This window comes from Clostridium sp. OM05-9 (assembly GCF_003481465.1).
Taxonomy (GTDB): domain Bacteria; phylum Bacillota; class Clostridia; order Lachnospirales; family Lachnospiraceae; genus Coprococcus; species Coprococcus ammoniilyticus.
This window is the reverse complement of record NZ_QULF01000005.1, coordinates 230,686-288,356: the sequence shown is the minus strand read 5'-3', so window position 1 is coordinate 288,356 and position 57,671 is coordinate 230,686. Positions and strand designations below refer to the sequence as shown.

Sequence of the window (57,671 nt, the reverse complement as noted above, 5' to 3'; positions counted from 1 at the left end):
GGCATTTTCGTTTATGGTAACTGCCTTTTCAGACAGGTCATCCATATCGTAGATCAAAACCATTTCATTGTCTGTCTGAATCGAATCCAGATTGATATCCTCTGCAATATCAGCGAAATTCTTCACGACTACTCCATACGGAAGTGCCCCGTTTTTCTTCAAGATCTCCGTCCGCTGCTCCGGCTTAAGTGCTGCCAGATAATCAGCTCCGTGCATCGCCATATGTCCATGTCTGGTCACGATATAATCAATAACTGCCGATGCTCCTGCACTTGGTCCGAATAAACGTCCGGATTCCAGATATTTGCGTCTTGCAAGCTGTCGGTCAATCTCCTGTTTTCTGATGACCGTCTCGGTCAGCGTTCCTGTGATCCTTGCATTGATCGCATCTATGATTTCTTCTGCTTTCTCTACACTATATACCGCCATAATGCTTTCTAACTTCTTAGCTGCCTGACGATATTCCTCTGCATCCAGATGGCTTGTCTCATATTCTTTTTCCAGTGTTTCCAGACTGTTTTCCGCAAGTGACAACCGGTAACGGTCTTCAAATACCTGCTCCTGATCTTCCCGTATGCTCTCTGCAAGTGCCTGTAAGGATGCCTCAAATTCTGCTGCCTTTTCTTCGGATGCTTCGATCACGTTTGCCGCATCCGACACAACAAGCAGGGCAACCTGTGAGGTCAGCTCGGATATCTTGTTATTTAAGGACTGTAATTTGTCCGAAGCCGCTTTCCGATTATCCCCGGATACAGCCAGATCGATCTCGCCCTCTTTGATACATTTCATGCAGTAATCAGCCTCTTTCACTGCATACTCATGCGACTGTTCGACCTCTTCCTTTGCCAGAAGAAGCTCTTTCAAACGCGCATCATCCCGAAGCTTTCTGTTATAGGCATAGACCGTCATTTTCTCACGGTCTGCCCCGGTATTCTGTAAGATATGATCGATGATCTTCTGATTCTCGGATAACTGTTTTCTGTCTTCCAGATAACCCAGATAATCATTGATACTTTCTTTCATATTCATATCCTGCTTTAATGCCGATACCTGTCGTTCATTTTCAGCAAGATTTGCATTTAACTGTTCTGACTTATCCCGGAGCTCCTGCAGACGGAAACCATCTCTGGTGATCTTCAGATTCTCCAACCGCTTCTTCTGGCTTTCCTTCTGTTCAAATGCAGTCTGTTTTGCCACAAGCAGTTCTTCCAGATGTTCATTTTCTCTCGATGTCAGTTCTTTTCCCGTCACATAGATATCCGCAAGCTGCCTTGTGATATCTTCGTGTGCCTCGTACTGGTTAATACAGGAATTGACCTTTGCCTGCAGGACATTGATCAGCTCGATCTGATGATCGAAGTTCGCGATATCCCGTTTCTTCTGTGCCAGCACGTTCAATTTATCCTTAATATCAAGCAGCGTTTCTGCCATCGTGCTCTCATCCCCATCCCTACCGGTACGGGTCAGAAATGCTTTCTCTATGATCTCCTCGATCAGCAGATCTTCTACTACTTTTCTGGTCGTCTTATAATTCGTCTCAAAATAAGTACGGACATGACCCTCTGTCTTATTGATTCCACGGATGATCTCCCAGTGGCTCTCATGCAGACCATATTCGCTGATGAACCGCTGGTACTCCCCTTTCCGCTCAAATAAGCGCACTTCAAGGCTCATATCCTTATGTCCAAGCTCCTTAATGTAGGATTTTAGACCACTGTATGTAATTCTTTCATTACCATTTGACAATGGAAGATTAATGATATCGTTCTTATTATAATCCCGATAGAAAATGCAGTAATTGAAATACTCGATCGCCGCCGTCTGTCCGTCCTGTGATGCTCCCTCGTCGGATTCCTTTGCTTTCCTGGCACAGAAGCCGGTCGTCATGTAGCGGTATCCATCCTTGATATCCGCGTCGTCTAATTTCCATTCGATCAGGGAATGAATAGTCGTATTGCCGCCACCATTCCGGAATAATTTCTCGATCGGCTGCTTATCATCTAACGTACAATTCGGTATCAGATTCTGAAGCAGAAGAAGCATCAGCACACTCTTTCCTCCACCGTTTGCAAGGTCATAAAGCGTGTTCTTGCCATACATACGCATCGAAAAATCATCGTACTGCTGTGTACCAAAGTTGTATTTTACATTATTTACCCGTATTCGGTTAATGCACGGCATCCTCTTCACCTCCAAGCAGCTGATACAGACGTCCCCTGTATTCTTCAAAATAATTCTCACATAACGCCTTGAACCGATCGGTCGGATAGTAGCGTTCTTCGTTCTCGACAAATAATTTCTGGCTGACCATAAAGTTAAATGTCAGCTTCACATAACCGGATTTGGATGCCTTTGACGCCTTCGTCTTTTCTCCGTCATAGACTGCATGACTGACTGCCGGAAGCTCATCCCACAGCAGCCCAACCGCTTTAAAGCTCTCTGCCCCGACATCCTCTGCGGAAAATACAGACAACCGCTTCGTCACATCTGCCAGATATTTGTCCGCCTCTTCGATCACCTTTTCCGGCTTGATAAATTCACGGAACTGATAGCTTCCGGAATCTTTATAAAAATACAGCAGGATCACATACATGAGGAAATAGCACAGGAACAATTCTTTATTCAGCCGCAGTCCAAGTATGCGCTTCATATCGTCATTTGTATAACCAAATACCCGGTTGCCTTCACCCGGAGTGATATAAAGTGCTTCGTTGTATTCGTAAATACTCAGATTCAGTTTCTTTAACAGATTGCCTACAATCTCGTAGACCTCTGCATTTCCATAATAATCTTCGTACAGAGCACTGTTTTCTCTGCTTGCTTTCGCGATCGTTTCGCCCTGTATCAGTCTGGCGTAGATCTCAATCGCCTTATCCAAATTTCTGCTGTCCATCTTTTTTCCTCACATGTATTTTTATTGCAATTCAAATATTATGTTCGTAACATACATATCTGCTCCAACCGGGATCTCCTCAGTGCTGTCAAAGGTCAGCGTGAAGCGCATATCTTTGTATGGCTCAAATGAGATATCCGGAGCATAAGCATCTTCCGAATAAATGTCCGGTACGCTTACGGTTGAAATGCTGTCGGCTGTAGCCTGTGGTATCTGCTGCTCTCCGATGCTGTCCCGCACCTTCTGATATTCCCGGATGCTGTCAACTACCAGCTTTTCAAGCATGGTATCCTGCTTCTTTAACATCCGGCTGATATCATATTCCTTCTTCTGTGCCAGATGGGTAAGGAATGCGTAATAATCGGCATTCTCATAGATTTCTTTTCCAAATCGTATCTCAAGGAATCCGTTGAATTCTTTCAGGCTGAGCTTCTTCCAGCGGGCAAGCACATCCATCAGTTCAAAGAATAACTTGCCATAGTTTCTGCCGGAGCGTTCTTCTTCAATCTCGTCCTCGTAACGGAAGTTCGCATTTACATCTTCTTTCTTTGCTGTCACCATCTTCGCCTCATCCTCTGATTTGAGCGTAAGAAGATTGTCGATCGATGTCATCGAGAACGACTTCGTGATCGCCGGTGCAAATAAAGGAGCAAGAATCATGCCCATCTTATCCGGCCGATCCTCCCTGATCATCTTCTGTAATTCCTTTTCAAAATCAAATACCGGACGCAGACGCTTTAACTTCGCCTTCTGAATAATGTTGTCCGATATATTCTGTAATTCCATGGTGCTGTTGATCAGATTTCCATGCTTTAATATGGTCTTCTTCAATTCCAGCTCCAACTGACTGATCTCATCCAACAACGTAGAACCTTTTGTCAGATGGTCAAAGTTCGCTTTCGCAACTGCCTTATCGACCAGTGCCTTGTTCTTCGCAAATAATTTCTGTTCCTCGGAAAACCATTTGCCAACCGTCTTCATATATTTCTCATAAGCTTCTGCCCCAGCAAATACATCGTAAGAAAGCAGATCTACGATATCGTCTTTTTCTCTTACAAGCCGGTTCACTTCGCTGTTGATCCGCTTGACAACCTCGATACCTCCCTTGAAATTCTCTCCGGTGATCATCTTCTCAAGCAAAACCTGTTCTACATTGATCTTGCTCTCGTCCTTGATCTCCTTGGTATCAAGATAGAATTCTATCCCATCCGCAGTTATGTAATAGAGCACTTTTCCATCCGTGATCCGGCTGTCGATCAGTCTGACACGCCCGGTCTTCTTCTGCTTCTTACCCGGATCGTAAAATGTAAATTCAAATGCTTTTCCATCATTTCTGATCTTGTCAAATATATATAAGATCAGGTCTGCCATATCCTCGTCCTCGATCTCAATATCGAAATCACGGATCAGTAGCTCTTTTATAAATGCTTCACACTGGGGATATGTGATGTCCCTCTCGTTGAAGTTGTTTTCCTCAATAAAAAAACGCAGTACCGCCATGGTGATATATCCCATATCCAGACTGTTATATCGTCCATCCCTGTACTGTGTAAATGCAGTTTCCGATAACACAAAAAACGGGTAGTATTTTCTTAAGTTATACATTCTCGCATTATGTTCTTCGATTATGTCATTGATCATCACGTACTGCTTTGCCACTGTTTCTACTCCCTGTTTTGTGTGCTTTATTTTCTGTTTTTCTTAAAAAATCACGGACACATAACATGCCCGTGATTTTTCAATACCTATTCGCCCATCATCTGTTTAAAAAATAATTACCTGAATCAATCCTGCTTTGCAAGATTTTCTTTGTCTACTTTGTAAACCATAAGACGAAGAAGATAGTATGGCATTCTTCTATTTCCAAGTTCCCAGTCCTGTACAGTTCTATACGGTATCTCGAAATACTCAGCAAATTCGCGTCTGTTCATTCCTGTAGACTTTCTTAATTCTAATAATTCTTCACCTGATGTCATAGTCTGTGTCCCTCCTGTATCATTCCTATGTGCATTCTTTCTGAAAAAAAAGAATGCTTTCATTCAATATTATTTCAAAATTCAGCACAAAATAAATTCTACAAGAATCCAACCCTAACCTCATGTATATTCTACAATATAACGGTCGGCATGACAATAGAATTTGTTAACACATTAAAAATTTTTTTATATGCGTGTCCTTTAGATAATTTAAACATTTTGTCCATTGACTTTATGATATAACCGGAAAATAATGAAATTAATTTTTTATATTATACATTGATATGCATGGGATACCTTTAACATTACCAATCAGGGGACGCTTCCGCTCGTTTTCCCGCTGTGTAACTTCGAACTAACCTCGGATAAACCTCGGTAAGGTCTCAGTTAGGTCTGCAACGGTACTAAGATGCCGCTAATGCGCCATCTAAGGACCGGCGACCTCAAATGCCCCTGTATTGGTAAGTTAAGATATCCCAACGCATAATTCACACAATATAAAAAATTAATTTCATTATTACACAGGGGGTGTTATGTATGTTGAATAATCGAATTATGAAGGAAAAGCCATCGGACGAGGAAATGAATACACGGTTAAAGGCTTTGCAGAAAAAGCTGGCGGCGCAGACGCTGGCTGTCCGGGAACACAAGCTTCCGGTCATCGTTCTGGTAGAAGGCTGGGGTACTTCCGGCAAAGGCAGTCTGGTCGGACGGATCATCAACAATATCGATCCACGTTTTTACCGGGTTGCATCGCTGGAAAAGGTCAGAGAAGAGGACAGGCGGAAACCATTTCTTTGGCGATTTGTAAAAGAGATACCGGAAGCCGGCAATTTTGTCTTTATGGATTCCGGCTGGATGGATCAGCTTACGCGTGAATACGCACACAAAGAATTGTCAAAAAAAGACTACGAGCTTCGAATTGCCAATGTTCGGAGATTTGAACGACAGCTGACCGATAACGGCTATCTGGTTGTCAAATTCTTCCTGAACATCTCGAAAAAAGAACAGAAGAAACGGATCCGGACGCTTGCCGATGATCCTGCAACCAAATGGAGAGTGACCGATACTGACCTAGCACAGAACAAACATTATGACAAATACATGGACATCTTTGACAAATTCTTAGATGCTACCGATTCTTCCCGCGCGCCATGGTATATCATCGATGGCTGCTCCAAGAAATGGGCGGAGCTTCAGGTTCTGGAAATCCTGACCGAGGGAATCGATGTTGCCCTACAGAATCATTCACTGGCAGTTCCGATCCCGCAGAATGTATTCCCTCTTATGGACATGCCGAAGCTGTCAGATATCTCTTTACAGGACAAGACGATATCTGATGAAGAATATTCCAAACGTCTGAAAGAATTACAGGGAAAACTTCGAGAGCTGCACAACAGCATTTACCACAAAAAGATTCCTGTCATCATTGCATACGAAGGTTGGGATGCTGCCGGAAAAGGCGGCAATATCAAGCGTGTAACGGAAGCATTAGATCCTCGCGGTTACGAAGTATTTCCGATCGCAAGTCCTCTTCCGTATGAAAAATCCCGACATTTTCTCTGGCGTTTCTTCACCAGGCTTCCACGCTCCGGTCATGTAGCTATCTTCGACCGAACATGGTATGGCAGAGTCATGGTAGAACGGATCGAAGGATTTTGCAGTGAAAATGACTGGAAACGTGCTTACAACGAAATCAACGAATTTGAAAAAGAACTGTATGACTGGGGTGCTGTGATCATCAAATTCTGGATACAGATTGATAAAGACACCCAGCTTGAACGATTCACGCTGCGTCAGAATACACCGGAAAAACAATGGAAGATCACAGATGAGGACTGGCGAAACCGTGAAAAATGGGATCAATACGAAACAGCCGTCAATGAAATGCTGCAAAAAACAAGCACCACCTATGCTCCATGGCACATCATCGAATCAGTCGATAAAAAATATGCCCGGTTAAAAACCCTGGAGATCATAGTTGATGCTATAGAAAAAGCTATATCTTAATGAATCTTTGTCTTCTGGTAGTCGATCATGACATCATAGATCCGTTCACAGTTGTCATGGTCGTCAAACCGGAAGAAATCATCGGCACGTCTGCGGTACTCCGGTTTCATCTCGCAGTTATTCTGCATATAAGAGATCAGAACATCGATCAATTCGTCGTTGTCCTCGCAGATCTCGCCAAATCCCATCGTATCATAGTGGAAGGTTCCTTCCTCATAATGCTTCGGTATATCGTGATGGTGCAGATAGACCACCGGCTTACGCATATAAGCGAAATCAAACTGAACGCCGGAGAAATCCGAAACCATCAGACTGGATTCCCGGAACACCTTCTCATAATTGACACCGGAATGTCCATGAACGGCAACCGCCGGAATGATCTCTACCGAAGGATTCTTATCAAAATCATCGATCTGCGGGCTGACGATCGGATGAAGTACATAGACGATCTTATAATTATATTTCTTTGCCGCAGCGATCAGACGCTCATCATTAATAAGGCTGTTATATACCTGATAATAGGTTGTCTCCTTAAAAAGTGGATTGTAGTCACGGCTCACACCCTCATTCTTTGTAACCGGAACTGCTGCCTGCATCCGCCAGGTCGGAGATAACAGGATCTGCCGTTTATCTTCATTTATGAGTCCATCATAACGCGGTACTCCGGTCAGCTTCAATGCATCATAACCCTCATAGCCGTAGATCGGCTTCGACAGATTTTCAATCTCATATTTGGATGCACAGAAATACAACCGTGTATTATCTCTCAACCGGTTCTGCGCAACTGCAATCTTCTGGATAGACATACCATGCTGGACACAGGCTACATGGAAGTTCATCAGATCACGGATCAGTGCCGAATTGATCGTACCGAAATCATTAAATGCGTAGACGGTAGAGTTTGACACGATCACCATATCCGCATACAAAAATGCATACCGGTGCTTGATGCTTCTCCGTTTGACCGGCTTCATACCTTCGCGTTCCAGATGTGCATAATCTTCCGATGCCCCATCTGCCAGATAATAGCATTTGATGCCATCATTCTTGCTTCTTGCATATTTGTACATGTATTCTGCGGAGTCCCCCGCCTTATATATCTTATCAAAAAAGAGCCAGATCGGACGATGCTTTAAAACCGGCTTTGCCTTTAAGAACGCCCGGACAATGATAAACTTAATAACCTTCTTCTGTCCGGTTGCAAACATATCCCGCCATAACGTCAGTTCTCTGCCTGCGATCTTCCCATGCTTTACCGGATCAACCTTCATGATATTGGCTTCTGTCTTATACATATACAGCTTCTTATTGATCTTCCAATAGCTGTGACGGAAACGGTCACACAAACGGCTGAAATGAGAATCGAATTCCAGAGTGACCGGAAGATCCTCTACCGACATTCCCATCGTTTCACCATTTTCAAAGACATCCGCCCGGACTCTTGTTACATAAGCCAGTTCTGTTTCCTGTCCATATGGAAGCTCCACCCGGATCGTAAATGCCCGAAGCTTGAAGATCGACATGCCAAATGCTTTTGTATGTGCATACCGCTCATTATATTCTGCCGGATAGAAGCGGTCACCGACCAGAACACCAAACTCTGCTCCATTCATCAAAAGAATAGGCGATAACCGTCCTTCGATCGTAAGCTCTGTGTGATCCTCCATATCTTTATTGTCCATAAACTGAATGTCCGCCGTCGGCTTCGTAAGCTCTCCAATCTGGATATCATTATAGCTGTAGCAGCCATCTGTAAAATCAAATTCCAGACCGGTGTCCTTATACTTTAAGATCAGCAATACCCATACCAGGCAGTCTTCATTCTTCATATCCACATGGTATCCCTGATTCTCACAAATGATCGAATCATCTATATAAGAGAGCACTTCCCCAAGCCTCCACAAAAAAGCCTCGCTGTCGGTCTCTTCAAATAAATGCTTGTTCAGGTTATCGAGATTTGCCTGGATCATATATTTTACAATGAACAGTGCATGCTGCATAACAAGCATCTGCAGGGTTTCCTGATGGATGGACATTTCCTTTAACCATTCGATCAGCTGATCAACGGTATCCTTATACCATGCCCGGTCATAGATTCCTTCAAAAAAGGTCTTATCCCCTTCAAAGCTGTTTTTCAAAGTATAGTCAACACCATCGATATAATAGAGTTTCTCATCCAGACAGGCTCTTGCCTGAACCGCAAGCAGCCATTTTAATACCGGAAATGATCCCTTTACCAGAACGTCCTCCAATGTATGCGCAGGGCTTCCGAATGTCACATTTGCATCCTGTCCGGCATTCTGTATTCCGGCAGAACTACCCTGTATTCCGGCATCTGCGATCTCCATTAACTGATTTAACAGGCTTCCCTTAAACACCATACCGAATGGTGTAAATCCGTGCAGGAATCTTAAAATCTCCGTAGAGATCACCCCATTTGTAAGCTGCTCATAGACACCATGAAATTCCTGATCTCTGTCCAGCTTCTGTGCAAGCCAAGGCGCATGCTTTCCTTTCTCGCGATATGCGGAAAACGGTGCATACATGATTCCCTTCTTGCTGTTCCTGCTCGGTCCGTATTTCTTCGGCAACAGAAAGATATCTCCGTTCCTGTGGTCATCAACAAAGGTCACGATACGCGCAAAATCCTCATCTGAAAGGATATCGCCCTCTTCCATCAAAAGGAACATCCCCTGCTCATCAAATTTTCCATGTATACTGAAGCTGTCCGCTCCGACTACGATCCTGTTTACCAACTGCCACGTCCTCCTGTTTTCTTTATCCCAGACTTTCCTGTAATGCAAATAACTGCTGCTACCATAGAACAGATCGTCCCCTGCAGCAGCAGTTTCTGCTTATTTCTTCCAATCTTTATCTTGTATACTCCATGCTCTTCATCATGCGGGTATACATTTCCTCCAGACCGATCACCGGCTTCCAGCCAAGTGCCTGAAGTTTATCTGAATTCAAGCGCATATTTACATCCGGTGCATAGCCAAATGTCATGGCGCTTTCCGGTATGTCAAATACAACCTTGATCTCATTATTTGCCAGTTTCTCTGCAACCATCTTTGCCATATCTCCGATCGTGATATGTGCTTCCGGATGCGCTACGGTATAGGCTTCACCATCATTTCCCTTTACAAGAAGGAGCAGAATACCCATAACGGCATCTCTGGTGTAGCAGTAATTACCAACGGATTTTCCGGCTGTGTGCAGAACAATATCCGTCTTATTCATAGCAGCCTTTGCGAACTGTGCAAATACACGATTCTCTTCATAGCTGATACCTGCGCCAAATGTCTGTGACAGTCTTGCAATACGAACCGGCAGCTTATACTCACTTGCGTAAGAAGAACACATACATTCGCAGAGACGTTTGCCCTCCGGATAACAGCTTCTTGGATTGTGGATATCAATGTATCCCAGATCATCTTCTTTTACATATGGCTTTTCAGGATCCGGTGCACCAAATGCTTCCATTGATGATATATATACAACACCCTCGGACTGCTTCTCCTTACCAAGGTCTAACATATTCTTTGTACCATTTACCGCAGTCATGATCGTCTCCACCGGATAGTCCACAAAGAACTTGGATGCTGTAGGGCTTGCTGCATGTATGATGTAGTTGATCTGTACTTCTGAGATCTTCTTGCCATTTGACAGGATTACAGTCTCATCGGTAACCGGATCTCCAACATCGCCGATCACATACACCAGCTTATCCTTTGCAAATTCATCATAGATCTTGTCTGCCTTTTCTGCATTTCTGACAAATGCATAGATCGTGATATCAGCATTCTTTACTTCGTTCATCTTAAGCAGTGCCTTTACGATCTGTGAACCAACCAGTCCGGTTGCTCCTGTGATCAGGATGGATTTGCCGTATAATTTCTCATAATCTCCACCTGCATTTGCAATATACAACAGGTCCTCTTCTAAAATCTTATCTTTCATTTTTATTTCCTCCTGAATGATTTTTATTTATTTTCGTCTTGATATGGAAAACACTTGTACTATTCATGTTGTCCACCGTTTACTCTGTTCCTTATACAAATATCTATATGCTTACTCTACCTGATACATTTTGATAATGTGAGCTTTCCGGTCTTCTTCTGGCGGAAGCTTCATATAGTCGCCGTAAAGGGATGTCAGGTAATAGTCTGTACAACCCGGTGCGATCAGCTCTCTGCCGCCAAATGTCACCTTCACAGGCTTCACATATTCTTCTCTCGGCATCTTCTCCTGCGGACCATAGCCACAGGCAATGCCTCCTACATATTTGCACGATTCAAAATCATACTGCGTACATAGCCGTATCAGCTTCTTCACGGTCCGCTTCTTGCCCCAGATCAGATGTGCAAATGGCTTTAAGACCGGCTTCACGATCTTCTTGACCAGATTGCCACCCCGGCCGGTCTTCATCTTCAGATACTGTATGATCCTACGGTACCAGAGTGCTTTTTTATAGATTTTCTCAATCTCTGCATCATCATCCGGCAGTCCATCCATCGGGAAAATATCCATCCATAAATAGATGTCATATTTGTCCTTCGTATAATATTTGTCCAGTCTTGTCCTCGTATCCGCAAGCTTCGTATATGGCTCATCCAGATTGCCAAGGCTTGCTGACAGGAACTTATGCTCCGGCAGAAATGGCTGCTCTTTGATCACTTCCTGCAATCTCTCATAATCCGGTCGTGGCATCAGAATGTCGATATCATCATCCCACGGAATAAAATCCTGATGTCTGACTGCTCCAAGCAGCGTACCACCACACAGATAATACCGCAGCCCATGCTTCTCACACAGATCATGGAACATGAACACCATTGTTTTCTCACGCTCATGGATATCCTCAAGCGTCAATAATTTTCTCACGTTTTCGTCTCCTCTTTTATGGTATATGCCTGCATTTGCCTTCTATATACCCTTAATATCCTTATGAATACCCATTAAAAGTCTCCTTATAATATCAAAAGGGCTTCTGTCTGATCTCTCTTACAATGTCAGGAGCTCCTCCGGACGGCTGATGATATATTCCGCACCAGCTTTTTCAAATTCCTCACGGTTTCCATATCCATACAGAACACCGACCGTATCAATTCCGCAGGCATGTCCGCCATCAATGTCAAACATCCGGTCACCGATCATAACGGCATCCTTTTCATGTATCTGTGTCTTAACCTCTGGCTTGGAATCGTCCATCATGACTGCCTCTTCCCAGTCTGCCTGTGGCATATCCGTACCTTCCACATCGGCTTCCTTCAACCGCTTCAGGCACTCCGCGATCAGCACCTGTTTGTCCGATCCGGTTCCATCCGGATTGCTTCCTACAACGACATCAAAGTACTGTGCCAGATCGAATTTCGCCAGTATCTTCTTCGTTGGTTCTGTCGGTTTGGAGGTCGCCACTCCGATCTTCGCACCTTTTTCTTTTAAATCCTTGAGTGTCTGTGGGATGCCATCATAGATAGATGTCTCATACAGACCTGTCACATTGTATCGTTCTCTGTACTTCGCCACCAGCCAGAGTGCCTGATCGTGGTCAACATGACATTTGGATGTAAAGGAATCGTACAACGATGGTCCGATAAATGTCTTTAACACTTTCTCCGATGGCTCCGGCAGTCCGGCTGCATCCAGAGCATAGCGGATGCAGTTGAGAATGCCCGGCTCGGACTGGCTTATTGTGCCGTCCAGGTCAAATAAATAGTATTTATACATAGTGTTGCCTTTCTGTCCGTTCAAAATTCACGCCACCATTGTAGCATAGATTGTTTTTTCCCTCAACAACATTGATGTAATCTTGGGTTATAGGGGGATAAACAGCAAAAATTACCGAAAGTTACATCCAGACATACCATTTGTTACATTGGCAGTCTTTTTCCTCTTTTTTCTGCTATGCTGTTCCTGTCGACAAAACAGGCGCCGGAAAATAACGAGGAATAAAATTTATGTATAACAAAAACAATGATAACCACCTTAACAAACAATCGGTATCCAATGAAAAGAACACCACTAAACTGGTAGACATCCACCAGCTCTTTCCTACTCGCACGGAACAGGAATGTCTCGCTGAGCTTCGGAAGCATCCGCGAAGCTACTTTGCTTATCAGAACATGTCGCCAGAATGGAAGAACCGCTTTCTGGGGTTTATGGAGGGTACAAAAACTCTGCCTTTAACTTATGATCCATTTTTCAAGAAACTGTTCAACCCGGACATCTATCCGGAACGGCTATCCAGTCTGATCAGCAGTATCATCGGCACAAAGGTAACAGTTCAGTGCATCCTGTCAAATGAAGACAGCATGCTGCCGTCCACCTCGCTCCTGCTTCTGGATATCCTTGTCCAGTTGGAAGATGGCTCGATCGCAAATGTCGAGATCCAGAAGATCCCATACGCTTTCCCGGGAGAACGTATGTCCTGCTACTCCTCCGATCTCATGCTGCGTCAGTATACAAGAGTGAAAAGCCTGAAAGGAAACGCCTTTACCTACAAGGATCTGAAAACGGTTTACACGATCGTGATATATGAAAAAAGTCCAGATGCATATCTGACTGATGCATTATCCGATATCTACCTGCACCACGGCAGAACTGTTTTTGATACCGGAATCGAACTGAAGCTTTTACAGGAATTCTATGTGGTTGCCCTTGACGTTTTCTGTGAAAGTAAGTATGCTAAAGATATTAATGAATTAAATGCATGGCTGTCATTACTGACTGCCCAGTCGGTTGACGACCTTGCTGCACTGGTATCTGACTATCCATGGATGGAAGCTATCTGCAAGGATATGTCTGAATATATGTATGATCCGGAGGAGGTGATCACCATGTTTTCAGAAGCACTTCGAATGTTAGATGAGAATACGGTTCACTATATGATCGATGAACTACAAAAGGAACGGGATGAAGCAGTAGCTGCTCTGTCTGAAAAGGACTCCGTGATATCCGAAAAGGACTCTCTGATATCCGAAAAGAATGCCGAAATTGCTACAGTTCTTTCTGAAAAGAATGCGATGATTTCAACCTTATCTGAAAAGGATGCTGAAATTGCGGCTGTTCTTTCTGAGAAGAACGCAATGCTTTCTGAGATCGCAGCTTTAAAAGCACAGCTTGCCGCCCTCAATAAATAAACTATTTTATAACAATAACACATAAAGTAAAAACGCCTGCTGGCTGTATCCATGGAATATACGATATTCCTTAGGTACAACCAGCAGGCGTTATTCTTTAAACACATCCTACCTGTTTCCTTCTATTTTATTATTTCAGCTTCCATGTCTTGACATATCTGATGAAGCTCTTTTTTCAGATTTTCTGTGTATGTTTCTGCCAGACTCTGTACATACTAGTGGCATAAAACTATGATTTGAGGGTTGTATATGAAACAATTTAAACCATATATTCCGGCAGACCGGGTGATGCCGGAGCTTACGCCGACATCTGTGATCCTTGGGATCATTCTGGCAGTTGTGTTTGGTGGTGCAAATGCATATCTTGGCTTAAGAGTCGGCATGACTGTATCCGCTTCGATTCCTGCTGCCGTTCTTTCTATGGGTATTGTGCGCATGATCATGCGCCGCGATTCAATTCTTGAAAATAATATGGTTCAGACGATCGGCTCTGCCGGAGAATCTCTGGCTGCCGGAGCTATCTTTACGCTGCCGACCCTGTTCATGTGGGCAGATGAAAATCCCGATATAAAACCTCCATCTTTTCTGATGATTGCATTTGTCGCCATCTGTGGCGGACTGATCGGTGTGTTGTTTATGATCCCACTTCGTACCGCTCTGATCGTAGAAGAACATGGTACACTTCCATTTCCGGAAGGAACTGCCTGCGCTGAAGTACTGCTCGCCGGAGAAACCGGCGGTCACAAATCCATGCAGGTATTTTCTGGGCTTGGCATCTCTGCTGTCTATAAATTTATCGCTGATGGTCTGCATTTGTTTCCAAGTGAGATCACATGGACGATTTCCTCTTATAAAGGATCGGGCTTCGGTATGGATGTCCTCCCTGCGCTGGTCGGTGTCGGCTATATTTGTGGTGCAAAAGTTGCTTCATATCTGTTAAGCGGTGCTGTGCTTGGATGGTTTGTTATCATGCCTTTGCTCGTTCTTATTGGAGGTGACAACATCCTGTTCCCCGCTTCCGTTCCGATCCGCGAACTGTCAGTCGATCAGTTATGGGGAAATTATGTGCGGTATATCGGCGCAGGCGCGGTGGCAGCCGGTGGTATCTTCAGCCTGCTAAAATCATTTCCGCTGATCGCATCCACATTTGCCAAAGCCCTGAAAGGCTTTGGACATACAGATGGAAATTCGCGAACATCCAAAGACATTCCGCTTCCTTATGCAATCGGCGGTATCCTGATCGTAGCATTTGGCCTGAGTGCTTTTCCAAATATTCCGATCAATCCGGTCACATCCATTCTGATCATTATTTTCGGATTTTTCTTTGCAACCGTATCTGCCAGAATGGTCGGTGTCGTCGGCTCGTCGAATAACCCCGTGTCCGGTATGGCGATCGCAACCCTGCTATTTGCAACGATCCTGTTAAAGCAAGCCGGCATAGCAGGATACCGGGGTATGACATCTGCCATCTGCATCGGTACTGTTATCTGCATAATTGCAGCCATGGCAGGAGACACCTCGCAGGATCTGAAAACGGGGTATATCGTCGGTGCAACACCATATCTGCAACAGATCGGCGAACTGATCGGATCGATCGCATCCGGTCTTGCGATTGGCGGTGTTCTCTATCTGTTGAATGCAGCATGGGGATATGGTTCTACCGAGCTTCCTGCTCCGCAGGCAACCCTTATGAAAATGGTCGTTGAAGGTGTTATGAATGGCAATCTTCCATGGGGACTTGTTATTGTCGGCATTTGCATTGCTGTCGTTGTCGAGATCTTAGGTATCCCGGTTCTGCCATTTGCCATCGGACTGTATCTTCCGATTTACCTGACAGTTCCGATCATGATCGGTGGTCTGATCCGCCTTTTCGTGGAGAAACGCCGCTTGGCCGATGAGGGTTCACGCGAAACCGTCCGTAATAACGGTATCCTTTTCTCCTCCGGTATGATCGCAGGTGAAGGGCTGGTCGGAATCCTGCTTGCCGTCCTTGCCGTATTTGGCGTAAGTGATCGGATCAATCTGGGACTTATGGGATTCCATCTTGGAAAATGGGGCGGCTGCCTGTTCTTCCTTGCCCTGCTTTTCAGTATGATCTACATGATCCATAAAACGAAGGATAAACAATCATCCAATAACACACTTTAATATCTTCACCCGGAAAGGATTTATTCTCTCATGCAAAAATATAATATACAAAATGTCATTGCAAAACAGAACCATAATCGTAAAGATACCCTCTCGCAATTTTTTATAAAAAGATCAAAATCCGGTTTTCTTTCCCATACTGCAAACTATATGGACAAAATCCCCTGCATCAATCTGAATTATACATGGGAACAGTCGCCCGATGGAATTATTGTGATCGAGATGCCGCATACCGGTTTTTATCACAAGATCGCCCAGAAATATTTTCACAAACCAAAGAAAAGCCATATCAGGCTTGACCGATATGGCAGTACCTTATGGGTTCATATAAATGGCGACAACACGGTATTCAATCTGGTATCCATCATGGAAGAACAGTTCCCCGAAGAAGCTCCTGATATGTTAAAACGTGTTATCGCCTTTCTTGAAACGTTGGAGAGAGTAAGGTTTATCTATTTACTGTAACCCTGTGCTGAAATATCCTTTTTCCTTATCTACATTATAAATGGCATAGCAGTCAAGGGCATCCGGTATCGGGACATTGTAATAATGAAAGCCCAGCCAGTTCTTCATTCCATCCGGCATATCTGCTGTCGGTGCACCCGGAAGATACACTGTAAATGTCGTTCCACCCGCAATTCCGTAAAGCTCTGTAAATGTGGTTTTGTATCCGTTATCATTTGCAACCACTTTACCGATCTCATCATCATACTTTAAAGTGTCCAGCTCCATTGTGTAAGTATATTTATCAACCTGTTTAATATTCTTAAATGATCCGGAACCGCTGGACGTTGATCTGCCCTCATAATTGCTATCATAATAAGATGCCGTAAAGGTTCCGTCCGGCTTGATATCCATACCGGCTCCCCATGCACCTACTCCACTCGTCAGAATAAATTCTTCCGGCAGATCCTCAGGCAATGTCACTGCTACCTCTCCGGCATTTCCGGCAGAGATTTCTTTCTTATCGGCAGATTTCTCCTGCTTTTTGTCAGATGCCGTTTTGTCCGTTTTTTTCTGTGTGATCTTTCCCAGATATTCCATAGCCTCATCATAAGTCATAGCGGTATCATCCAGCGTACCAAGAACCTCCTTGGCTTTATCCTTGCCCTGTCCATTGTACATTAATAACGTATGAAAATTCTTCTGCAGCTTCTCTACCTGAGCATTATACTTATCCTCTGTGATCTCAGAGCCGTTCTTTTGACATGTGACAACAGTTGCTGAATAATCGTCATTCGGACCTTTCTTTCTTGTCCAGGTTGTTGACTTCTGAAGCATGCCGGAATCATCTACCGTGAATTTGATATAACTGTCTGTATAACTCTCATCTCCGAACCCACTATATGCATATAAGGTTCCCTTTTGGGTTGTAAACAGATAGTAGCTGGTTCCGGAAGCAGCATTTATATCCCAGCCACCATATTCTTCCATATCCGTTCCAAAGATTCTTTTTGCTTTTGTTCCGTCAAAGCTATAAATATCCATCTGTGCAATTGAAGCTTCGTTCTGTTCTGACCTTATCAGGATCATCTCCGGCACATCATCACCTGTCACATCGGCAAACGTGATTGGAGTCTGTTCTTCCTTGGCTGTCTTTGTCGAATAATCATACTCATACTGCCAGTAATAATTGTCGATCTGTGTCTTATAGGATTCAAGTACCTCTTTGTATGCTGCTTTATAAAGACTTTCATCGATAGCTGCCTCTGTAGTTATCTCCGTTGAAGTTTCTGTAGTAACCTCTGTGGTTGCCTCTGTCTCCGCTGTCACTTCTGTTGTAACAGTATCATCATTTGCTTCCGAAGCGGCTTCTGTTGTCGCATTCTGATCTTTCTTCTTATCCTGGGAGTACTTATATGCAAATCCTGCTCCGACCGCACCTCCTACCAACGCAACGGAAGCAACCGCGATCACGATCTTTCCTGTTACCGTTTTTATAAATGCCTGCTTTCCAACTGTAGCTGCGATAGCCTTTCCACCTTCTACTGCCCCCGCAGCCGATCCGGCAGCTCCTGTCTGTGCTGTTCCTCCGGCTACTTGTCCAGCAGTTCCTCCTGCTATCTGGGATGCTCCTCCGGTCATCTGTCCGGCGGTTCCTCCTGCTATCTGGGCAGCCCCGCCTGTAACATTGCCCGCCATCTGCATAGCACCACCATGAATGATGCCGGCTGCAACATTTCCACCAAGACCTGCCATCTGCTCAAATACATGCGTAACGATCATATTTCCACGTTCTGCCATAAGCAGATATACAAGAAGACACATCGGTGTGTAGCTGTAAAGCTTGTAGCCCTTCTTCTGAAGCTCCTCTGCCTTTGCCTTGATATTCTTACGTCCATAATTCAACCTGGACTTTACGGTATTCTCCGAACAACCCAGTATGGTCGCGATATCCCTGATGCTGTAGCCCTCCAGATGGAACATCAGCACACAGACCCTCTGTTCATCCGACAAGGAATCGATCAGCTCATGCACCATATCCTGTGTTTCCTGTACCGTACATGCCATTTCCGGCTGTGTGCTCATATTCTCATCTTCCAGATTGTATTCGAAGACATCCCCTTCATCATTTTCATTCTGCAGATCAGAAAACAGAACTGCCTGCTTCTTCTGAAGTGCGTTAAGCGCTGTATGTGCTACGATCGTACTCATCCATCCCGGAAATGCATTTGCATCCTGCAAACTATCTAATCTGGCAAATGCCTTTATATATGCATCCTGCAGGACATCCATCGCATCCTGTTCATTCTTCATATATTTCATTGCAATGTATAGCTTATTCCTGTATGTGTTCTCATATAAGAATGTAAAGCCTTCTTCCCGTCCTGCCTTCGCCTGCTCCACTGCCTGTGTATAATCGACACAGCTGCCACAAAACGGACAGTTGTATTCATTCCCCTGTAAATCATTTCCACATGTTCTGCACTTCATGTTATCCTGCTCCTCCTGCTTTTTATCTAATCTCTGTAATTATTGATTCTTTTTAACCATTATTTATCTGGACTGCCTGTCGTGCTCGATCCGGTCAAATAATTCTTTCTTGCGTTTCGGATCATCCGGCAGCTCCTTTCGTTCTTTTCTTAACAATGCAACAAACGCGCACACTGCCTTCCACACATCCATATATCTCACCTCCTGTTTATTGGACAGATCAGGTGGGTAAAAAGTTTTAAGTTTTTGGATATTTTTTGCTTTATTATAGCATACCACAAAATCAGGATAACATTATATTCTATTTCTTTATCTTTACAGTCTTATATTTGCTCCATGCAGAGTAACATTTCTTCTCGCGGGAACCTGCCTTTACATAAGAACGGACACGAACATAATAAGTCTTGCTTTTTTTCAGATCCCAGAATGTACAGTTATTGTAATTCTTAAATGGCGCATCATATACTTTCTTATTCTTTTTGAATTTCTTATCCGTTGCGATCTGGATCTGATATCCGGTCGCCTTGCTCTTGCACTTCCATGTTACCTTTAACTTTCCGGATGAAAGATTCTTTACCTTGTTTACAGTGGTCTTCGGAACATCTGTAAATGTCGTCTTAAATGTATACATTCCGGCATAATTTGGATCAACACTATATGGCCAGCCTTTGGTCATCGTGATGTAGTAGGTTCCCTTTGGCAGGAAAAATGTGTATTTTCTGGTTCCCGGTGTAACACCCGTCTGAATATAGTGAATGTCGCCATTTGTATTCTCGATCACAACATTCATTTCCTTGATCTTGCTGTTGATCTGAATGTTCATGTACCGGTTCTTTGTCATCTTCATCTTATAGATATCTGTTGTCTCGTTAAATGCAAGCTGTCCTTTATAGGTCGTACCTGCCTTATAGGTAAATGACATCGTTTTCTCATCGTTCTGTGACAGCCATGCCTCGGAACGTGTTTCGCCGGATGCCTTATAAGATGCCGTAAATGTGAATTTACAGCCGGTATAAAAACCTGCACACAGTGATAATTTGTAATCCCCTGCTAATAATTCTGCCTTATAGCTGCCTTTTCCTTCTTTGACTGATGCTGTATAGATCTCATTATCATACATATCACTGACTTTTATATAATTAAGCCCGGTATGTGTCTTTCCAATTCCCTCCGTCACAATCGCAAGAGAAAATGTACCGGATTTCTTCATCGTAAATGTATACTCATATGTATTCTGTGCATCCTCCAGCTCACCACTGTAACTCTGACCCCATACGATCTGCTGTGGACTGTTTAACACCTCTGCGGATACCTTTCGTGCAGGACTTACTGCACACATCATCACCATTAAAATTACTGCTAACATGATCTGTTTCATTTTTCTACTCATAATAATCTATCCTCTCTTTCTACCTTCTTTTTATTCAACTGTTTCAGCATCCATCATCTGCTCTTTATATGCCTTACGGATCGGAATGATCGGCAATCCGATAAAGACCATGATCGAGATGAAGAAGGATACCATACCTGTAACGATGTCATATGGAAATGGTACGATGAGCCAGCCCCATTTTGCTATCTTACCTGCCATTCTCACCGCAGTTCCAAACCCTCCGAAGAAGTAGGAAACAATGCCTGCCATAACTCCATACCCCATCATGGACATCGGGATCCTTCCACCAAAAATACCGGAAAGGACAAATCCTAAAACGGTTAAACAGGTTGCTCCCAATGCGATGTACTGTGCGATTTCGATTCTTTTCATTTTCTTCATTTTTTTATTCTCCTTTTCTTTATCTGAGGAACATTTCATCCGGAAATTCATCCATAAAAAATGCAACCTCTGTATCGTTTCACCTATATGACACAGAGGTTGCAAAAAAGTTTTATATTTTTTGAAATTTTTTAAAAATTTTTCAGACACCATTTTTTAAGTATAATCGGAGAGTTTTGGCATTTTCAATCGGAGAGTTTTTGGAAATACAATCGGAGAGATTCGGTATTTTCAGTCGGAGAGTTTTTTTATAGAATGAACTTTCTCTTATAAAATAAAATGCCTTCGACTGATTCTTAAAAAACAGCCAAAGGCACTCTAATAATTTTTTTATTTATTCTTTTTAAAATATTTCAATGCATTTGCATAGGACATTTCACAATAGATTGATCCGGCATCCCAGCCTGCTATCACATTTCCTGATGAATCACGCTGAATATCAGTCACCTGATCATATAAACCATTTGGAACCTGTGATGCCATATTCTGTAAAATCACGAACTTCTTTCCCTGATGTATTTCCTCTCGTTTTTCTTGATATTCCTCCCAGGCCACAGATATACCATCCCGTTCTGCAACCGGCACCGTTTCTTCATCCCCCACTTGTTCTGCATGACAGGTCCAGACAATCGGTTGTAAGCTATCTCCACGAGAAGTAGCCACATCGAATTCTATCATCTTATCTATGACACCAATCTCTGTATTATCACTCTGTCCATCGCTGCAAAGTATGTACAACCGGCATCCATGACCTGAAGTTTCGTTAGCATCAACTATGACATACGGAGTTCCTTCCGCTCCCCATTTGTCCCGATTCTCATCTGACCTTGTATCAAGTTCTCCACTATAGACCTGTATTGCTTCATTATCTATATATGTATATATATGAAGATCCGCTTTATTCGGATCTGATTCATCCTGTGCCGCAAAGATCAGTTCAGGAGTATCATCTCCCATAATATCAGCAACAGTAATCGCTCTGGCTTCTCCGTTCTCCCGCATCTGCGACGTTTGCCAGCCATAATCCTGAATTTCCTGTCTATATTCCTTCAGCACCTCTGTATACGCATCCTGCCAGGTGTTCTGGTTGTGATTGTATATTGCTACACCGGCTGCTCCTCCTGCTACTGCCACTCCGGCTGCCGCCATTGTTATTTTTCCTGCTACTGTTTTCAAGAAGGTCTGTTTTGCCGCTGTAGCTGCTGCCGTCTTGCCTCCTGCGGCTGCACCTGTTCCCGCTGCCGACCCTGCAGCTCCGGTGCCTCCGGCTGTGGCTGCACTTCCGGCAACAGATAATGCGCCTGCGGCACCACCATGAATCAGCCCGGCACCGACTACACTTCCAACACCCGCCAGCTTGTCGAAGGTTCCTGCTACCAGCATAGTTCCTCGTTCTGCCATGAGCAGGTAGGTAAGAAGTGCCATAGGTGTGTAGCTATACAGCTTGTAGCCCTTCTTCTGAAGCTCCTCTGCCTTTGCCTTGATATTCTTACGTCCATAATTTAATCTGGATTTTACTGTATTCTCTGAACATCCAAGAACAGTCGCAATATCTTTTATACTGTATCCTTCAATGTGGAACATCAGCACACACATTCTCTGTTCATCAGACAATGATCCGATCAGTTCCTGTACCATTTCCTGTGTTTCTTTCGTTGTACATGCCATCTCAGGCTGGGCTGTCATGTTCTCATCTGCGATCGAATATTCAAATGCCTCTCCATCCTGATCTTCTCTCTGCATATCCGAAAAATTCACTGTATGGCGATCTCTCAATGCATTCCTTGCGGTATTTGCAACGATGGTACTGAGCCATCCCGGAAATGAATTTGCATCCTGAAGACCGGAAAGCCGTTCAAATGCTTTCACATAGGAATCATGCAGAACATCCATCGCTTCATCCTCATTCTTCATGTATTTCATCGCAATATACAGCTTATTCCGATATGTCATCTCATACAGATAGGAAAAGCCTTCTTCCCTTCCGGCTTTTGCCTGCTCCACCGCCTCTGTATAATCAACTGCCGCCCCACAGAACGGACAGTTATATTCATTTCCCTGCAGATCATTCCCACATGTTTTGCAAATCATTTGTAGCCTCCCACACGCCTGTTTTTTCATTTTTGTATACTTTTAATAGAAATATGTCAGATCCGTTTTTTCTGTTTAGCCTATTATAGCCTCTACTGCACTAACATCCAGATTTGTTATCTCAACAATCTGATCCAAAGAATAGCCTTTCTTATGCATATTCAGTACAATCTCTGTTCTTGCCTTCTCTTCACCTTTAGCTTCACTTTCTTCCTTGATACCCTGACTTAAATTACACATAATACTCACTTCCTTTTCTACCACGTCTCACCGTCTCTCCAGATTTCATTGTAACGTAGTTCACAGGGGATAGCAAGATGAAGAAAATAAAGGCAACAAAAAACTGACATGAGGATCAGGTATCTTTTCTTCCGAAAATATGATGATCCATATGTCAGTTTTTGTACTTATTTATGTAGGGTTGTATTTATTATTATTTAATCTTAACAGTCTTAACCTTACTCCAAGAAGAATAATAATATTCATCCGGAGTACTACCATAATTATCAATCTTCACATAAGAACGAACACGAACATAATATGTTCCTTTTTTCAAATCAACCATATACATTCCTGTATATTCATCCTGCTTTGTCTTTTTGCCCTTTTTAAACTTTCTGTCTCTTGCAATCTGGAACTGATAGCCATTTGCCAATGAATTTTTCTTACACCGTATATACATCGTCTTATACTTATTATCCGGTTTTGTTTTAGTAATAGTTGGCTTTGGTATTGCTTTTGTAGAAGTTCTAAAGGAATAATTACCTGTATAACAATAATCAGTTGCATAATTCATGCTTCCTCTAAAGCTGACATAATATGTTCCTTTTGGTAAAAATACTCTGTATTTATGAAGTCCCGCTTCAATATCTGATATACTAACATCCCGACTGCCACTCGTGTTTACCAAATTAATGTTCAGTTCACGGAGCTTACTAGATACCGTCAGATTCAGATACTGACTTTTTGTTACTCTCATTTTATAAATATCTATATCATCATTCAACGCTAACTGTCCTTTTACAGATTTACCAATCTTATAAGAGGTTGCTGTTCCCATCTCATTATTCTTTGCCATTGCACGCTCGGACTTCGTTTCCTTAGATGACTTAAATGATGGTGTAAATGTAAAATTACAACCATCCATACCATCTTCCATGCCTATTCTTAATGTATAATTACCTGCCAGCAAATCCAGCGATAAACTACAATCTCCCACATTATCAATCCTGTATACTTCTTTTCCTGTTTCGTCCAAAACTGTTATTTCATCCATACTGGTAAATGCATATCCAGCATCCGATACCTGAAATACAAAGGTGACATTTCCGGATTGTTTCAAAGAAAATGCATATTTATAACATTTACTTACATTTATACTTCCACTATACGTACTGCCCCATTTCAGTTTTGTTTCTGCTGCAGACACCTTCTGCACCGGTACTGCCAGCATTACGAATGCTGCTGCCAGCATTACAATTAACCCTTTCCATAAACTCTTGTTTTTCATCATTTTTCTTCTCCTTTTCATTTTTTGATATTTTTATATTACAACAAATATTTACAGATGCAAGAAAAACATTTTATTTTCCTGCCTTCTACTATATAAGACAGGGGCAAATGGAAAAAGGTTTTAAAGTTTTCAAATTTTTTAAAAATTTTTTTCACCTTGACTCATACTGTCCAGATAAAACGAAAACGCCGTCTGTGATATTCCTACCACAAACGGCGCCCCCACTCTTGTTATTATATATTTTTTATTTTGTTACCTTGACCTTGGAAGATAAGCCTTTGCTCTTAAACAGCTTCTGATAAGAGGAAACCTTCTTCTTTGGTACTTTAATCGTAGTAACCTTTGTGATGCCCTTAAATGCATTTTTAGAAAGCTTCTTTGATGTAATCTTTGAAGATTTGATCGTAATTGTCTTCAGCTTCTTACATCCGCTAAATGCCTGATCTCCAATCTTCGTTGTCTTCGCCGGAAGCGTAATACCGGTAAGAACCTTACAGCCCTTAAATGCATTTGCTCCGATCTCCGTTACGTTCTGTCCCATAGTAACGGTTTTAAGTTTTATTGCTCCATTGAAAGCATTCTTGGAGATCTTACTAACATTGCTTCCAATTGTAACCTTTGTTACCTTCTTATTATTCTTGAAAGCACCCTCTGCGATCTGTGTTACTTTATATTTCTTACCTCTGATCTTCACGGTTGCCGGAATGCTGACAGTCTTAGCCTTTTTATTTACAGGAGCTTTATATGCAACTGTTTTCTTGGATGTGCTTATAACCTGAACCTTTGCAGCTTTACTGTCATCAGAAACCACATCCCCCTTCTTGATCGGTTTTACTATTGGTTTTTCCGGTGTTGGCTTCACCGGTGTTGGTTTTTCCGGTGTCGGTTCCTGAAGCTTTGCGATTGGCTCTGTTCTTGTCTTTTTGCAGACGCTGCAGGTATATGTCTTTACACCCTCTGTCTTTGTAGTTGGCTGTGTTGTAACCTTTCCTTTATCCCATGTATGTCCGGTTGCCTTCAGTTCTTCTGTATCTATAACCTCATTACACTCGGTACATCTATAGGTGATAGAACCATTTTTCTCACAGGTTGGCTCAACTCTTGTTCCATTATCTTTGATATGTTTTGTATGTGGTGCCTTAACCTTGATTATTACTACATATTCGTCAGATGTATATGCTCTTTCTTCTGTATAGGATGTTACTGTAATTGTAGTCTCACCGCATCCCGTTATAGTAACTTTACCGGTCTCATCTACAGCAGCAACCTCCGGATCAGCCGAAACATACCGTAATGCAGAGAGCTTGGATTCAAGCGCTGTATCCTTTAAAGCCACATCCAGTGTAAATGCGCTATCGCCAAATACCTTCTCATAAGTCTCCGTACCGGTTAATTCAAGTCTGGTAGTCGGAAGAACCGTTACCGCAATCCTCTTTGTTGTAGCACCCTTACCTGTACTTGCAGTGATAATGGCCGATCCCTTGCCTAACGCAGAAATGGTAATTCCATCACAAGCAGCTATCTCTTCGCCGCCTTCTGCGACCTTATAATCAATAACATCTGTTGATCCATCGTTAAGTTTGGCATCGATCCAGATCTTCTCGCCCTTATAAAGCGTCACCTTATATTCACCGGCTGATGCATCCCACGCAAAATCATCAGAATCGGAAGTGATCGTAATACTGGTTCCCTTTACATACTTTGTTAATGTAACATTTATGGAATGTGATAATTCAGAATCTGCATAGTAGTTTACTGCACTATCCTTAATTGTTACATTAACAGCGATTTCTGCTGTTCCTGCCTTTGAATAGGATGTATCATAAGCAGTCGTGATAACTCCGTTTGATACATTTGCCACGATATTTGACTGATCGGATATCTTCTTATAAGATACAGTATATTCATCTGCTGCAAGGCCTTCGATCTCGCCAAATTCTATCTGAAGCTCATGCTTTACATCATTCTGAACTGTAAATTCATTTGATCTTACAAGTGCATCGATATCCGTAAGCTTCGCTTTTGCAATTGTAAATGTTGCTTCCTTACTGTTTGTAGTATGAATACCATCACCCTTGATCGTAAGTCTACCGGTACCGGCATTCACATTCTCACCATACTCTACCGTATACTGATCGTCCGGAACAACTGCGCCATCGATTGTAACTTCGATATTTTCCTTATCCGGTGTCTGCTGTGTTCCATCATAGGTATATTCGCCATTTACTGCTACTGCTGCCTCTGCAAGATCATAGTATAAGGTTGGCTGTGTGATCACTATTGTATACTGGATCACTACTGTTTTTGCTTTATCTACATATATATCTGCTACATATGTTGCCTCAACCGCATTCTGTCCGACTACCTCACTTGATACAAAATCGATCTGACCAACTGTATTGGTAAATCCCTGTACCTGAAGACGGATCTTATCCTTCAGTGCTGAGATATCACCGACATTCTTACCTAATGCAAACTTAACAACATGCTCCTCATTATCTACATCTGTAGCAACAAATGATTCGCCGCCCGCAGTAAGTGTGGTCTTTCCCTTATTTAAGCCTGCAAAATCAAATACAGTTATTTCATAAGATGCTGTAATATCATCACTGTATCTGTCATCTGCAATATACTGAAGTGTTACCGTCTGTGCAGAAACGCTGTTCATATCATAGCCTGTAACCTTCAGCTCTTTATCAATATCAACCGGGGCAGTCTTCTTATTCTTATATGTCTTTACTACCTTCAGACCATTCAGATCAAACTCTGCCCCTTTGGCAAATGCTGTCTTATTTGGGAAACGTTCGATGCTGATCGATTCTACGGTTGATTTTGCTTTAACTGCAAATTTTATCGTCTCACCACGATATTCAGATACCGATAATACTACATTGTACTCTCCTGTTTCCTGATTCTTTGTAACATAACTGCTGTCATTTATAATGGACTTGCCATCCAACAGGATATCTGTGATCTGGAAACCGTCATGTGCAACAATGTTATTAATTGCATATGTACCGGTAGTAGTATCCTCCAGGCTGGACTCATCGATGATCAACTGGTTCTCTGCAAGATTTCCCTTTGCATTGTAGGTTACACCATCATCAATATCCAGTTCAAGGTATACTGCAATCTCCCCTTCCTCCGGAGTCTGATTCTTTCCCTTTGTGATAACACCATTTCCGGTATATTTACCATTCATAAAGAACTTACCATAAATATTAGCATTTTCTTCCAGATTAAGAGAACCATTCAATACAATGATACCATATTCGGAATCCATCGCCATTGTTCCCTTAACTGTTAAAGTACCATTGATGATCAACTGTGCATCACTGTCAGCTGCCCAGACAAGCGCACCCGGAAGTGCATCATCATGCTGTGGATCAACTACAAGTTCAACGCCCTTCGGAATGATCAACTTTGATGATGACGGTAATTCTAATGTTGTTCCTGCTTTAATATGTGTACTCTTGCGAATGGTTGCTGTTCCATAAACCTCATATGTCTTTCCTACGAACAGAACAGAGTTAGAAACAGTTCCCAGAACAGGAACATCCTCTGCCTTTGCTCCACAGATATTATCACCGATAATTGTAATATCAGAAGCAGATGAGCCATTCAGTGCTCCTACTGCAATACCATTTTCAGCACTGAGGTTGACTGTTGCATCTGTTAAGACATTTACGTTCTTAACATCTCCTGCATAAGCACCGATTGCCGGACCATTTGCAGCAATAACTATAAGCTTTCCTTTTGTCTCACCGACCTCGCCGGTAATATTAATATCACTTGTCTCTGAATTCAGACCGGCTCCGATTCCTGCTCCATTTCCTCTTGCTCTGATACTAATAAAACCTGTATTTGAAATATTGATATTTGTTGCCTCTGACACAGTATCTGTTGCTCCGGAACCAATACCGGCTCCGTTTTCTGTACCATCGACACTCAGATTTCCTGCATACTCTAAATTAATATTGATATTATCAACGGATGCATTCTTACCGGAACCGATACCGGCTCCGTCTGTTCCTGCTGTTACCATTACAGCTACATTTCCTGAAATGTAAATATCGGAGGCTGCACCTGCCAGACCGGAACCGATACCGGCTCCATTTGCTCCACCAACTGCTGTTACAGTTCCACCTGATATCATAATATACGATACCTTTGCATTTGCTCCCGAGCCAACACCAGCTGCATCTGTGCCGCCTGTTGCTTTTTTTACAACACCGCCTGTTACCTTAATCTCTGTTGCTTCTACATCAGATCCGGAACCGATACCGGCTCCGCCGTCTCCACCGGTCGCTATTACAGTTCCTCCTGAAATGGTAATACCGGAAGCAAGCTTTGCTTCATCATTTATGTAAGCACCGGAACCAATACCGGCTCCGCCAATATTTTTAGAACCGATCGTTCCACTTCCCGCTGTTGCATTTACGATTCCGCCTGCAATCTCGATATTGGCAACGTCAGCATTTGCGCCGGAACCGATACCGGCTGCTCCGTTTGCACCAATTGCTGTTACGTCTGCATTTTCTGAGATCCGGATGCCATCAACCGGCATATTGTACTGAGAACCGATACCGGCTGCTCCATATGCTGCATAGCTTTCATTTGATGGCTGTGATCCCCTTGCTTTTATAATTACATTTCCATTTATCTCGATATTTGAAACAACCTTTAAGGTTTTATCTGTACCACCACCGATACCGGCTGCTCCATATGTCGCATTGTTACCGGCAGTTGCATTTATAGTACCTTTCGTCGTAGAAGTCAGTACCAGCTTACCGCTTCCATTCTTCTGGATCGCTGCATAAGCTCCCGATGATGTCAGATTGTTTGTTCCGTAAGCAGTGATCGTCACGGTCTTACCCTCTGCCGGATTTACTGTGATCGCTGCCCCCTGAGTATTCCGTGTGATCGTCAGACTACGGATCGCAAGATTCACATCAATATCCCCTGCTGCCTTGATCTGACCCTTCATAACCTTACCGGATTTTGTTCCGAACAGGATCATCTCCTTATCAGATTTGATCGTAAGTCCATCCGTCTCTGAATAAGAATAGTCATCTTTTGTTGCTGTTTCCGCTGTGCTCTTTACTCCAAGCCAGAGTCCATCCTCCAGCTTCGTGTATTTGTCATAGCCATATGGATCAGTGATCGTATTTGTAAATGTACCATATGCTGTCTCCATACCGGATTTTGACACCGCATATTTTGTAGTATTACTTCCTACCTGATACATACCGGTATTATCATATGAGATCGATACACCGGATGTCTTTGACTCTACATATCCTCTATGATATTCACCATCAAAAGTAATCCTTATATCATTCGGAGTCACATAAGGTGCTCTCTTACAATAAAGATAAATATATGCACCTCCGGCATTTTTATTGAGATCTCCATCAATCTTGTTCCAGTTGCTGTCAACATTCTCGACCCTCTCTGCATTCTGGCTTTTAAGACTGCTTCCTGAATTTCCTCCGGCATACTGCAGCTTTTTATCAGTGTCATTCCAGATACCAAGTGATGAGATTGGATCTCCAGCATTCCTGTCCTTTGTTGCATAGATGTAGATATAACCAGATTTTGAACCTACACCATCATTCAGGTCACCCGTCTTTTTCTCAACGCTATATCCGTCAAGACTGCTTGAAGTACCTGAATTATTCTGCCATACAGACCATATCCTTGTATATGCCTGTGCCGGATCTGTGGTCGTCTTTACCCAGATGTATTCATCTGAACCTTTACCACATCCTCTGTTTACATTTCCCGCATTTCCATCAGTAGATAGTCTTGTATATCCTGCATAATTGGCACTAAATCCACCGGATTTAATATCACAGATATACAACGTCTGACGTGTCGCCGCTTCCGACTTTATATTCGGAAAAAAGTTACCGATACCTGCAACTGTTGCAAACACCATAACTGCAGCCACTACCACTGACATGAAACGCTTCACAAATTTAATTTTCTGTTTCAATCTTATTTCCTCCTTTTTATTTTCTATATAAAAGAGCCAAATGCTCTTATATATTAAAGCGTCTGTTTTATAACAGACCAATCTCCCGACCGCGTTCGACTGCCTCCTGACGCGTCGGAACCTGCAGCTTACGAAAGATATTACAGCTATGGAACTTCACAGTTCCCGTCTTTTTGCCCAGTTGTCGTGCAATATCATCATTACTTAAGCCCTGTGCCATCAAACGAAAGACTTTTTCTTCCATCTGAGTCAGAGGTTCATAATATTCATATGGAGATTTTAAATAATCAGGGAAATAAGTACCGACCGAATATGCAAGTTCCTTAATCTCACTTATGAAGGAATCTTCTTCATATTCTTTCTGATAAATTGCCAGCATTTGTACCATACAATTGCCTGTGTCCGCAAGCAGTCTGATATAACCACACCTTTTTGCAAGCGCAATGGCCTTGGAAAGCTCCTCACACATGCCTTCCATATTCTTCATCTTATAATATATGATAGCTGACAACATATAGCATTCACACAAATCCATATAACGTCTGCCCGGAATCAACAATGCAATAAGCTGGTGTGTCAATACATAGGCAGCCATATATTTGCCTGTCTGTATATAACATCGCACCTTAACCATCCATGCATACATATCCATCATGAAGATGCCCTTATTCTCATCCGGTGCTATCTCATCTAACCAACGCTCTACATCCTGTAGTCGCCCATCATAACAGGCACCAAGACATTCGATCGCATTCAGACTTGAAGTTAATTCATCCCACCCCGTAATCTGTATCCGTTTCCGAATCTTTTCCACCAAAGGACGTGCAGCTTTTGTCTGTCCATTTACCAAAAGGATCTTCATCTGAAGTGCAAGTGCCACAAACAGACAACGCATATCCTTCTCCTGCTCGATCAACGGAATCGTTCCGGTCACAAGAATCAGTGCCTCAAAACAATTATTGTTCTGATAATACCACTCTGCCAGCATGATCTCATACACTTTCTGTCCAACACTTCCACCATATAATCGGCATGCGGCTTCTGTTATCTCGTCCTTGCTTTTTTTCAGATATTTGCCATATCTTGTAAAGTCGCGAAAACCATTCAGTATACTTGGTCTGCATGCTGAAAGCGTAAGACCCATCACAGGCACCAGTTCTTCTTCAATTAGAAAGTTTACGATCCGAAAAAACATTGCATCACTTATATATGGCATGACAAGTTCTGTTTTGATACGACAAATATCCATCATATCATATGTATCCATTTTCACCAGCCGCGGTGTCTTCCCCATAAACTGTACATATGCTTTTGCCTGACTCAAGTCCCCATCCATAGCAGATAGCAATGCAAGATGAGTAAACAGAACCGGATGTGCTGACAGCTCTTCTTTTTTCAGCCCGTAGAAATATGCCCGGCACCCCCAAAGTACCGGCATGGAAAATGGTTTCTTCACAAACTCATCAAAAATAATCTCTAGCAGATGGCCTTCTTTTTTTGCTGTCGCTAAAATCAGCAACACTTCTTCTTCCGATCGTGGATAAATTATCTCGTTATTCATTTGTTTCATACATACCCCCATAACCCTGACGCTTATAGATTATATTATTTATTCCTGTTTTTGTATAGCAAACCTTTCAGACATAAAAACCAAACCCTTGCCCAAACCCTTGTGATTTTCACACCTGACCGGAACGCTTTTTTACAAAACATATTTTGTGAATAAAGTAAAAAACGGATCCACCTTCCGATGAACCCGTCTGTTGTCACAATTGTTTCCTTACATAATATCTACATCTGCACTGTAATCTACACCATCGATCTTAAATCCGAACATATTGTAGAACTCATCCCAGTATCCATCGATATCTGCAAGCTCTTTTACATTTTCGCTGGTAACCGCATCCCAGTTCTTTGCAACTGCTTCCTGAATGTCATCTGCCATTTCCCAGTCATCCATACGAATAAATCCATTCTCGTCTGTCTCTGCTTCTCCAGCCATCTTATCAAGGAAAAGTCTTGCCATCTGCTCGATACAGCCCTCATGAACACCCTTTGCCTTCATCTGCTTATATAACAGCGTGATGTATAACGGAACAACAGGAATTGCTGCACTGGACTGTGTTACAAGTGCCTTGTTGATTGCAATATAAGATGCAACATTTGCAAACTTCTCATTGATGATATCACTTGATCTGTACAGATCCTTCTTTGCCATACCGATCGAACCTTCCGCATAGATTGGGAATGTGATCTTTGGTCCGATATAAGAATATGCAACAGTTGTCACATGCTCTGCCAGAACACCTGCATCTGATAATGCCTGCATCCAGTCGATCCAGTCCTCACCACCCATAACCTTGATGGTGTTCTCGATTTCTTCCTCGGTTGCTGCCGGGATATGTGCCATTGTTACTGTATTGTCCTTCAGAACTAAAGTCTTATTGGAATACTCCTCACCTACAGTCTTAAGTACAGAAGAATACTTATGTCCATCCGGCGTTACACGTCTTGGTGCTGCAAGGCTGTAAATAACCATATCGACAGTTCCAAGATCTGCCTTGATCGTATCAATTACCTGTTGTTTGATCTCCAGTGAGAATGCATCTCCGTTGATGGATTTTGCATACAGCCCATCCTTCTTTGCTTCTTCTTCAAATGCTCTTGTATTATAGAAGCCTGCAGTCGCTGTTCTTCTTCCATTGGATTCCTTCTCGAACATAACACCAAGTGTATCTGCATCATAGCCAAATGCAACTGCGATTCTGGAAGCGAGTCCATATCCGGTCGATGCTCCGATCACAAGTACCTTCTTTGGTCCCTCAACCTTTGGCTGTGCCTTTACATACTTGATCTGATTCTTTACATTTTCTGCACAACCAACCGGATGAGCGGTGGTACAGATATAATCCTTTACTCTTGGTTCTACTACCATTTTAATTTTCTCCTCTGATCTTCCGATTTATTCGGACTTTCTTTCTCGATTTATATTTATACATTCCGTATTAATATCTTTTTTCTGATCCGTTACATCTGCGGGTGCTCTTTATTTGCAAACTTCGTGTAATCCTGCATCCATACAAGATCAACGGAACCTGTCGCACCTTTTCTCTGTTTTGCGATGATGATCTCAGCGATACCTTTTTTCTCGGTATCCGGATTGTAATAATCATCACGATAGATGAACATAACAACATCGGCATCCTGCTCGATTGCACCGGATTCACGCAGATCGGCAAGCACCGGCTTATGATCCGGTCTGGAGTCAACTGCACGGTTCAACTGTGACAGGGTAATAACCGGAACATTCAGTTCCCTTGCAAGCACCTTTAATGCTCGCGATGTATCAGAAATAAACTGCTGTCTGGACTCTACATGCTTGTTCGTGCTCATCAACTGCAAATAGTCGATGATGATAAGCCCCAGGTCGTTGTTCTGTTTTAATTTTCTGCATTTGGAACGCAGGTCGGCTACCGTGATCGCAGAATTATCATCAACAAAGATCGGAGCATCAGCAATAACCTCTGTACTCTCCATGATCTTATCCCATTCATCATCTACAAGCTGTCCCGTCTGGATCTTCTGTGAATTAACAAGTGAATCCAGCGCGATCATACGTGTTACCAACTGTTCCTTCGACATTTCCAAACTGAATATTGCAACCGGAATACGCTTCTTTACAGCTACATGATGTGCGATATTTAAGACAAATGCAGTTTTACCCATAGCAGGACGAGCCGCTACCAGGATCAGTTCCGATCCATGCAGACCTGTCAGCATATTATCCAGATCGATAAACCCGGTCGGCACACCGGTAACTCTGGTGTTCTGTCTGGATGCTGCCTCGATCTGATCGATAACATCTAATACGATCGAATCGATCGACGCAAAATCATTTGCACCGTTTCTCTGCTGTACGATCTTGTAGATCCCACTCTCTGCTGTCTCAAGCAGACCATCCACGTCATCCGTATCCAGATAACAGTCCTTTTCAACATCCTCACACATCTTGATCATACGGCGAAGCACCGCTTTATCTGCTACGATCTTCGCATAATACTTGGCATTTGCCGAGGTTGGCACTGCGGCTATGATATCTGCAATATAACTCATACCCGCCACATCTTCCGGAATATTCTTCTCCCGGAGCCGGTTATTCAACGTGATCAGATCGACCGCCATTCCTTCCTTGAACAGCTCGATCATGTTCTCATACAGAATCGCATTCTGTGCACTGTAAAAGTCTTCCTTCGTAAGTATATCCGATACGTCTACGATCGCATCACGATCCATGATCATAGAACCGATAACTGACTGTTCTGCATCCAGGTTATATGGTTGTTTCTTCCTGATAAATGCGTCTTCCATTAGTCAGCCTCTTCTACCTTTACTGTTAGCTCTGCCTGTACCTGTGGATGCAGCTTGATCTTAACAGTAAATGTTCCCATTGCTTTGATCGCATCCTTCAGCACGATTTTCTTTTTATCAATATCATAATGCAACTGGCTCTTGATCGCATCTGAGATCTCCTTGGAGGATACAGAACCAAATGCCCTTCCGCCTTCTCCTACCTTGATACCGACGGCTACAGATGCCTTTTCAAGCTCTGCTGCCAGCGCCTTTGCTGCTGCAAGATTCTCTGCTGCAACCTTTTCTTCATGCGCTTTCTTTAACTTATAATCATTCAGGTTCTTCGGTGTTGCCTCAAGTCCCAGCTTTCTCGGGATGATATAATTTCTGGCATGACCGTCACTGACATTTACCAGCTCTCCTTTTTTTCCGAGACTCTTTACATCTTCCAGTAAGATAACCTTCATATTAAATATCTCCTTCCTTGTACATCTCCTCAAGTAAATTGACAAGCTGTTCCTTTACTTCTTCCTTTGTTGTATTCGTAAACTGTGCGGCTGCAATATTCGCATGGCCACCGCCACCCATACGTTCCATGATGATCTGTACATTTACATCATCGATCGACCGGGCTGATATCTTAACATCATCTCCAAGCTGTGCAATGACAAAGGAGGCACGCACGCCTGCTATATTTAACATCTCGTTTGCCACCTTCGCTGTCAATACGATCGGTGACTCCGGACCTTCTTTCGGTTCAAATACAGATACCGCAAACATTCCGAGAACCATCTCGGCATTTCTGACACCATCTGCCTTCTGTCTGTAAGAATCAATATCACTCCGGAACATCTTACGGACACGCATAACATCCGCACCGCTTCTTCTTAAATATGCGGCCGCTTCAAAGGTACGCACGCCTGTCTTTGTCAGGAAATTATCCGTATCGATCAGGATCCCGGCATACATAGCATCCGCCTCGGACGGACGCAGCTTAATTTTTTCATCCATATACTGCAACATCTCTGCGATCATTTCACATGCAGATGATGCAAATGGTTCTACATAAGAAAGGGTTGCATTAGCAATGACATCCTTGGTCTGTCTGTGATGGTCGAATACAACTACCGTCTTTGCATAGGAGATCAGCTCCTCACATTCCGTCAGACTTGGATTATTGACATCCACAACAACCAGCATGGTATCAGCATTGATCATCTCGATCGCCTGCTCATTGTTGATGATCATATCATCCCCATACATACTGTTGGCAGTAAAATTACCATAGATCGGACTGATGGCAGAGGACACTTCATTGATTACGATATGTGCCTCCTTATTCATGGAATTTACCATCCGGTATACGCCGATCGCCGATCCAAATGCATCCATATCCGGATTCTTATGCGCCATAATGATAACTTTTTCTTTTGTTTCCAGTAATTCCTTGAATGCCAGGGTCTTAACACGGGCTTTTACTCTGGTTGATTTCTCAGTACCCTGACTACGTCCACCGTAATAAGTGATCTTGTCATTCGACTTTAATACAACCTGATCACCACCTCGTCCAAGTGCAAGTTCCATTGCAGAACGGGCAGCTTCAAAATCTTCTATAAAGCTCTTATATTCCGTGCCCAGACTGATTGAAAGCGTCAATGGAAGATCATTTCCGATATTGATTGCTTTTACTTCATCCAGCAACGCAAACTTATTCTCCTGAAGCTGTGGAAGATATTTTTTCGGCATGACAAACATGTACTTGTCCTTCTCAAAGGAACGTACAATGGCATCTACGTTTGCCATATATTTATTGATCTTTCGATCGACGAGAGCAACCAGCAGAGAATGTCTTACCTCTTCCAGGTCATCAAATATCTCATCGTAATTATCAATGTAGATCAGACCGGTCACCAGCTTCTGCTCTTCATTCTCTTTTGCCAGTTTATTCCGTTCTGTCATATCAAACAGATACATAGCGGTGAAGTTTGTAACTCCTGTATGTTTTTTCCGTTTGATCGTTTTCTTCTCCTGTGGCTGGTCCTCTGTAACCGGCAGATTCTCCATTTCCTCCTCATGTTCTGAGGTCTCCTGTTCCTGGACACTGTCTACCGGTCCATCCGGATTTACCCGGATATTCTTAATCTCAACCCTGTACTCTTTTCCATCGTATTCAATATCCGCATGTACCGGCTCATCACACTCACCCGGTATCATCTCATGGGGCAGTCCCTCAAATACCTGCATCGCAGTCAGACGCATCAGCTTCCGCTTGCTGGTGTTCGTAATATGAGCAAATTCATCATTCACCCATGCGAGCCTGCCTGTCTTATCCAGTATCGCATATGGAATCGGGAACTCACGGATCAGATCTTTCTGAACCCGCCCATTTTCCATTGCACGATTTGCATATGCGGCTTCACTGGACACTCTGGAAGAAATATAAAGGACTATCACCACAACCGAGTACACTGCAGTAAATATGATCCCTACAATTCCTGCAACAACACTGACCGTCAGCATCCAGATATCACAAAGTACAAATAATGCGATCACATAAAGCGGCATCTGTAAATATATTTCATGTCTGGTGTCTGTATGTCTGTTATCATTCATGGAGATAATCCTTTCCGGGCATCCTGAAAAATGCCCTGTCTTTATTCATATTTGTATGTGAGTCTATGATCTATTTCTCATTGTCTTTCTTATACTGACTCATTCTGGTATCAATCTTGTTTGTAATTCCAAGACCAAATGCCTGCTCATTTTCCTTATACTGCAATAACGCACGGAACATGTATACATCCTCCGGTGTTGTTACCTTGATATTTCCTCTGTTGCCTTCTACGATATGTGCAACGATATTCTGGCTTCTGATGATTGTACATGCATCTACCATTCCTTCATAACCGGTTGGTGTAGCGCGGACAACATCATGTGCTGCAATGATATCCTTCAGATAGAAGGACTGTGGAGCCTGTGCAGAATAAGTATCCTTTCTTGGTGGTACGGAATCAATCTCGATACCATCCTCACTGATCATAATCGTTTCATAGCAGGCTGTTGATGTGATCGCATTTCCATATTTCTTAACGGTTGCAATATTGTTTGCAATAACATCATAAGATACATATGGACGAACGCCATCATGGATCAGCACGATAGAATCCTCCGGGCACTCTGACTCTGCCATCTTAAGTGCGTTGTAAATAGAATCCTGTGAAGTTGCTCCACCTGCTAATACATGCTTTACCTTTGTAAGGTGATATTCGTTTGCAAGATCCTCTACATAAGGAATGTAATCCTTCAGAACAGAAATATAGATCGCATCAATCTGATCATGGTACTGAAATAACTGTAATGTATGGATCAGAATTGGCTTTCCATTGATCTCAAGAAACTGTTTTGGGACACCTGCTCCCATTCTTACTCCGCTTCCACCTGCAAAAATAATTGCTATATTCATCTACTGTTTTCTCCTTTTTTCTCTAATTATTTTCATGAAACCGGACTGCCGTCTGGCAATCCCCTCGCAGAATGTTCTTGTATATACTTATCCCATTCTGCATAGATATATTAATATTATAACGTATTCACAAAAAATTCAACTATAGGTTTTTCACAACCTCCAAAATCCGCTCCGTTGCCTGTCCATCACACATTTGCATATGGTATTCCAGGCATTCCCGGATCTCATCTGTCCGATTCTGTGTGAATTCCCGGTCTATCGCAGCCGCCAGCTTCGTTCCATCGGATACGATCTGGCATGGGAAAGAATCATATGGAACATAGAATCCTCTGGCATGGTCAAAGGAATCAAAATCCGGTGCAAAGAATAAAAACGGCTTCTCATATACCATATAGTCAAATAATACCGACGAATAATCCGTGATCAGCAGATCTGCAACTGCAAATATTTTCTCGGATGGCAGATCGCAGTTCGACTTCATTCCCTTTTCTTCCAGATGCGGATGCAGCTTGATCACCCAGTAATACCGGTCTGAGGTTTCTTTCATGGCTCTCTGTATTTCTTCCATTCCACAGAGCGTCGGCATAGCTGCATTTCCACGAAATGTCGGAGCCCACAGGATGACTTTTTTCCCTTTTGCATCTGGATATTTCCGGTAGAATTCCTCACGGTTTGCCTGATTCCACGCTTCATCATAATAACAGTCTGAACGGCTGATCCCGGTTGCCTGTACAACACCCGGTGCAAGCCGCATCGTCTTTGTAAATACTGGCACACAGCATAGTGCACTGACGGTCAGCAGATCATAGTTTTTGTAAACCGAACCGCCTTTATACATCTTCGGAATATCCTCCGTCGTATCATATCCGCTTTTCTTAAGCAGTCCTCCGGAATGCCAGAGCTGCACAACCTTCGTCTCCGGACGTTTTGTGCAGGCAGAAACCGGAAGGAAATTATCACAGATAAACACATATTCGGCGGCCGCATACCGTTTCATAAACTGCTTCAACCATTTTAACAGGCTGCCATATCCCATCTTTCCAAAATCAGTGACCCACGTTTCATTCTTATACTCTGGATCTCCCTGCAGTGTTTCATACATTTTTCTCATGGAAAAAGGCAGTTCTTCATGATGTGCATCGGCAAAAATTACCAGCCCCTTTTCGACCGGCTTTCCGGCATACCGTTTGTAGAGCATCGGCAGATAAATCTGCTGCATCGCCATTTTCAACACCTGTTTTATATAAAATACTATCTTCATGTGCTTCAAAATAAACCTTTCGACTATTTTGAAAACCGGCGGCATCCGCGTTTTCATGCGTATGCCGCCGGCTTATCGTCATCTTCTATCTAACTTTATTAACCATTGATTCTGGAAAGAAGCTCTTTGCCAAGTTCTTCGTTTCCTGGTTTGCCAAGTAATGCGAACATGTTCTTCTTGTAGCTTTCTACACCTGGCTGGTTAAATGGATTTACACCAAGTGTGTATCCACTGATACCACATGCAAACTCAAATGTGTAGAACAGCTCACCTAATGTGAACTCATCGATCTTGTCGATGTTAATCTGGATGATTGGGATTCCACCATCAACATGTGCAAGAATTGTTCCGTTCATAGCACTCTTATTTGCAAAATCTACTGTCTTGCCTGCAAGGTAGTTCAGACCATCAAGATCACAATCCTCTTCTTCCATAACGATCTCACATGTTGGATGTAACACATTGATTACTGTCTCGAAATGGTTCTGTGAACCCTGCTGGATAAACTGTCCTAATGAATGAAGGTCTGTTGTAAAGTCAGTTGCTGTTGGGAATAATCCCTTACCATCTTTTCCTTCGCTCTCGCCGTATAACTGCTTCCACCATTCTGCTACGAAATGTAATGCCGGCTCAAAGTTGGCAAGGATCTCGATAGACTTGCCCTTTCTGTACAGAATATTACGAACTGCTGCATACTTCATAGCATCACTGTCGTCGAAGTTCTCTGCAAGACAATCCTTTCTTGCTGATGCAGCACCTTCCATGAGCTTATCAATATCTGCTCCGCTTACTGCGATTGGAAGAAGACCTACTGCTGTCAGAACTGAGAAACGTCCACCTACATCATCAGGTACTACGAATGTCTCATATCCTTCTTCTGTAGCAAGTGTCTTTAATGCTCCCTTTGCCTTATCTGTTGTAGCATAGATTCTCTTAGCTGCTTCTTCTTTGCCATATTTCTCAATTAATTTCTTCTTGAAGATTCTGGATGCAATACCAGGCTCTGTTGTTGTACCTGACTTGGAAATAATGTTGATAGAGAAATCTCTGTCTCCGATCACCTGTAACAGATGTGCCATATAGGTACTGCTGATATTACTTCCTGCATAATAGATCTCAGGGGTTTTACGGATCTCTTTATCTACTGAATTATAAAAGCTGTGTCTTAAAGCTTCGATCGCTGCTCTTGCACCAAGGTAAGAACCGCCGATACCGATAACTACCAGAACATCTGAATCTGACTGGATCTTAGCTGCCGCTTTCTTGATTCTGGCGAACTCTTCCTTATCATAGTCAACCGGAAGATCGATCCATCCAAGGAAATCGTTTCCTTCACCGGTCTTGTTTACAAGTGTTGATTTTGCTGCAACAACTTCTTCCTTAATAGCTGCGATGTCCTCAGCGGAAGCCATACCAGCAACATTCTTAAAATCGAAACTTACTGTCTTTGCCATTTTATTATCTCTCCTTGCTTATATGATTTTTCAAAGCTATGGATAATTGTAGCAAAAGGAACCCCCATAATCAACTATTTTTCGAACATTTCATCAAGTGATACAAATCTGTAACCAAGTTCTGTTAAATTTGACAACATTGTATCTAACGCCTGCGCATTTGACTCCGACACATTATGCATGAGCGGGATCGCTCCATTATGATAATATTTATCAAAATGCTCGATCACATAATCCTTCCCCGGCTGATTATTTACATCATAATCCAAATATGCCATGCTCCAGAAAATGGTCTTATACCCCATATCCTTTGCCAGTTGGAGTACCCTTTCACTGTACTCACCGCTTGGCGGTCTGAAATACGGATCCATCCGGTAGCCCGTGGCCTCCTTCATATAATCAGCACAGGTCTGCAATTCTTCCTTCTGTTTCTCCACACTGATACCGGGCATGGAAGGATGAGTAACGGTATGGTTGCCAACCTGGTGTCCCTCCTCTTTCATTCTTTTTACCAGCTCCACATTATCCCTGATATACGTCTGTGTAACAAAAAAACAAGCTTTTGCATTATGCTTCTTTAACGTGTCCAGTATCTGTTCTGTATATCCGTTCTCATAACCGCAGTCAAAGGTCAGATACATAACCTTGTCATCTCCTGCATCCTGATCCACATAATATGCATCATACTGTTCGATTGAAAAACTGTGATCGCAGTCGCTGATCCCATGATTTTTATCCCGTACAATGTACCATGAAAACTTCTTATTGCTGACCGCATCATAATCCCGAAGCAGCGTCATATCCTCCGTCGTCGCCTCTGTCCGGTCTTCTACACTTCCATTATCATTTCCTCCTTTTCGTCCATCCGTACTGTCATTTTGTCCACCGGAACCATCAGCTGCCTGATTTCCCTCTTTCTGCACCCGACAGTCTCCCGGTGTTGCTACATTTCCGTTTTTACCAGCTCTGCTCTTTGCCATTCCGGCACAGCCTGTCAGAAACAGACACATCATAATTCCCGAAACTACATACAGTTTTTTGACTGCAACCACTTCCAATTGTTATTTTGGATATAATATATGCTGTTTCTTCTGCTGTTTATACCTATACCTGTCAGGTTGTACTGATTCCCTGCAGCAGCTTGTCAAATAATGCATCACACGCCGCAATCTGTTCCTCCGTTACCTCCCGCTCTTCAGCCTTTGCGGTCTGTTTCAGAGACTGCTGCTCTTCAGCTGCCGTCTGCCGCCGGTTTTTCTCTGATCTGCGTTGCTCTGCCCGCATTGTTTTTTTCGATTTTGCCGTGATTCTTTCCCGTGCAGGATCAGACTCCTGCATGTTTTTCTTCTTGCTATCCGCTTCCCGTCCTTTTTTACGCTCTACTTCTGTCTGTTTCTCGCTCCGTCTGTCCTTCTGCTCACCCATCTGTGCCAGTGCCGCATCAATATCAATCACATTTGGCTCTATAATAGCCGCTGCTGTCTGTTTCAGACCACTCCGGCTTCTGTCTTCTGCTTCCTGTTTACTGCTCTCCATCTGTTTTTCCTGTTCCCGTTTCAGGCGGTTTGCCAGGCTGTTATTCATATAGTTGACAAGTTCTGCTGATAGCATTTCACATTTTCTCCGGGTATTGAATACGTTGTAGACCATCTGCATAACCCCACATGCAACAATGCCCCACATGCCAATCTGTGTACTTGCAAATACAGAACTGCCTGTCCGATATTCCCACCAGGTTCCGATCAGCCCTGTTCCGGCGGCAAGGATCATCATATTACTGCAGAAGCTGTTCCAGGAGCTGACGTAGCTCTTACCAAGCTTCAGTTTATATATGTATTTCTCGACAAACGATCTCGTATCCCGGATACCCACATCAAGATACGATAACTCCTCGTACCTTTTTCGTATCTCCACCAGTGCTTTCTTTTTTGTACTTTTCATACTTCCGACTTCTCTGACCAGCCCCTTTAAAAATCCATTCATTATCAGCTTTGCTGCAATTCCACATATTCCCGTTGCCGCGATCACATACAAAAAAATACTCTGTTCCAAAATAGTTCCAAACATAACCATTTCCCCTTTTCAAATAATTTTTCATGTTTTCAGTTCCGATACCCCGCTCCGGATTCAGGGTGGTTCCATTATAGTTTTGATTTTTTTGATTTTTCAAGCCAAATCACACGACAAATGTTTACCTTTATTTTCATTTTTGGTATACTGATTTCGATTTGAACCCATTTAAGAATGTATATAGTTATTTTGGACTATAATAGAAAAGAGGTAATTTAATATGGATTACAAAACAAAAGGAACCTGCTCTACTAATATTCATTTTGAAGTAGAAGATGGAAAAGTTAAAAATGTTTCTTTCACTGGTGGCTGCAATGGTAACCTGAAAGGTATCAGTGCCTTAGTCGAAGGTATGAAAGTAGAAGATGTCATTGATAAACTGGAAGGAACAACATGCAACTTTAAGCCAACATCCTGTCCGGATCAGTTAGCAAAGGCGCTTAAGAATTATCTTCAGGGGGCATAAATATATGAAACGAATCATCCTTACCGGTGGCGGAACTGCCGGACATGTTACACCAAATATAGCGTTGATACCGGAATTACAGAAGCTTGGATATGATATCCATTATATTGGTTCTTATAACGGAATGGAACGTAAGCTGATCGAGGATCTGAACATTCCTTATCATGGAATCTCCTCCGGTAAGCTCAGACGTTATTTTGACCTTAAGAACTTCACGGATCCATTCCGCGTTATTAAGGGTATGGGAGAAGCCAAGAAGTTAATGAAGGAACTGAAGCCGGATGTCGTATTCTCAAAGGGTGGCTTTGTAACAGTTCCTGTCGTATTTGCAGCCAAATCCTGCAACATCCCTGTCATCATCCATGAATCTGATATGACACCGGGACTTGCAAATAAGCTGGAGCTTCCAAAGGCATCCCGTGTATGCTGTAACTTCCCGGAGACAAAGGATATGTTCCCGGAGGGCAAGGCAGTTGTGACCGGAACTCCGATCCGTAAAGAGCTTTTCAACGGAAATGCAGTTGATGCGATCAACTTCTGCGGATTTACAGACAACAAGCCTGTCATCCTGATCGTTGGCGGCAGCTCAGGAAGTGCCGTGATCAACAGAGCGATCCGCGAAAATATTGATAAACTGCTGGAGCGTTTCAACGTGATCCATCTCTGCGGTAAGGATAATCTGGATCACAGCTTAGATAACAAGCCGGGCTATGCTCAATATGAATATATAAAGAAGGAACTGAGCAGCATGCTCGCTCTTGCCGATCTCGTGATCTCCCGTGCCGGTGCAAATGCGATCTGTGAATTACTTGCCCTTCGCAAGCCGAATATCCTGATCCCGTTATCCGCTGCTGCAAGCCGTGGCGACCAGATCTTAAATGCGGAATCCTTCAAAAAGAGCGGCTACAGCTATGTGATAAAGGAAGAGGAATTATCCTCCGAAACATTATTCGCTGCGATCGATGATGTATACAACAACAAACAGACTTACATCGAAACAATGGAGAAGAGCAACCTTACAGATTCCACTTCAATTATAGTCGGCATGATTGAGGAGCTGGTAAATAACAAATAAGCACAGCAGCAGTCAAATACAGACTGTTTGCTGCACCAGTTGGCTTGCAGTTACCAAATGCCATAACGCATATAAAAAACAGGCACATATCAAAATGATATATGCCTGTTTTTTATATGGTATGTATTAAATTACTTCGCTGCATTTGCAATCTTTTCATACGCGGCTGTCTTCGCCTGATCTGTAGAAAGAATATCTCCCTTGATCTCCATTACGATATCAACCTGAGAATTATTTCGAACTGTAAATGTTACCTTCATCGGCTGTTCTGTATACATCTGATCCATACCTGCTGTTGTCAGATCCATTGTTGCCTTTGAACCATAGAATGTAACCATCCAGTCACCATTTGCCTCTTCTTCATAGTACCATGCACAGCTCTTACAAAGTCCTTCAAGTCCTGCACCGAATGTCTTCTCAGTTCCCGGAATCTTGGTTTTCTTGATCTTATCAACCTGAGTCTTAGCTGTTTCATTTGTGCGGTACTGAATATTTCCCTTTACATACATCTGAGATGTTTCCGGAAGAATACAGTAAATTCCAAAACATAATGCTCCAACAATGATAATTGCTACTAATATCTTCAAAAAAGTTTTCATATTAACACTCCCATTTCCTTTACACTATTAAATCTAAAATAGCTCTTTTTCCAACTGAAAGATAAATTCTTCAAGAAGCTGCATACGCTTATTGTATTCCACTCTTCCTGCATCGGTTTTACAACGTCTGATCTTCGGTTTATTAATCCTGTAAAAGTTTTTAATTCTGTAATATGCTCTCTTATAGCTGGCGTCATCCTCCAGCGCTGTAGCCATTGAATCCCAAAGTACACTGACAGCTCCAACCTCATCCAGAAGATCAGCATCCATAACGATACGGCATTCCAATGACAGGTCTGCATCTGTATCCTTTTCTTCATGGATCATAATGATCTCTCCGATCTTGGCAATCTTCTCCGGATCAACTCCTATGCTGTCAAGATATTCTACTGCAATCTCTGCTCCAACCTCTCCGTGAGGTCTGTTCTCATCCCATCCAATATCATGCAAAAGTGCCGCAAGTACAATAATATCCAAATCACCGCCTAATTTAGACTGTAATTTGATCGCCCATCTGTACACGCGCATTGTATGCTCGAATCTACTTCTAAACTCATAATTTGGCGGTCTGCCATTCTCCGCGGTCTGCGTTTTGACAAACTCAATTACATCAGCGTAGTTCATCTCTGTTCGCCCCTTGATATCTACCTTTTTTGTATCTTTCGTACTGTCAGAATATCTGAAGTCCTACTAAATATCATTTCTCCAGAACTTTCCCATAAAAAAAGAAAGTATCATTTTCTATGATAGCATCTTTTATATAGATTTGCTATAATTTTTTGAAAATTTTATAAATATTTTTATCAAAAAAATCCATGCAGTTTTCTCTCGAAATGCCGCCATAAGCGTTACCTTAGCAGTTAACTCAGCCCAGGCACCCTCGCGGCACACAGGAGATTCTCCTTAGTGCTGCTTCGTCTCCGACCTGACACGGTTCGAAGAGTCCTGTTGCGCAAGACCCAGACATCAACGCCACTTACTAAGGGCAGCCCTACAGTGGACATCCCTCAAGAAAACTATCACCCCTGCTATAGCGGATTGCAGGTTCAGGGCACCGCTACTTCCCCGGTTGCATGGAAACTTTATAACATATTAAATTGTACGCCATATTTTGACGCATACTTGATTATAAATGACGATTGCACATACGTCAACCTGTTTATTTTTTTGAAATAACACCTTTCCGCAGGTCTGCAAAAAAGTTCTTCATCAGGCTGCTGCACTCCTCCTGCCGGATACCATATACGGTTTCTACCTGATGGTTAAACGCAGGCATATCAAACATATTCAGGATTGAACCGGCACAGCCGGCTTTCTTATTCATACAGCCGATCACAACCTTCTGGATCCTTGCCTGTACAATAGCTCCGGCACACATCTGGCACGGTTCTAATGTTACATACATCGTGCAATCCTCTAACCTCCAGTCACCGAGTTTCTTTGATGCCTGCTCGATCGCAAGCAGCTCTGCATGTGCCAGTGTTGTCTTCTTCAGATTTCTCTTGTTATATCCCCGTGCGATCACCTTATCATCCTTTACGATCACACAGCCAATCGGAACATCCCCCTGCACATAGGCTTTCTGCGCCAGCTTAATCGCCTTTGCCATATATGCTTCATACATTTTCCTGTCTTCATCGGATATCTCCGGTTCTGTCACCTGTTGATCTGCACATATATCTTTTTCTTCGTCTTCTCTGTTCCGTACATTCTGATCATCATTTATTCTTTGTTCTATTACATTTTCTTCTGTACTCTGTTCCATCTTCTTCTCCACACCGGCATTCTCCGTCATTCAACCAACATTGCTTTTTGCCGCAATCCTTTTTATTTCAGATCTACCACCCAGTAACCAAAGCTTCCGGTCTTGATCCTTGTCTCCTTCACCGGTATAAAACGATCAAATCCAAAGATTCCTGCAAGATATTTTTCTTTGGATGAATACTCTCCCGGCACTCCCAATATGTATCCATTCGTATCTTCTTCATCAAACAGCACCCTGCCGAGCATCAGATATTTGTAGCTGTAAAATCCATGTGTCAGAAAGCTGTTCACCCCCAGCCGCCAGTTATCCATGTTCAGCAGTCCGATATCGTTCGGATTGATCTTCACACACTCGATCACTCCATTTTCTCCATCCGGGCAATTCGGCAGAAGCGGAAGTTTTTCCCGATTCGCCATCAGTTCTGCTGCCCTTCCGTCTTCTTTCATTGTTTCTAAAACCTCGGCTGCCGTTACCCGCTTCTCTGTTTCCTCATCGGTCTGGGAAAATGTCTTTTCATCCGAAGACTCCTCCGTTTTCGGCAAAACGGTTTCCGGGTTGTCTGTATCTGTATGTGCCGTTTCTTTCACCTCTGAAGCCATTGTCTCCGCCTCAGATTCGCTGTCCATGTTTTCTGATTCCGCTATCGTCTCGGACACGATTCTTCTCCGATCATACTCCGTTGCTGCAACATCTGCTCTTCTTTCCCGTTCAGCTTCTGTTACCTCCCGCCGGGCAAATGCCTGACTGTAATCCACGATATTATCCGTCCATGAGGAGCAGAAAATATCACTTTCTTCTTCGCCCATCCGTCTTATGATAATGCCGCTCCATGCTGTGATCGGCCGACCGGTATGATTGACATTATTCCAGTCAAAGATAAAGCAGTCTTCTCCTCTTCCGGATTTCAGGCTTAATTTTCCAAGATACAACACAACCGGAATCATGCTGTCCGGCACAGCCTCCGGATATTCCTCCGGATCTGCAAGCGTCTCACGATACAGATAAACCGAATACAACCCCTCTTTCTTGACCTGATCCTTAAAATTCACCTGCATCTTGCCCTTCTCATTCTGCTTCTGCACCTTCGCAAATCCCGTGTTCTCGCATTTGTCATATTCGTGATACCTGAAAATATATGATATAAATCTGTTCCAGTAAACCATAGATACCTCCGTCTCTTTTTTCTATCTGACATTTTTTGTCCGACAGGAAGTCATGTCTGCGTCCGACATTCTCCCCGAAAGACAAGCCTTACTTGTATCTATGCATTTTTACTGTAACTTATTCCTTTATTCTTCGGAAATAATATCACTTAACTTTGCAAATTCTGCCAGCGTTAAACTTTCTCCCCGAACATTTGCGGCAAGTCCCATTTTTTCCAAAGCTTTCTCCACCTGTGCTTTTGAATATGGAAGCTCCGGGCTGTTTGCAATTCCATTCTGTAACGTCTTTCTTCTCTGGTTAAAGGATGCCCGGATCAGCTTGAACATCAGACTCTCATCCTTTACTGTCACCGGCGGCTCCTCATATCTGGTCAGCCGTATCACCGCAGATCCTACACCCGGTCTTGGGATAAAACAGTTTGGCGGCACATTTGCGGCAATATACGGTTTTGCATAATACTGGACTGCAAGTGACAACGCACCATAATCTTTCGATCCCGGTCCCACCTGCATCCGGTCTGCTACTTCCTTCTGTACCATGACCGTAATTGACTGTAATGGTACATGACTTTCAAATAAGCCCATAATGATCGGAGTTGTAATATAATATGGCAGATTGGCAACGACCTTGATCGGCTTGCCTGCATTTTCTTCCTCCACCAGCCGGTTGATATCTAACTTCAATATATCTTCGTTGATAACGGTTACATTATCATATTCTGCCAATGTTTCTCCAAGGATTGGGATCAGGTTTTTATCGATCTCAACTGCGATCACCTTTCTGGCTGACTCTGCCAGATACTGTGTCATTGTTCCGATTCCCGGTCCGATCTCCAGTACCAGATCGTCCTTCGTAATTTCTGCCGCATTTATAATTTTTGTAATCACATGGTCATCGATCAGGAAATTCTGACCGAATTTCTTCTGAAATGCAAACTCATATTTCTTTATTGTCTGTATCGTAACCTGCGGGTTACTTAATTTCTCCATGCCTTGTCCTCCATCTATGCATTCTTACGCTTTCATCTTATCACGCAGTCATTCTTTCTACGCCTCTGCCTGCATATTTTCTTCCATTCTGTACAACTTCAGACTGTTCTTAAATGTCACGTCATACACTTCTTCTTCCGTAACTCCCTTTAATGCTGCGATCTCTTTTGCCACATAAGGAATATTAAGGGCAGAGTTCCGTTTTCCACGGAATGGTACAGGTGACAGATACGGCGAATCCGTTTCTAATACGATACTGGTAAGCGGAATGGCTTCCACTACTTCTTTCAGCTTACGTCCATTGTTAAATGTCACTACGCCGCCAACGCCGATATAATATCCCATCTTAATATATTCTCTTGCAATCTCTGTACTGTATGAAAAACAGTGAATGACGCCACCGCAAAGTCTTCCCTGCATCTCTTTCATGATATCCATGGTATCCTTTGCCGCATCCCTGCTGTGGATCACAACCGGAAGCTTCAATTCTTCTGCCAGCTCCAACTGCTTTCGGAACCAGTGGATCTGCACCTCTTTTGGAACATCCTCATGGAAATAGTCCAGTCCGATCTCTCCGATCGCCTTTACCTTCTCATCTGCTGCCATCTGCCGATACATCTCGATCGCCGCATCTGAAAGCTCCGGTGCATCATCCGGATGCGTTCCGATCGCTGCATAGATAAAATCATATTGATGCGCCAGTTCGACAGATGCCTTTGAAGTCGCAATATTAGCTCCTATATTCATAACATACCGGATATCCTGTCTCTGAAATTCTTCTAATAACTGCTCTCTGTCTGTATCAAACTGCTCATCATCGTAATGTCCATGTGTCTCAAATATCATCTTCATATTCCTCGGTCATTTATTTTCTCAAACTGCTCCAGTCCGTATGCTTCGCTGCATCCCATTCTTCTTTCCGGCTCTCGTACTGCTCATTGAGCCAGTCTACCGCTGCAAGTTTTCCTTCTTCCGAAAACGGAAATTCCTTTGTCAGCTTCTTTTCATCATCCGTATTCTCGTAACTGAACGGCTCCGGCCAGACCGTTGCCATCAGAGTTCCTGCATCCTGTACTTCTTTCGGTTTAAAAAATACATTTTCAAGCGGATTTCTGGCAAGGCGGAACCGCATGCCCTGATAACTTCCCTTAAATGCCTTTCCATACAAATAATAATTAATATGATAAAATGTTGTTTCTTCAATCTTTGGTGTGTCACCCATATCTCTCATCTGCCTTTCATCTGCCGGCACATTTTTCTTCATTCTTTTAAGTATACACTACTAAGATCAGCATATGCAACCAACTGTTGTCATTCTTTACCCCAATTAGCTTCCTTTATGCCGCACAATTCATCTTTTTCTTGCCAGTCAATCCCCATGCAAAAAGACCCTTATCCACATCGGTTCTTGTATATCTGCTTCCACTTCTGTGAACAAAGGTCTTTTCTATGAAAATCTATATTCTGTTTATGCTTCGTCTTTTACCGTAAAAACAACTCCGGCTACCTTTGGTCCTGCATTCGAAGCAACCGCTGCTCCGATCTGGAAGAAATCGTCCGGCGCATAACCAACCTTTTCTGTCATCTTGGCAGCCAGTTCATCCCTGCATACATCATCGCATCCATATACGATCTGATATGGCGAACCCGGAAGCATCTCTGCTGCTGAGACATCTGCCATTTTTGCCAGTAATTTCTTCTCGCCGCGGCATTTGAATGCTGTAACGATCTCATTTGCCCATATCTTCATGATCGGTTTTACGCCAAGTGCATCACCGACCAGTGCTGCTGCACTTGGAATACGTCCCGATTTTGCTGCATATTTCAATCCATAGATACCGAAGTAGATCCGTCGCTTCGGAAGAATGTCTGACAGATAAGCAGTGATCTCATCCACTGTTTTTCCCTCTTCTGCCATCTTTGCTGCCTGCACAACCGGATATCCATACTGACCGCTATATCCAACACCATCAAAGATCTGAATCGTTCCTTTTCCTGCATACTCCGGATGCTCCTCAAAAAATTCATTCTTTGCCATGACTGCATTATCATGGGTAGCAGAACCCTTTTTATTGATGCTGACAAATATAATATCTGTATATCCTGCATCAAACTGCTCCTTATACAGCTCGTCGAACTGGAATGCTGTGATCTGCGCCGTCTTTGGCAACTCGTTTGGATTTTCCTCCATTAACTTATAAAAACCGGTATTGTCAAAATCGACTCTGCTCATATAAGATTTGTCACCGATCGTTACCGGAAACGGAAGGATTAATATATTATATTTCTGTTCCTCAGCAGTCGAAATATCACTGGCTGAATCTGTTATGATCCTGATCTTGCTCATAGGTAAAACCTCATCTTTCTATTTGTAAACCGGCACTTCAAAACTCTTATACACTCTACTAATTTCAAGTTTCAAAAATGCCTGTATCCCTTAACTTTTTATAATATAGATGATTCAAACAGCAAATGTCAATCGTAGTTTCTATATAGAAAAGCCATGGTTTTCGGGGCTTTGTAACATGGTTTGAAAGACTAGATATTTTATTTTTACTTTTTGGGGAAGACTCCCTATCCGGCAGTAAATTGTGTTACAATAAAATCCATAAACAAACTTGAAAAGCAGCATTGCATGTGATTCGCACATGCAGACAGGTTACATAAGGGGATTGCATATGTTGAATTTAAAGGCAAATGATCAGAAACCACCTAAGAATAAACCGACAATCGAAACAGATCTCTCTGAAGCAGCAGAGAAATCTGATCCTCCATATTCACAGGAATATTTTGATCTGATGGATATGATCGACAATACCGATAAACAGATTGAATATTATAAAATGGTATATACCGCCGAGATCGACGGACTTCCTAAGAGGAGGCACAGTCTGAAAACACATTTTATCTATAATGTGATTTTCTTAATTCTTCTGCTTGGATATGATTATTTTCATCTTACAGTCATTGTTATGGGTGGCGGAATGATTCTGAGGACGATCACAGGTTTGATTGCTTTGGGTGTTTTAATTCTTGCTACTATATACATGATCGGTCACACCATTCGTGCCTATATTCTTTACCAGATCAATATGCTTCCCGATTTTATGACAGATTACCTGCAAAAGTATAATATCCATACCATGGTGGAGGAAGAAGCCTATTGCAGAAATGTTCTCCGACAGATGTTAGCATATGAAACAACACTGGCTCATATCAAAAAAGCAGCTCCGAAAACAACAACAGAAATCAACGCTGCTATGAGCGAGATCTCTGCTATGAATTTTGATATTAAAGATTTCCATTATAACGCCGGTCGGACGATAAAATAATATATATTTTCTGATCTGACCATTCCTGCATCAATGTCTACTGTTTAGCAGCTTCTGTTTCAGGTCATATAACGGCTTTGACAGATCGACAAATACTTCCTGCGGATTTACCAGTCGTCTGGTCTCATCCCAGAGTGTATTCAGTTCTTTCTGGCAATACTCGCGGATCTCCATCGTGGATGGATTCTGATATACGCACTGTCCCTTCAAGAATACCGGGACAAGCATCTCACGGATCTCATAAGAACCACCCGGAAGTGTCGAACGCTTCCATGTAGCCATCTGGTCAAATATCTCCAGATCTTCCGCTTCATTATATGTCTCATCGGAAAGTGCAATCAGATCCGCCTTGATCTTTCCGGTCTCCTTATTATACAGACGGAATACCGTCTTATTTCCTGGATTTGTGATCTTCGCCGGATTCTCTGATATCTTGATCTTCGCTGTGAATTCTTCATCCTCCGGCTTCTTGATCGCCGCAAGCTTATAAACACCGCCAAAAGATGGATTATCTGCTGATGTGATCAGATTGGTTCCAACGCCCCATGACGTGATCGCTGCACCCTGATTCTTCAAACTGTTGATCAGATATTCGTCCAGATCAGAGGATGCTGCAATGACTGCATCCGGATATCCCGCTGCATCCAACATTTTTCTGGCTTTCTTAGACAGATATGCAAGGTCACCGGAATCCAGACGGATTCCATATCTGGTCGGCATCTTTCCCTCTGCCTTCATCTCATCAAATACCCGGATCGCATTTGGCACACCGGATTTCAATGTGTCATATGTGTCAACCAACAATGTACATGCATCCGGATATAATTCTGCATATCTCTTAAATGCTGTATATTCATCCGGGAAGCTCATGATCCAGCTATGTGCATGTGTCCCAAGTACAGGCACGCCGAACTGCTTACCGCAGATTACATTTGAGGTTCCGACACAGCCACCGATAACTGCCGCCCTCGCACCGAAGGTTCCGGCATCCGGTCCCTGCGCACGGCGAAGTCCGAATTCCATGATACCATCCCCTTTTGCTGCATAGCAGACTCTGGATGCCTTTGTAGCGATCAGACTCTGATGGTTCACGATATTTAATAATGCAGTCTCAACCAACTGCGCTTCCATGATCGGTGCAACCACCTTCACAAGTGGCTCATACGGAAATACTACAGAACCTTCCGGGATCGCATAGATATCACCTGTGAAATGAAATCCTGCAAGGTAATTCAGAAATTCTTCATCAAACATATTCAGACTTCTTAAGTAATCAACGTCTTCATAGGAAAAGGACAGATTCTTGATATAGTCGATCACCTGTTCCAGACCACAGGCGATCGCATAGCCGCTTCCGGATGGATTTTTTCTGTAGAATGCATCAAATACAACGATGTCATCTGCTTTCTCACGGAAATATCCCTGCATCATCGTCAATTCATAGAAGTCTGTTAATAAGGTAAAATTTCTCTTTTCGTCCATATCTCTGTCCTCCTGCCTTTCTTTTTTCAGCAGTTTATAATCTCTACTATTCTATCATACATGATCGGCACATCGTTTTCTCACACATTACTGCCCATATAACATCTCATTTAACTCATGGTATAACCGAGAAAGCGGAAGTCCGACAACATTGTCATAACTGCCCTTGATCCCTTTCACAAACAGACCACCCTGTGTCTGTATCCCATAGCTTCCCGCTTTGTCAAATGGATCTCCCGTCGCAAGATATCCGGTGATCTCCTCATGCGTCATCGGATAAAATGTAACCTCTGTATTTTCGTAAAATGTCTTTGTCCGGCATTTCTCTCCGTCATAATACATAATAGAAACACCTGTATATACATTATGTGTCTGTCCTGACAAACTATTCAACGTATTATATGCATCGTCATAATCAACCGGTTTTCCAAGGATCCTGCCATTTAATGCGACGACCGTATCGGAACCGATCACGATAAACGGCTGTGTCTCTGCTTCCGTACCGGCATGGTCTGCACATACCTTTTTATATACATTTTCTGCCTTTCTTCCGGCAAGTTCCATCACCATATCCTTTGGAAAACGGATATCGGTAGCTTCATCGCAGTCACTTGGCATAACCGTAAATGTATAACCGGCTCTTTCAAGCAGCTCTTTTCTTCTCGGTGAATTCGATGCAAGTATGATCGGAATCTGTGTAACCATGATGTTCTCCTTTGATTACTCCATCTCTTTTGCAAGCTTCATTGCTTTTTCAAATAACGGAAGTGCGCGTTCTACCATCTCCGTTGTGGTACAGTAAGCAAGTCTCATATGTCCCGGACACATAAAGCTGTCTCCCGGTACCAGGATCAGATCCAGCTTGCTGGCTGTCATACGACAGAATGCATTTGCATCCGCAATCGGAGTCTTTGGGAACATATAGAAGGTTCCGCCCGGTTCTACACACTCATATCCCATATTTGTAAGCTCTTTATATAAAATATTCTTATTCTTCTCATAGATTGACAGGTCAGCTGTCTTATCGATCACTTCTGCCACACCAAGCTGGATCATGGATGGCGGACAGTTATGTCCTGTAAATCTGGAGATCTGACCACACATCAGAACGATCAGCTTCGCATCCTTACATTTCGGATTTACCGCTACATATCCGATACGCTCACCCGGAAGGGAAAGTGACTTACTGAATGAATAACAGCAGATACTGTTGTCATAGAAGGATGAAATAAATGGCGAATCCGTTCCTTCAAATACGATCTCACGATAAGGTTCATCGGAGATAATATAGATATCATGTCCATATTCCTTCTGCTTTTCTTCCAGAATTGCAGCCAGCTTCTTGATCGTCTCTGTTGAATATACGATACCGGATGGGTTATTCGGAGAGTTAATAAGAACTGCCTGTACATTTGGATTTAAAAGCTCCAGAAATGCATCAAAATTAATCTGGAAGGATGTAATATCCGCCGGCACGATCTTAAGCACCGCACCTGTTCCGTCAACATATGGAACATACTCAGGGAAATATGGAGCAAATGTAATCACCTCATCTCCCGGCTTTGTTACACAACGAATCGCATGTGCGATCGCACCTGCTGCACCGGAGGTCATGAAAATATCATCTGCTGTATATTCCATTCCAAATCTTCTATTTAAAGAATCTGCAACCGCTTCTCTGACGGACATAATACCAAGTGTCGGGCTGTATCCATGAAGTGTCAATGGATTTTCTTCTTTTAACATCCGTTCCAATGTCTCTGTAAACTCCGGACATACCGGAACAGAAGGATTACCGATCGTAAAATTGTATACATTCTCTTTTCCGATCTCTGCCGCACGTTTTGACGCATACTGCGCAAATTCTCTTATTATAGAACCTTTGGTTGTCATATCTGCATATTTTTCCGAAATCATACCTGTTATCCTCCGTCTGTTGTGAATTTAATAATGGAAGTATACCGCCGAAAAGGCAAAAAAACAAGTGGTAATAAATCGGGGAAAAGACTTATTACCACTTGCAAAAAATGAGGGGAGAGAGGATTCAAATAAATGAAAAACTCTTACAATACATAGTATATAAGGGATGTGTGTCTAAACTGTGTTTATTTTCTGATGTATTTATAAACAGATTCTACATTCTATTTACAAATTCTTTATTATATTGTCCAGATCGGAACAATGTAATTTTCTGAATCAACAGCCGAAAGTTCCGAACGCATACAGATGATTGCTCCCTTTCCTCTTGGAACTGCTCCTTTATCCAGAATTCTGAATGCCCTGGTCAGTTCACTTCCGGGATTTACTGAGCGTTTTATCTCTAACGGATGCACCATACCATCACTTTCAATCACCATATCAATTTCATTACTGTCTTTATCTCTGTAATACCACATAAGACATTCATCCGCTTCATTTTGATATGTCTTCCGTATCTCGGAAACAACATAATTTTCCAGTATTGCTCCATTAATCGCCCCATTTTCAAGTATTTCTGGAGTTGTATATTTTGTAAGATATGCAACCAGGCCCGTATCAAAGAAATATAATTTAGGAGTTTTAACTGTTCTCTTTAACAAATTATTAGAATAAGGACGTAAATAAAAAATAATATCCGACTTCTCAAGCACCTGCAGCCATCGCTTAATTGTCTCATCTGAAACACCAACGTCATTTGCTATATCATGTATATTTAACATTTGTGCACACCTGCATGCTGCAGCTCTTACAAAGTCCATAAATACAAGTTTATCAACATTTGTAATCAGCTCTGATACATCTCTGTCAATATATGTTTGAATATAACTGGAATAAAAAACATTTCTGTCTTTATACCGTCCGCTTCTATATCCCGGCATAGATCCCATCCAGATTCTCTCATATAGCTCCGACAATTCCGCCTTTGTTCCATTTTTACTTCGCTGCTTTAATGTTTCAAGATCAACACTAAACTTAATATTCTCGCCTGCTCCATACAACTCATGCTGTGACAAAGATGACATGTGAATAATAGCAGTTCTTCCCGCCAAAGATTCCTGTGCAAGCTCCATCATCCGAAATGCCTGCGACCCGGTCAACCAAAATGATGATGCCGATGCTCCATTATCTATAGCCATCTTAATATATGGAAATAATTGCGGAGCATATTGTACCTCATCTATTAAAATCGGAAGATCATGCATCTGCAAAAACATAGCAGGATCTGTCTGTGCCAGTTTCCTTTCTTCCAGATCATCCAGGCTCACCACTGTCCTATTCTCATCCATTAATTTTTTAAATAAAGTTGTTTTTCCAACCTGCCTCGGTCCTGTAATTAATATACAGGAATAGTCTTCTGCTAATTCTTTTATCTTTTTTTCTAAATCTCTATGAATATATTCCATATATCTGCACCTCTTTTTTCGGCTAAAATAAGATCAAATCTTATTTTAGCCGAAAAGTAATAATTTATCAAGAATAAAGAGCCGCATACGACTCTTTTGCACCCAAACAATATTATAAAACAAAAAACAAGTGGTAACAAACCGGGGAAAGATTTATTACCACTTGCAAAAAATGAGGGGAGAGAGGATTCAAATAAATGAAAAACTCTTACAATACATAGTATATAAGGGAAGTGTGTCTAAACTGTGTTTATTTTCTGATGTATTTATGAAGATCATAAACAAAACTTTATAAAACTAACACAGCATTACAAAACATATAAACCAACCGCCTGT

Annotated in this window: 45 protein-coding genes and 1 other RNA gene (1 of these 46 running past the window's edge); 7 read left to right on the top strand and 39 right to left on the bottom strand. The window is 42.6% G+C overall.

The features are described from left to right. The 4 genes from DXB77_RS10205 to DXB77_RS10190 all read right to left on the bottom strand — a co-directional run. Positions 1–2,181, bottom strand: partial view of a hypothetical protein gene (locus DXB77_RS10205; RefSeq protein WP_118663171.1) — the 5' portion only. Its footprint begins 2,298 nt before the window's first position; only the first 2,181 of its 4,479 coding nucleotides appear in the window; the start codon lies at positions 2,179–2,181; the stop codon falls past the left edge of the window. Continuing rightward, positions 2,168–2,893 carry a DUF6063 family protein gene (locus DXB77_RS10200; protein ID WP_008402483.1) on the bottom strand — a complete coding sequence of 242 codons (726 nt, stop codon included), beginning with the start codon at positions 2,891–2,893 and terminating at the stop codon, positions 2,168–2,170. The genes DXB77_RS10205 and DXB77_RS10200 overlap by 14 nt, the downstream gene beginning before the upstream one ends. Before the next feature lie 21 nt (positions 2,894–2,914). Continuing rightward, the gene (locus DXB77_RS10195) at positions 2,915–4,552 is read right to left on the bottom strand and encodes a hypothetical protein (RefSeq protein ID WP_118483080.1); all 1,638 of its coding nucleotides are present in this window, start codon (positions 4,550–4,552) and stop codon (positions 2,915–2,917) included. Between the two features lie 125 nt (positions 4,553–4,677). Further along, entirely contained in the window at positions 4,678–4,869 is a 192-nt protein-coding gene (locus DXB77_RS10190) for a transcriptional regulator (protein ID WP_008402480.1), read from the bottom strand. 537 nt (positions 4,870–5,406) lie between these two features. Here DXB77_RS10190 and pap point away from each other — a divergent pair. Further along, the gene (gene pap / locus DXB77_RS10185) at positions 5,407–6,879 is read left to right on the top strand and encodes a polyphosphate:AMP phosphotransferase (RefSeq protein ID WP_118663170.1); all 1,473 of its coding nucleotides are present in this window, start codon (positions 5,407–5,409) and stop codon (positions 6,877–6,879) included. On the opposite strand, the gene DXB77_RS10180 is transcribed toward pap, so the two are convergent. The 4 genes from DXB77_RS10180 to DXB77_RS10165 form a co-directional block, all read right to left on the bottom strand. Next, positions 6,876–9,635 (bottom strand): CDP-glycerol glycerophosphotransferase family protein, encoded by a 2,760-nt coding sequence (locus tag DXB77_RS10180; RefSeq protein WP_118663169.1) that lies wholly within the window; start codon positions 9,633–9,635, stop codon positions 6,876–6,878. The two genes, pap and DXB77_RS10180, sit on opposite strands and share 4 nt — an antisense overlap. A 115-nt stretch (positions 9,636–9,750) precedes the next feature. Next, on the bottom strand, positions 9,751–10,839 hold the full coding sequence (locus DXB77_RS10175) for an NAD-dependent epimerase/dehydratase family protein (protein ID WP_117822375.1): 1,089 nt from the start codon (positions 10,837–10,839) through the stop codon (positions 9,751–9,753). Positions 10,840–10,950: 111 nt separating this feature from the next. Then, positions 10,951–11,763: a LicD family protein gene (locus DXB77_RS10170; RefSeq protein WP_117808071.1), complete on the bottom strand. Its 813-nt coding sequence runs from the start codon at positions 11,761–11,763 to the stop codon at positions 10,951–10,953. Positions 11,764–11,883: 120 nt separating this feature from the next. Next, on the bottom strand, positions 11,884–12,633 hold the full coding sequence (locus DXB77_RS10165) for an HAD hydrolase-like protein (RefSeq protein WP_243100175.1): 750 nt from the start codon (positions 12,631–12,633) through the stop codon (positions 11,884–11,886). 206 nt (positions 12,634–12,839) lie between these two features. On the opposite strand from DXB77_RS10165, the gene DXB77_RS10160 reads away from it, so the two are divergent. From DXB77_RS10160 to DXB77_RS10150, 3 genes are all read left to right on the top strand, one after another. After that, positions 12,840–14,021, top strand: coding sequence for a PD-(D/E)XK nuclease family transposase (locus DXB77_RS10160; RefSeq protein ID WP_118663168.1), 1,182 nt, complete (start codon positions 12,840–12,842; stop codon positions 14,019–14,021). A gap of 249 nt (positions 14,022–14,270) precedes the next feature. Further along, positions 14,271–16,169 (top strand): oligopeptide transporter, OPT family, encoded by a 1,899-nt coding sequence (locus DXB77_RS10155; RefSeq protein WP_118663167.1) that lies wholly within the window; start codon positions 14,271–14,273, stop codon positions 16,167–16,169. Between the two features lie 150 nt (positions 16,170–16,319). Beyond that, on the top strand, positions 16,320–16,634 hold the full coding sequence (locus tag DXB77_RS10150) for a PqqD family protein (protein ID WP_173784022.1): 315 nt from the start codon (positions 16,320–16,322) through the stop codon (positions 16,632–16,634). Here the strand turns inward: DXB77_RS10150 and DXB77_RS10145 are convergent. The 18 genes from DXB77_RS10145 to DXB77_RS10065 all read right to left on the bottom strand — a co-directional run bounded on the left by DXB77_RS10145 (position 16,626) and on the right by DXB77_RS10065 (position 43,077). After that, positions 16,626–19,103, bottom strand: a complete 2,478-nt coding sequence (locus DXB77_RS10145; protein ID WP_118663166.1) for an RNA polymerase sigma factor — start codon at positions 19,101–19,103, stop codon at positions 16,626–16,628. The genes DXB77_RS10150 and DXB77_RS10145 overlap by 9 nt on opposite strands. 63 nt (positions 19,104–19,166) lie before the next feature. Further along, a complete protein-coding gene (locus tag DXB77_RS13390; protein ID WP_279220251.1) occupies positions 19,167–19,295 on the bottom strand; it encodes a hypothetical protein in 129 nt (42 codons plus the stop codon). 109 nt (positions 19,296–19,404) lie between these two features. After that, the gene (locus DXB77_RS10140) at positions 19,405–20,493 is read right to left on the bottom strand and encodes a fibronectin type III domain-containing protein (protein WP_118663165.1); all 1,089 of its coding nucleotides are present in this window, start codon (positions 20,491–20,493) and stop codon (positions 19,405–19,407) included. A 30-nt stretch (positions 20,494–20,523) separates the two neighbouring features. After that, positions 20,524–20,877, bottom strand: coding sequence for a hypothetical protein (locus DXB77_RS10135; RefSeq protein WP_021944654.1), 354 nt, complete (start codon positions 20,875–20,877; stop codon positions 20,524–20,526). A gap of 330 nt (positions 20,878–21,207) precedes the next feature. Next, complete coding sequence (locus DXB77_RS10130; RefSeq protein ID WP_182439476.1) at positions 21,208–22,968, bottom strand: RNA polymerase sigma factor; 1,761 nt, start codon at positions 22,966–22,968, stop codon at positions 21,208–21,210. 75 nt (positions 22,969–23,043) lie between these two features. Further along, positions 23,044–23,208 (bottom strand): hypothetical protein, encoded by a 165-nt coding sequence (locus DXB77_RS10125; protein ID WP_021944652.1) that lies wholly within the window; start codon positions 23,206–23,208, stop codon positions 23,044–23,046. 193 nt (positions 23,209–23,401) lie between these two features. Beyond that, positions 23,402–24,481: a hypothetical protein gene (locus DXB77_RS10120; protein ID WP_118663162.1), complete on the bottom strand. Its 1,080-nt coding sequence runs from the start codon at positions 24,479–24,481 to the stop codon at positions 23,402–23,404. A gap of 244 nt (positions 24,482–24,725) precedes the next feature. Further along, positions 24,726–30,479, bottom strand: a complete 5,754-nt coding sequence (locus DXB77_RS10115; RefSeq protein WP_118663161.1) for a leucine-rich repeat protein — start codon at positions 30,477–30,479, stop codon at positions 24,726–24,728. A gap of 67 nt (positions 30,480–30,546) precedes the next feature. Beyond that, positions 30,547–32,049 carry a LuxR C-terminal-related transcriptional regulator gene (locus DXB77_RS10110; protein WP_182439475.1) on the bottom strand — a complete coding sequence of 501 codons (1,503 nt, stop codon included), beginning with the start codon at positions 32,047–32,049 and terminating at the stop codon, positions 30,547–30,549. Between the two features lie 210 nt (positions 32,050–32,259). Beyond that, positions 32,260–33,414, bottom strand: a complete 1,155-nt coding sequence (gene fabV / locus DXB77_RS10105; protein ID WP_118663159.1) for an enoyl-ACP reductase FabV — start codon at positions 33,412–33,414, stop codon at positions 32,260–32,262. Between the two features lie 92 nt (positions 33,415–33,506). Next, on the bottom strand, positions 33,507–34,847 hold the full coding sequence (gene dnaB / locus DXB77_RS10100) for a replicative DNA helicase (protein WP_021944647.1): 1,341 nt from the start codon (positions 34,845–34,847) through the stop codon (positions 33,507–33,509). Continuing rightward, positions 34,847–35,296: a 50S ribosomal protein L9 gene (gene rplI / locus DXB77_RS10095; RefSeq protein ID WP_021944646.1), complete on the bottom strand. Its 450-nt coding sequence runs from the start codon at positions 35,294–35,296 to the stop codon at positions 34,847–34,849. Before rplI ends, dnaB begins: the two co-directional genes overlap by 1 nt. A gap of 1 nt (position 35,297) precedes the next feature. Beyond that, complete coding sequence (locus DXB77_RS10090; protein ID WP_117822386.1) at positions 35,298–37,442, bottom strand: DHH family phosphoesterase; 2,145 nt, start codon at positions 37,440–37,442, stop codon at positions 35,298–35,300. Positions 37,443–37,512: 70 nt separating this feature from the next. Next, complete coding sequence (locus DXB77_RS10085) at positions 37,513–38,292, bottom strand: IspD/TarI family cytidylyltransferase (RefSeq protein ID WP_021944644.1); 780 nt, start codon at positions 38,290–38,292, stop codon at positions 37,513–37,515. Positions 38,293–38,434: 142 nt separating this feature from the next. Continuing rightward, positions 38,435–39,520 carry a CDP-glycerol glycerophosphotransferase family protein gene (locus DXB77_RS10080; RefSeq protein ID WP_182439474.1) on the bottom strand — a complete coding sequence of 362 codons (1,086 nt, stop codon included), beginning with the start codon at positions 39,518–39,520 and terminating at the stop codon, positions 38,435–38,437. Positions 39,521–39,654: 134 nt separating this feature from the next. Next, positions 39,655–41,010, bottom strand: a complete 1,356-nt coding sequence (locus DXB77_RS10075; RefSeq protein WP_008402430.1) for a glucose-6-phosphate isomerase — start codon at positions 41,008–41,010, stop codon at positions 39,655–39,657. A 74-nt stretch (positions 41,011–41,084) separates the two neighbouring features. Continuing rightward, positions 41,085–41,990, bottom strand: coding sequence for a polysaccharide deacetylase family protein (locus DXB77_RS10070; protein WP_243100174.1), 906 nt, complete (start codon positions 41,988–41,990; stop codon positions 41,085–41,087). Between the two features lie 133 nt (positions 41,991–42,123). Then, positions 42,124–43,077 carry a hypothetical protein gene (locus tag DXB77_RS10065; RefSeq protein ID WP_118663157.1) on the bottom strand — a complete coding sequence of 318 codons (954 nt, stop codon included), beginning with the start codon at positions 43,075–43,077 and terminating at the stop codon, positions 42,124–42,126. A 223-nt stretch (positions 43,078–43,300) separates the two neighbouring features. Between DXB77_RS10065 and DXB77_RS10060 the strand changes: the two genes are divergently transcribed. Beyond that, a complete protein-coding gene (locus DXB77_RS10060) occupies positions 43,301–43,546 on the top strand; it encodes a TIGR03905 family TSCPD domain-containing protein (RefSeq protein ID WP_118663156.1) in 246 nt (81 codons plus the stop codon). A gap of 4 nt (positions 43,547–43,550) precedes the next feature. After that, entirely contained in the window at positions 43,551–44,621 is a 1,071-nt protein-coding gene (locus DXB77_RS10055; protein WP_021944640.1) for an undecaprenyldiphospho-muramoylpentapeptide beta-N-acetylglucosaminyltransferase, read from the top strand. A gap of 131 nt (positions 44,622–44,752) precedes the next feature. On the opposite strand, the gene DXB77_RS10050 is transcribed toward DXB77_RS10055, so the two are convergent. The 9 genes from DXB77_RS10050 to DXB77_RS10010 form a co-directional block, all read right to left on the bottom strand. Then, positions 44,753–45,220 (bottom strand): hypothetical protein, encoded by a 468-nt coding sequence (locus tag DXB77_RS10050; RefSeq protein ID WP_021944639.1) that lies wholly within the window; start codon positions 45,218–45,220, stop codon positions 44,753–44,755. Positions 45,221–45,253: 33 nt separating this feature from the next. Beyond that, the gene (locus DXB77_RS10045) at positions 45,254–45,844 is read right to left on the bottom strand and encodes an HD domain-containing protein (protein ID WP_021944638.1); all 591 of its coding nucleotides are present in this window, start codon (positions 45,842–45,844) and stop codon (positions 45,254–45,256) included. 189 nt (positions 45,845–46,033) lie between these two features. Next, positions 46,034–46,297: signal recognition particle sRNA large type (gene ffs, locus DXB77_RS10040), an RNA gene on the bottom strand. A gap of 82 nt (positions 46,298–46,379) precedes the next feature. Further along, positions 46,380–46,997: a tRNA adenosine(34) deaminase TadA gene (tadA, locus tag DXB77_RS10035; RefSeq protein WP_347465211.1), complete on the bottom strand. Its 618-nt coding sequence runs from the start codon at positions 46,995–46,997 to the stop codon at positions 46,380–46,382. Between the two features lie 50 nt (positions 46,998–47,047). Then, positions 47,048–48,148: a DUF6128 domain-containing protein gene (locus DXB77_RS10030; protein WP_118663155.1), complete on the bottom strand. Its 1,101-nt coding sequence runs from the start codon at positions 48,146–48,148 to the stop codon at positions 47,048–47,050. A 126-nt stretch (positions 48,149–48,274) separates the two neighbouring features. After that, positions 48,275–49,138, bottom strand: a complete 864-nt coding sequence (gene rsmA / locus DXB77_RS10025; RefSeq protein ID WP_021944635.1) for a 16S rRNA (adenine(1518)-N(6)/adenine(1519)-N(6))-dimethyltransferase RsmA — start codon at positions 49,136–49,138, stop codon at positions 48,275–48,277. Positions 49,139–49,195: 57 nt separating this feature from the next. Next, positions 49,196–49,984, bottom strand: coding sequence for a TatD family hydrolase (locus DXB77_RS10020; RefSeq protein WP_118663192.1), 789 nt, complete (start codon positions 49,982–49,984; stop codon positions 49,196–49,198). Between the two features lie 19 nt (positions 49,985–50,003). Further along, complete coding sequence (locus DXB77_RS10015; protein ID WP_226801099.1) at positions 50,004–50,360, bottom strand: hypothetical protein; 357 nt, start codon at positions 50,358–50,360, stop codon at positions 50,004–50,006. 246 nt (positions 50,361–50,606) lie between these two features. Continuing rightward, positions 50,607–51,485: a DegV family protein gene (locus DXB77_RS10010; RefSeq protein WP_118663154.1), complete on the bottom strand. Its 879-nt coding sequence runs from the start codon at positions 51,483–51,485 to the stop codon at positions 50,607–50,609. Between the two features lie 331 nt (positions 51,486–51,816). Between DXB77_RS10010 and DXB77_RS10005 the strand changes: the two genes are divergently transcribed. Next, positions 51,817–52,470 carry a hypothetical protein gene (locus tag DXB77_RS10005; RefSeq protein ID WP_117808042.1) on the top strand — a complete coding sequence of 218 codons (654 nt, stop codon included), beginning with the start codon at positions 51,817–51,819 and terminating at the stop codon, positions 52,468–52,470. 30 nt (positions 52,471–52,500) lie between these two features. On the opposite strand, the gene DXB77_RS10000 is transcribed toward DXB77_RS10005, so the two are convergent. The 4 genes from DXB77_RS10000 to DXB77_RS09985 all read right to left on the bottom strand — a co-directional run bounded on the left by DXB77_RS10000 (position 52,501) and on the right by DXB77_RS09985 (position 57,335). Further along, complete coding sequence (locus tag DXB77_RS10000; RefSeq protein ID WP_118663153.1) at positions 52,501–53,952, bottom strand: nicotinate phosphoribosyltransferase; 1,452 nt, start codon at positions 53,950–53,952, stop codon at positions 52,501–52,503. An 87-nt stretch (positions 53,953–54,039) separates the two neighbouring features. Next, entirely contained in the window at positions 54,040–54,657 is a 618-nt protein-coding gene (locus DXB77_RS09995; protein WP_008402409.1) for a Maf family protein, read from the bottom strand. A gap of 15 nt (positions 54,658–54,672) precedes the next feature. Continuing rightward, positions 54,673–55,869, bottom strand: a complete 1,197-nt coding sequence (locus tag DXB77_RS09990; RefSeq protein ID WP_008402408.1) for a pyridoxal phosphate-dependent aminotransferase — start codon at positions 55,867–55,869, stop codon at positions 54,673–54,675. Positions 55,870–56,111: 242 nt separating this feature from the next. Continuing rightward, entirely contained in the window at positions 56,112–57,335 is a 1,224-nt protein-coding gene (locus DXB77_RS09985; protein WP_118663152.1) for an ATP-binding protein, read from the bottom strand. Positions 57,336–57,671: the final 336 nt, after the last annotated feature.

What these genes read in the sequence shown, in the direction of transcription:
- DXB77_RS10200 (WP_008402483.1), bottom strand. Translation starts at nt 2,893, where the DNA reads ATGGACAGCAGAAATTTGGATAAGGCGATTGAGATCTACGCCAGACTG.
- DXB77_RS10190 (WP_008402480.1), bottom strand. Translation starts at nt 4,869, where the DNA reads ATGACATCAGGTGAAGAATTATTAGAATTAAGAAAGTCTACAGGAATG.
- pap (WP_118663170.1), top strand. Translation starts at nt 5,407, where the DNA reads ATGTTGAATAATCGAATTATGAAGGAAAAGCCATCGGACGAGGAAATG.
- DXB77_RS10175 (WP_117822375.1), bottom strand. Translation starts at nt 10,839, where the DNA reads ATGAAAGATAAGATTTTAGAAGAGGACCTGTTGTATATTGCAAATGCA.
- DXB77_RS10160 (WP_118663168.1), top strand. Translation starts at nt 12,840, where the DNA reads ATGTATAACAAAAACAATGATAACCACCTTAACAAACAATCGGTATCC.
- DXB77_RS10155 (WP_118663167.1), top strand. Translation starts at nt 14,271, where the DNA reads ATGAAACAATTTAAACCATATATTCCGGCAGACCGGGTGATGCCGGAG.
- DXB77_RS10150 (WP_173784022.1), top strand. Translation starts at nt 16,320, where the DNA reads ATGGACAAAATCCCCTGCATCAATCTGAATTATACATGGGAACAGTCG.
- DXB77_RS10145 (WP_118663166.1), bottom strand. Translation starts at nt 19,103, where the DNA reads ATGAAGTGCAGAACATGTGGAAATGATTTACAGGGGAATGAATACAAC.
- DXB77_RS13390 (WP_279220251.1), bottom strand. Translation starts at nt 19,295, where the DNA reads ATGGATGTGTGGAAGGCAGTGTGCGCGTTTGTTGCATTGTTAAGAAAA.
- DXB77_RS10140 (WP_118663165.1), bottom strand. Translation starts at nt 20,493, where the DNA reads ATGAGTAGAAAAATGAAACAGATCATGTTAGCAGTAATTTTAATGGTG.
- DXB77_RS10135 (WP_021944654.1), bottom strand. Translation starts at nt 20,877, where the DNA reads ATGAAGAAAATGAAAAGAATCGAAATCGCACAGTACATCGCATTGGGA.
- DXB77_RS10130 (WP_182439476.1), bottom strand. Translation starts at nt 22,968, where the DNA reads ATGATTTGCAAAACATGTGGGAATGATCTGCAGGGAAATGAATATAAC.
- DXB77_RS10125 (WP_021944652.1), bottom strand. Translation starts at nt 23,208, where the DNA reads ATGTGTAATTTAAGTCAGGGTATCAAGGAAGAAAGTGAAGCTAAAGGT.
- DXB77_RS10120 (WP_118663162.1), bottom strand. Translation starts at nt 24,481, where the DNA reads ATGATGAAAAACAAGAGTTTATGGAAAGGGTTAATTGTAATGCTGGCA.
- DXB77_RS10110 (WP_182439475.1), bottom strand. Translation starts at nt 32,049, where the DNA reads ATGAAACAAATGAATAACGAGATAATTTATCCACGATCGGAAGAAGAA.
- fabV (WP_118663159.1), bottom strand. Translation starts at nt 33,414, where the DNA reads ATGGTAGTAGAACCAAGAGTAAAGGATTATATCTGTACCACCGCTCAT.
- dnaB (WP_021944647.1), bottom strand. Translation starts at nt 34,847, where the DNA reads ATGGAAGACGCATTTATCAGGAAGAAACAACCATATAACCTGGATGCA.
- rplI (WP_021944646.1), bottom strand. Translation starts at nt 35,296, where the DNA reads ATGAAGGTTATCTTACTGGAAGATGTAAAGAGTCTCGGAAAAAAAGGA.
- DXB77_RS10090 (WP_117822386.1), bottom strand. Translation starts at nt 37,442, where the DNA reads ATGAATGATAACAGACATACAGACACCAGACATGAAATATATTTACAG.
- DXB77_RS10085 (WP_021944644.1), bottom strand. Translation starts at nt 38,292, where the DNA reads ATGAATATAGCAATTATTTTTGCAGGTGGAAGCGGAGTAAGAATGGGA.
- DXB77_RS10080 (WP_182439474.1), bottom strand. Translation starts at nt 39,520, where the DNA reads ATGGCGATGCAGCAGATTTATCTGCCGATGCTCTACAAACGGTATGCC.
- DXB77_RS10075 (WP_008402430.1), bottom strand. Translation starts at nt 41,010, where the DNA reads ATGGCAAAGACAGTAAGTTTCGATTTTAAGAATGTTGCTGGTATGGCT.
- DXB77_RS10070 (WP_243100174.1), bottom strand. Translation starts at nt 41,990, where the DNA reads ATGGCAAAGAGCAGAGCTGGTAAAAACGGAAATGTAGCAACACCGGGA.
- DXB77_RS10065 (WP_118663157.1), bottom strand. Translation starts at nt 43,077, where the DNA reads ATGTTTGGAACTATTTTGGAACAGAGTATTTTTTTGTATGTGATCGCG.
- DXB77_RS10060 (WP_118663156.1), top strand. Translation starts at nt 43,301, where the DNA reads ATGGATTACAAAACAAAAGGAACCTGCTCTACTAATATTCATTTTGAA.
- DXB77_RS10055 (WP_021944640.1), top strand. Translation starts at nt 43,551, where the DNA reads ATGAAACGAATCATCCTTACCGGTGGCGGAACTGCCGGACATGTTACA.
- DXB77_RS10050 (WP_021944639.1), bottom strand. Translation starts at nt 45,220, where the DNA reads ATGAAAACTTTTTTGAAGATATTAGTAGCAATTATCATTGTTGGAGCA.
- DXB77_RS10045 (WP_021944638.1), bottom strand. Translation starts at nt 45,844, where the DNA reads ATGAACTACGCTGATGTAATTGAGTTTGTCAAAACGCAGACCGCGGAG.
- DXB77_RS10030 (WP_118663155.1), bottom strand. Translation starts at nt 48,148, where the DNA reads ATGGTTTACTGGAACAGATTTATATCATATATTTTCAGGTATCACGAA.
- rsmA (WP_021944635.1), bottom strand. Translation starts at nt 49,138, where the DNA reads ATGGAGAAATTAAGTAACCCGCAGGTTACGATACAGACAATAAAGAAA.
- DXB77_RS10020 (WP_118663192.1), bottom strand. Translation starts at nt 49,984, where the DNA reads ATGATATTTGAGACACATGGACATTACGATGATGAGCAGTTTGATACA.
- DXB77_RS10015 (WP_226801099.1), bottom strand. Translation starts at nt 50,360, where the DNA reads ATGGGTGACACACCAAAGATTGAAGAAACAACATTTTATCATATTAAT.
- DXB77_RS10010 (WP_118663154.1), bottom strand. Translation starts at nt 51,485, where the DNA reads ATGAGCAAGATCAGGATCATAACAGATTCAGCCAGTGATATTTCGACT.
- DXB77_RS10005 (WP_117808042.1), top strand. Translation starts at nt 51,817, where the DNA reads ATGTTGAATTTAAAGGCAAATGATCAGAAACCACCTAAGAATAAACCG.
- DXB77_RS10000 (WP_118663153.1), bottom strand. Translation starts at nt 53,952, where the DNA reads ATGGACGAAAAGAGAAATTTTACCTTATTAACAGACTTCTATGAATTG.
- DXB77_RS09995 (WP_008402409.1), bottom strand. Translation starts at nt 54,657, where the DNA reads ATGGTTACACAGATTCCGATCATACTTGCATCGAATTCACCGAGAAGA.
- DXB77_RS09990 (WP_008402408.1), bottom strand. Translation starts at nt 55,869, where the DNA reads ATGATTTCGGAAAAATATGCAGATATGACAACCAAAGGTTCTATAATA.
- DXB77_RS09985 (WP_118663152.1), bottom strand. Translation starts at nt 57,335, where the DNA reads ATGGAATATATTCATAGAGATTTAGAAAAAAAGATAAAAGAATTAGCA.